Here is a 54,656-nt window from a genome sequence, read left to right as displayed (position 1 = left end):
TGACCTGATCGGAGAGGGCCGCCGCCTTTTCCGGCACGCCGAGGAAATCACCGACTGTGCGGATCTTCTCAAGAATGCCGTCGCGGTCGAACTTCTCCGAAACCGTCTGGAACGGGATTTTTGCGTCCTTGAGAACGTTGAGCGTCTCCGGCGGACCGCTGCCTTCGACGGCGATGATGGCGCTGGGGTTGATGGCGATCACGCCCTCCGGCGACAATTGCCGCATATAGCCGACATCAGGAAGCTTGTTGGCTGCCTCCGGATAGACGCTGGTCGAGTCGCGGCCGACCAGCTTGCCTTCTTCGCCGAGCGCGTAAACGATCTCGGTAATGGCGCCGCCGACGGAGACCAGCCGGGAGGTGTCCGCCTTCTGCATTTCCTGGGCGACGGCCGCACGCACGAAGGACGGACCGTCCGGAAGGGCAACCGGCAGGACGAAGGGGGTGGACACCGCGAAGATCGCCAGAGCCAGTTCCCAGGAACGCAGCCGGCGGAAATCATAGGAGGTCTTCATGATCGGCTCCTTCAGGCTGCTTCGGTGATCTCGAGCCGGGCGAGGTTTTCCATGATGGTGCGCCATTCCTCGCGTTCGGCGAAGCCTTCCTTGCGCTTGCCGAAGAACTGGATGACCATTTCGCCCTTGGCGTCGAGCGCTTCGAGCGACGTCACATGGCCATCGGCCGTCGGCTTGCGGACAGCCCAGATTTCCGCGAGGTGATCGGTGCGCAGGTGCAGGTGGAACGTCGGATCCATGATGTTGAGCCACGGACCCATTGTCTGGATGTTGGCGATGGCACCGGAATGAATCTGGATAATGCCGTGGTTGCCGACGAAGCACATGATCGGCAGCTCGACCTTCGCCGACTCACGCATCATCTCCTCGACGGCTTCAGGCTGCAGCTTCCAGGCAAAATCTTCACCAACCGACTGCAGTGCCTGGCGGCGGCCGAGTTTCAGCTTGCGCAGCAGGCCATGGAACTGATGTGTGTCGGTCATCCTGCCCCATTCGTCGCGCAGCATCGCAACATCGACGGAGGCGCTTTCACCTTCGGAAAGGCTTTCGACAGCGGCAACCGCAACGAATTCCTGTGACTGGTCGTCCAGCCTGAAGGCATCAACGATGCTCTGGTAGGCGTCGAGATTGGAAGCCGGACGCAGGTGCACCTTGTGAACGGCGGTTCCTTGGCTGTCGAAGAATTGCAGGCTGCGGCGCACGTCGTCGCCATCGGTTTTCGTCACGGCAAAGCCGTGCGCCCAGGCACCGGGGAAGATGCGCAGGTCGATGTTTTCACCGAGTACGATCGCGGCATGCTTGCCGGGGGTGATGTTCTCGAACACGCCGATCTTCTCGTGCACCGCGCTTTCGTTGCGGGTCAGCGCCATGACCTCGCCGAGTTCGGCCGCCCGCTCCAGGAAACGGTTGGCGTCGCCATCGATGCGAACGGCGGTCAGGCCACATTCGGCCGCAACGAGGGCGGCTTCCGAAATGCCCAGCTGAGCTGCGATATCGCGCTCACGCATTTTGGGGTTGGCTGCCCGGTAGGCGCGGATTTCGGACGGGGTCGGGCGGGGCGTTTGCGTCATATGTCTGGCCTATTTGTTCAGAATAAGTTTGCCCTGGCGGGTGATTTTCATGCGGTAGATGGCGCCGTCATGCGAGATCAGGATTTCGTTTTCGCCACGGAAGAGCTCGCGGCTTTCAACGATGCGCTGCGTCTGGCTTGCCGGCAAAACGACCGGCACGGCATCTGGTTCATTGGGTGTCACAGGCTTCAGGTCCTGATCATGGCGACCGAAAGCGGGGGATTGCTCCCCTTCTCAGGCCGGGTCATTGCGATTAGTATCTTGACTTCATTACTCATCTTTTATTATGGACGCAATACAGGATTTTCGCAGTCAAGTTTAATTGTGGCGATGAAATGCGTGGCTGCGGCTCAGCTTTCCAGGCGGCGGGTTTTTCGCAGTCGAGACACCAGTGTTTGAGAATGGATAGACCATGATGAAATTCGATCGATTGCTGCTCTTGGCCTTCCTGGCAGTCTTCCATGCGGGCGAGGGCGCGTTGGCGCAGGAGGCCGGAACGTCCGGCAATCTTTCGATCGAAATGAATGATCTGGCGCCGTCGGAAAAGGGTTGCAAGCTGACGTTCGTCGCGGGAAACGGGCTGACTCAATCACTCTCCAAGGTCTCTTTCGAATTCGTGCTTTTCGATGAGAAGGGTTTGGTCGAGCGGATGGCGGTTCTCGATTTTCGCGATCTGCCGGCCGGCAAGACCAAGGTACGTCAGTTCGATCTCGCTGGAACGAAATGCGAGGCTGTCAAGAGCCTGCTGATCAACGATGCGCCGGTCTGCACCGGCGAGGGTGTCGCCAAGGACGCCTGCATGAAGGCGCTGAAGACCGGATCGAAATCGTCTGTCGAATTGAAGGGCTGATGCGGATTTCGCATCAGTATCTGTGATGAACAAGACTATCAAATGGACCGGGGCGATCGTCCTTTCGCTGCTGGCGCATGCGGGGGCGGCAAAGCTGTTTGCGCCCGCCGACAAGCCGTCGGAGCAGGCGATGGTCGAAGGCGGCGAGGAGATGGAAGTCGCCGTGCTCGGCAATGCGTTTGAAGAAACGATCCTGGCCGGGGATCCGGACGAGGCGATCGTGCCGGAGGAAATCCAGCCGGAAGAGGTCGAGCCACAGCCTGTCGAGGTGGCGGAAGTACCGCCGGTGCAATCCGAAGTGACGGCCGAGACACCGACGGATATCCTGCCGACCGAGGCCGATGTCATTCTGCCGGCTGAGGAAATACCACCGGTCACGGCGGAACAACCTGAAATCACGGCGACCGTTGCGCCGGCGGAAACCGTCACTCCGGAGGAAAAGCCGGAGCCGGAGGAGATCAAGCCGGAGCCGAAGAAGAAGCCGGAGCCGCTGAAGAAGCCTGAAAAGGAAAAGCCACAGAAAAAGCCGGTCAAGAAGAGGGCGGGCGATGCGGGCAAACAGGTTGAATCCGCGAACAAAGGCCAGGCCGATGGGATGGAGAATGCCGTCAGCAATTCCAATTCCGGTAAAAAGGGCAAAGTGTCCGAGCAAGCGGGAAATGCGAGTCTTTCTAACTATGACGGTAAGATTCGAGCGAAGTTGAGCCGCGCGAAGCGTTATCCTTCGGCGGCACGACGGGAGAAGGCGGAAGGCACTGCGACTATCCGCTTCGTGGTGCAAAGCAATGGAAGCCTGGGTAGCGTATCACTTATTAGAAGTTCCGGTTTCCAGGCCTTGGATGATGCGGCTGTCCAAAGCGCTCAGCGTGCAGGGCCTTTTGCCGACACCCCGAACGGACAACCTAGAACGATTATAATTCCCATAGAATTTAGATTCCCAGGGCGCCGCTAAGTGCACGCCCTGCTGTCGGGCTCGGTTGGCAAGTCAGCACATAAAACATGATAAAAATATTCATCTTTATACTTTACTCTTTTTATCAAGTTAAATAGGGTTCCCGCACGATCAGCCGCACGGCCGATTCCGAAACAAAGCGGAGACTGACATGGGTGACAAACGGCATCAGCTCAAGGCGAAGCAGAAGCAGGGCCGGGAGACTGAAAGGCGCGTGGCTCCGGCTGCAGCCGAAGCTCAGGGTTCCCGCCTCGAAGGCCGCAGCTTCCTCTATGTCGGTGGTCGCGATTGCCAGGTGGCGCATCTGCGCCAGATCGCCAGTTCCCATGGCGCCGAGCTGATCCATCACGATGGCGGTTTGCGCGAGGCAGTGTCCCGCATCGACAACATTCTTCCCTCCGTCGACTGCGTCTTCTGCCCGATCGACTGTATCAGCCATGATGCGTGTTTGCGGGTAAAGACCGGCTGCAAGAAGTGGGGCAAGGCCTTCGTACCCTTGCGCAACGGCAGCAAGTCGAGCCTGGAGCGCGCGTTCCTCGATCTGAAGGCCAGCCGCGGCAACGCCGGCTGATCTGCTGTTTGGGACTATGTGCGAGTACATTTTTCGGCGCCCGCTTCCTGTGGAGATGACAAGAATGAACAATGAGCGTCCCGATCAATTCATGATGATCGGATTGCACAAGCTGGCCTCGCAATTCGGCGACGGGTTGGTGCCGGAACTTTATGAGCTTCTGTCGCGCCGCGCGCGCATGGTGGAAGACAATCCGAACGTGGCGGAATTTCCGGCCTGGCAGTCACGCCCGCCGGCTCGCGCGCCTTTAGGGCTTGCGCCTGAGCCGAGAGACAATATCCTGCCGTTCCCATCCGGCGGCGCGATTGCCGCGCCGGCCAAAGACCGGGCTTGAGGATATCCGCATGTATTTCGCCATGAACAGATTCAGGATCGCGATCGGCCACGAAACGGCTTTCGAAGATGTGTGGAAGAACCGTGACTCCAGCCTTTCTGAAGTTCCCGGGTTCAAGGAGTTCCGGTTGCTGCGCGGCGATACCGTTGCCGACGAGGGCTATACGCTGTTCGTTTCCAGCTCGATCTGGGAAAGCCACGATGCCTTTTCGGCCTGGACGAAATCCGAGAATTTCCGCGCGGCGCACAAGAGCGCGGCGGATAACCGGGCGATGTATCTCGGTCCGCCGAAATTCGAGGGATTCTCCGTCGTCGAGGGGGCGTGATGGCCGATCTGTCTGGCGAAAATCGCATCGAGGTCCTGCCTGTCCTGCCGTCGCTGGATATCGGCGAGACCTTGGCGTTCTATCGCGACAAGCTGGGCTTCGACGTCACGATCTATCAGGAGCAAGACTATCTCATCCTGCGCCGCGAAGACATGGAACTGCATTTCTGGCTGACCGATGATCGCAGCCTTTGCGAGAAGACGTCCGTCTATCTGCGCGGCGGCGGCATCGGCGATCTCTACCACGAGTTCGCTGAGAAAAACGTCGAGCGACTGAGCGAAATGTCCGTGAGGCCCTGGAACATGGAAGAGTTTTACATCCACGATCCGCACGGAAACCTGCTGCGCTTCGGCCGCATTCCGCGCGGTTGAGCGGCCGGCTAGACTTCTCTTCGAATGAAGAATGCACCGGCGGCAACCGTGACCCAACCGGCCATCATGATGACGCCACCCGTTGGCGCCGACATCGGAAAGAGCCCATGGCCAAGGAAATGCCGTGCGGTCAGGTCGGCGGCAAACAGGGCCGTGCCCGCTGACAGCAGAAGTGCGGCAATCCCAGCTGTCCGCATCATCGGCCAGGCCGCGTAAAGTGCGATGAGGGCAGGGGCGTGTGCCAGGCACATGGCCGACGCGCCGCCGAGCAGACGCGGGTCGGCTCCATGCGAGGCGGCAGCGGCGCTGATGACGCCAAACAATCCCATCAGCCCGGCAATGAAAAGGATAACCGGTCGCAACTGGCCATTCTGCATGGTCTATTCGTCCCTGTTCTGCATGTGATGGGCAAGCCGGGTGACCGGCTCCAGGATGACCGACCGCAATTGCGGATGCGAAACGGTTTCCTCCAGCGCCTGGGTGAAACACAGCAGCCACTCATCGCGCTCCTGCTGACCGATCGCTGCGCCAAAATGCCGGCTCCTGAGCCTCGGATGGCCGCGCTTGTCGGTGTAGAGCGGCGGGCCGCCGAGCCAGCCGGTCAGGTACTCATAGAATTTTTCCTCGCTGCCAGACAGATCTGCCGGGTGCACGGCGCGGCAGCGCGCGGCTTCCGGCAGCGTGTCCATGAGTTCGTAGAAACGGTGGGTCAGCGCCCGCACGGTGCCGTCGCCGCCGATCGCGTTGTAAAGTGTTTCCGTCTGCCCGTCCGTCATCGTCGTTTCCCTGATTGCCGCTACTTCTAGCGTGCCGCGCTATCGTGTTCCATCGGTTTTCGCTGAACCACGCCTGTTGCGGCGATTGATCGCATTATCGCGGTCGCGACAGGAATTTTCTTGACAAACCGTCTAGACGGTATCTTATGGCTGTATGTCCATCGCTCATCATCGCCGGAAACAGCCAGAACTCGTCCGCCAGCAATTGCTGGAGGTCGCCGCGCGCCTCTCGCTTGAACTCGGGGCGTCGGGGGTAACGCTGGATGCCGTGTCGCAGGCGGCTGGCGTCAGCAAGGGCGGGTTGCTGCATCATTTTCCCAACAAGATGGCGCTGCTGGATGGTCTGTTCGATGACCTGACCGGCAAGCTCGACCGGACGATCGCCGAGGAAATGCGCAACGATCCCGTCGCGCATGGGCGGTTCACCCGTGCCTATCTGGCTTGCGTCTTTGCCTTACAGGACGAAACCGACACACAAGGCTGGCAGGTGCTGACCATTGCACTGCTTTCTGAGCCGCAGTTGCGGGCGCGCTGGCGGTTATGGGTGGCCGATCACGCGGATGAATTCGTTGGCACCGATTCCTCGGTTGGCTGCCTGCTGGCGCGGTTTGCCGCCGACGGCCTGTGGCTTGCCGACATCCTCAAGAGCCATGATGTCGATCAGCAGACGCGACAGGCGATGCGCACTCAACTCGTCGCACTTTCCTTGCAGTAACCGGCCATTGGAGCTCCAGATGAACCCCGCAATGCTCTATGGCGTGCTCGTGATCGCGATTGTCTTCGAGGTGCTCGGCACCTCGGCGATGCAGGCCGCCCAGCATTTTACCAAGCTTGTGCCGACGGTGATCATGGTCGTCTGCTATGCAATCGCCTTCTACTTCCTGTCCTATACGCTGCGGGTCATTCCGGTGGGGATCGCCTATGCGGTCTGGAGTGGCCTCGGCATCGTCCTCATCTCGCTTGTCGGTTATTTCGGTTTCGGGCAGAAGCTTGATCTTGCTGCCGTTCTCGGGCTCGGCTTGATCATCGCCGGAGTTGTCGTGCTCAATTTCTTCTCCAAATCCAGCTTTCACTAATCTATTCGCGCTGCCGGATTTTCGCTTGCAAAAGCGTTGTCGGGATTCTATCGCTTCAAATTGAAAGCGGTTTCAAATTCATTGGCCATGGACCGATGAAGCGAAAAAAGGATTGATCATGACCATAAAGGCGGTTGTCTGGGGCGAGAACATTCACGAGCAGACCAATGAGGTTGTCAGAAGCATTTACCCGAACGGGATGCACAACACGATCGCAGCGGCGCTGAACACGGACCCGACGATTGAGGCGACAACGGCAACCTTGCAGGAGCCGGAGCATGGCTTGAGCGTCGAACGCCTTGCCGCGACCGATGTTCTGCTCTGGTGGGGCCACAAGGATCATGGCGCGGTGTCGGACGAGATCGTCGAGCGCGTCGCCAAGCGTGTCTGGGAAGGCATGGGCCTGATCGTTCTGCATTCCGGCCATTTCTCCAAGCCGTTCAAGCGGCTGATGGGCACGCCCTGTGCGCTGAAATGGCGCGAGGCGGGTGAGCGGGAAAGGCTGTGGGTGATCAATCCGCGTCATCCGATCGCCGCAGGTCTCGATGAGAACTTCGTGCTGGAAAATGAAGAGATGTACGGCGAGCAGTTTTCCGTGCCGGAGCCGCTGGAAACCGTCTTCATCTCCTGGTTTGCCGGTGGCGAAGTGTTCCGTTCGGGCCTGACCTGGCGCCGCGGTGCCGGCAATATCTTCTATTTCCGCCCCGGCCACGAGACCTATCCGACCTATCACGACGCCAACGTGCACACGGTTCTGCGCAACTCGGTCAAGTGGGCCTACAATCCGCAGGGCACCTACACCGCAATTCACGACGCGCCGAATGTACCGGTGGAAAAGGCTCTGGAGCCGATCGTCGAGCGCGGCCCACGGCTGCATCAGGCTGGCGAGGAAGGATACAAGTGATGAAAACCATTCGTCTCCTCATTCTCGGCACCGGCGGCATGGCCAATACCCATGCGATGAATTTTGCGACGATTTCGGGCGTCGAGCTTGTTGCAGCTGTCGATGTCGATCTGGTCCGGGTGCAGGCCTTCGCGTTGCGCCATGAGATCGCCAAGACGTTCACGTCACTCGACGAGGCGATTGCCTGGGGCGAGTTCGATGCCGTTACGAATGTGACGCCGGACAAGATCCACTATCCGACGACCCTGAAGCTTCTGGCGGCCGGTAAACATGTGCTCTGCGAAAAGCCGCTGGCCGAAGACTATGCAAAGGCCGACGAGATGGCGACGGCGGCGGAAAAATCTGGCCTGGTGACCATGGTCAACCTGACCTACCGCAATGTCGCCGAAGTCCAGAAAGCCCGCCAGATGGTTCTCGCCGGCGAGATCGGCAAGGTCCGGCATATCGAGGCATCCTATCTGCAGAGCTGGCTGGTTTCCAAGGCGTGGGGCGATTGGTCGACGGAATCGCAATGGCTGTGGCGGCTGTCGACCAAGCATGGCTCGAACGGTGTACTCGGCGATGTCGGCATTCATATTCTTGATTTTGCCGGCTACGGCGCGGCCACGGATGTCGATCATATCTTCGCCCGACTCAAAACCTTCGACAAGGCACCCGGCAACAAGATCGGCGAATACGATCTCGATGCCAATGACAGCTTCACCATGACCGCCGAATTTGCCAATGGCGCCATGGGCGTGGTCCATGCCAGCCGTTGGGCAACGGGGCATCTCAATGAGCTGCGTCTGCGCATGCATGGCAACAAGGGCGCGATCGAAGTCATCCACACGCCGGACGGATCGACACTGCGCGCTTGCCTCGGCAAGGACATCGAAAAAGGCATCTGGAAGGACATCGACGCCGGAACGGTTTTGACGAACTATCAGCGCTTCATCGATGCGATCAGGGCCGGTAGGACGGCGGAGCCTGGCTTCCGCCATGCGGCGGATTTGCAGAAGGTTCTCGATCTGGCGATGGTCACCGAGAAGGAACGCCGCGAGCTCGCGGTTTAAATCCGCTTAACCGCCGCCGTCGAGTTGCGGATGACCAGTTCAACCGGCCAGACCTCGCGCAGGGTCTCGGCCGGTGTTCCCTGTAGCATTTCCAGCACCATTTCCCCGATCCGTGCGCCTGCCGCGCGGATCGATGACCGCGTGGTCGACAGTGTCGGCACCAGATGGTCGGGGCTGATATAGGGAAAGACGTCGTCATGGGCGATCAGCGAGATATCCTCGCCGACCTTCAAACCTGCGATCCTGATCGCCCGCATGGCACCCAGCGCCGACATCATCGAGCCGGCGACGACAGCCGTTGGCCGGTCGTCCAGTTTCAGGAAACCTTGCATCAGCCGGAAGCCCATCTCGTCGGTGAATTCGCCATGTCCGCAGAGCGCCGGATCGATCGTAACGCCGCGTTCGTCCAGCGCCGTCTGGTAGCCCTCTTGCCGGTGTTCCGCGAAAATCCGGCCGCGATAGCCGTTGAGAAGCGCGATGCGGCGATGGCCGAGATCAAGCAGATGGCTGGCCGCCTGGCGCACCGCGCCGAAATTGTCGATGTCCAGCCAGCCGAAATTGCCGTCTGAATTGGTGCGTCCATGGACGATGAAGGGCAGGCGCAGCGAATTGAGGAGCGCAATACGCGGATCGTCGATAAAAGGCGAATGCAGGATGACGGCATCGACGCGCTTGCTGGCTGCCAGCCGCCGATAGGTGGTCAACTCCGCTTCCTGCGAATCCACAGTGGATACGAGAATATCGACTTCTTCCTGCTGCAACCGCCCGCCGAGTCCACCCATGAATTCGCTGGTATGCGGACCGAATTCGCCACCGCCCTTCAGCACAATGCCGATCGCGCCAACCCGGCCTGTGGCAAGACCAAGTGCGCTGGTGTTCGGCCGGTAGCCATATTCGAGCGCCGCCTTCAGCACGCGTTCGCGGGTTGCCTGCTTCACCTCGGGATAACCGCTCAAGGCGCGGCTCACCGTCGTCTGCGACAGTTCGAGCCGGTTTGCGAACTCCTTGAGGTTCATGCGGTATTTCCTGTTGTCTGCCGTCCCAATGTAAGCCGCTTTACGGCTGCGTCAAAGGGGCAATACCCGGCACGCCGTCGCGAATGCGCCTGGAGAAATCAGGGGCTGCGTCCGCTGCCCGCGCTCGGTTGCTGATCGCGCCGCCTTCGCGCAATTGTTCGAGCGTGTAGCCCGGCATGAAGCCGTTCACCTCGGCGATATAGGCCGGCAGGTAGCCGGAAAACAGCAGGCGATAATCCAGCGGCAGGCCCGGAACGATGCGGCTGACCATCTCGTAGACGATCGTCGTGCAATTGGCAGTCACTGTGTTGTAGAATTGCGGCGTCTCGGTCAGGCTGTTGGCCTGATCGACATAGGCCATGAACAGCGAGCGCATCGCCGATTTTGGCATGTTGATGCGGTAGATATAGACGTCTTCCTTACGGATATTGGTGCGCACCCGCACGATGTCGCGCTCGTCGGCGGCAATCACGCTGGTCTCGAACTCTTTGAAGAAGCCGCCGATTTCGGAAAAGCTCTCATGCCGTTCCTTGCGGATTTCCACCGAGAAGGTGACGAACGTGCCGTCCTCGAAACCAAACGAGATCAGTGTGTGGGCGACTGCCGGGCCTGACCAGTAGGACAGCAGCAGATCGACGGAGGCGAGCTTGTCGAGATCGTAAGTCCGCGTTTCCCAGCGGACGGTATAGTCTGTCGGCGCCCGCCAGTCGAAATTGCGCACATTGGCAAGCGTCACCTCGTGGCCGTTGACGACGCCGGCAGTCATCTGCCCGACCTCGTCGGCCCAGTCGCGGCTGTTGCTGGCCGGAATGGAGCCCCACCAGAAGAGCAGCAGGGCGATCATGACCGGATAGATCAGGGCTGCAAGCCGGGACCGCCAGCGCAGATAGGCGAACAGCGCTGCAAGCGAAAGAACGGCCCATGTCGCCGCCGCCGCACCCCGTATCCAGACGTTGCCAGGTATCTGATAGAACAGGGCAATCGCACCCCAGATGGCAAAGCCGAGAATGGCCAGCGCGGAAAATATGCGCAGCATCGTCCCGAGCAGATGCAAACGTGCCCGCCTTGGTTGATCCGTCATGTTCTACGCCTCTCCAGGACCGCCGCCCTGCCGCTAAGTCGATGGGATTTCGGCAGGCGGCTCTATGTGTCGATGGGCGCCGCCGCTGCCGCTTGTGCCCGGATGGTCAGTCATTGGCAGATTTCCAGCCGGGACAACACCCATTTTTCGGGCGGACACCGTTCTTTCCCTCCAGAATATTGCCGGATTCTCGTATCCGTCCGCATGTCGGTGCCGCATTGTCTCAATCGACAAGCCTTTGTTCTCGCCCCGCTTTTTCAGTGTGGAATTTCATAAGGACTGCATTGTTATTCGCCATGCGATTCACTAGCATCGCATTCTTGACCAATCGGACAAAAATGGGCTTCTCCCATTTGCACACCAGGCAGGACAGGGATTTTCTGAATGCAGGCGGTTTTCGACGGCCACAACGATGTGCTGCTGAGACTATGGAGCAATGCCAAGAACGGGGCCGATCCGGTCCGGGAATTTGCCGAGGGAACGACGGAAGGCCATATCGACGGCCCGCGCGCCAGGCGGGGCGGGCTCGCCGGCGGACTGTCGGCGATCTATATTCCGTCCGAACATCTCGTTTTGAAAACGCCTGACGAGAACGGCCATTATGCGACGCCGTTGTCGGAGCCGCTGGAGCGGCAGCCTTCTCTCGATATCGCGCTCGAGTTCGCGGCCATCGCCCTTCGGCTGGATCGCGCCGGTGCCTGGAAGCTCTGTCGCTCGACCGCTGACATCCGTGCCGCAATGGAAAAGGGCATTTTTGCCGCGGTTTTGCATATGGAAGGCTGCGAGGCGATCGGTGAGGATCTCGCCGCGCTCGAAACATTCTATGCCGCCGGTTTGCGCTCGCTCGGCCCGGTCTGGAGCCGCAACAACATCTTCGGCCATGGTGTGCCCTTTGCCTTTCCGATGGGGCCGGACACCGGACCCGGCCTGACCGATGCCGGCTTCGCTTTGGTTCGCGAATGCAATCGGCTCGGCATTCTCATCGATCTCGCCCACATCACTGAAAAGGGTTTCTGGGATGTGGCGAAAACCACCGACCAACCGCTGATCGCCAGCCACTCCAATGCGCATTCATTGACCACAGTCGCCCGCAACCTGACGGATCGCCAGATGGATGCGATCCGCGACAGCAATGGTCTGGCGGGACTCAACTATGCGACGACCATGCTGCGGCCCGATGGGCTGGAAAATGCGAAGACGCCGCTCTCCGACATGGTGCGTCACATCGACTACATGGTCGGGCGCATGGGCATCGATTGCGTGGCGCTCGGATCGGACTTCGACGGGGCAACCATTCCGGAAGAAATAACCGACGCGGCGGGCAACCAGAACCTGATTGCCGCCCTGCGGGACGCCGGATATGGTGACGCGGAACTGACAAAAATATGCCGGGAAAATTGGCTGAGGGTTTTGGCTCAAGCCTGGCACGAAGCCGTTTGAGCTGGAAGAAAAAGGCCCATAACGGGCTCAAAAAAGGGAACAGAGAGATGATGCATTCACTAAACAGGCATGTCCGAATGTTGACGGCAGGCGCCGCCATGTCGCTGATCTTGATGGCAGGTGCGCCCGCATTCGCCGAAACGCCGGCCGATACCCTGGTCGAGGGCTGGGCGATCGACGACATCATCACCATGGATCCGGGCGAAGCCTTCGAACTGTCGACCGCCGAAGTCACCGCCAACACCTATAGCTATCTTGTCCGCCTCGATCTCAACGACACGTCCAAGATCGTCGGCGACCTCGCCGAAAGCTGGACGGTCTCGGATGATGGCCTGACCTACACGTTCAAGCTGAAGCCGGACCTCAAGTTTGCTTCCGGCAACCCCGTGACGGCGGAAGACGTCGCCTATTCCTTCGAGCGCGTCGTCAAGCTCGACAAGAGCCCCGCCTTCATCCTCACCCAGTTTGGCCTGACGGGCGACAACGTGACGGAAAAAGCCAAGGCGACCGATGCCGGCACCTTCACCTTCACCGTCGACAAGGCCTATGCGCCGAGCTTCGTCTTGAACTGCCTGACCGCAACCGTCGGTGCTGTCGTCGACAAAAAGCTCGTGCTGGAGCATGTGGCCGCTGTTACGCCGTCCGACGAGTACAAGTATGACAACGACTTCGGCAATGAATGGCTGAAGACCGGCTATGCCGGCTCTGGCGCCTTCAAGATGCGCGAATGGCGCGCCAATGAAGTCGTCGTCATGGAACGCAACGACAACTATTATGGCGAAAAGGCGCCGCTTGCCCGTGTCATCTACCGTCATATGAAGGAAAGCTCCGGCCAACGCCTCGCACTCGAAGCCGGTGACATCGACGTTGCGCGCAATCTGGAGCCGGGCGATCTCGATGCGGTTACCAAAAACACGGACCTTGCCACCACAAGCGCACCGAAGGGCACGGTCTATTACATCAGCCTGAACCAGAAGAATGCCAATCTGGCCAAGCCGGAAGTGGCCGAAGCTTTCAAGTATCTGATCGACTACGACGCGATCGGCTCGACCCTGATCAAGGGCATCGGTGAAATCCACCAGACTTTCCTGCCGAAGGGCGTTCTCGGCGAACTCGATGAGAACCCGTACAAGTTCGACGTCGCCAAGGCCAAGGAGCTGCTGGGCAAGGCCGGTCTTGCCGATGGCTTCGCCGTGACCATGGATGTGCGCAACAACCAGCCGGTGACCGGCATCGCTGAATCCATTCAGCAGACGCTGGGCCAGGCCGGCATCAAGATGGAAATCATCCCCGGCGACGGCAAACAGACCCTGACCAAGTACCGTGCCCGCACGCACGACATCTATATCGGCCAGTGGGGCCAGGATTATTTCGATCCGAACTCCAATGCAGAGACCTTCACCGTCAATCCGGACAATTCCGACGAAGGCAAGACCAAGACGCTCGCCTGGCGTAATACCTGGGACGTGCCGAAGGAATGGACCGAGGAGAGCAAGGCTGCCCTGCTTGAAAGGGATGCGACCAAGCGTGCTGACATGTACAAGGACCTGCAGAAGAAGGTTCTGGAAAAGAGCCCGTTCGTGGTGATCTTCCAGCAGACGGAAGTCGCCGGCTATCGCGGTAATCTCAAGGGCTTCAAGCTCGGTCCGAGCTTTGATACCAACTACGTCTTCAACGTTTCCAAGGAATAGGCCGGAGACGACCGGTGACCATTCCCGAAACAACGCAACTGGCCGGGCGCAAACGCGCCCGCGCCAACGGTTTGGCCAAGAGCGTTCTGCGCTTCCTGGTCATCATCGTCACGACCTATCTCGGCTTGCTGGCGGTGACCTTCTTCATCGGCCGCGTCATCCCGATCGATCCTGTTCTGGCCGTTCTTGGCGACCGGGCGCCGGCGCATGTGGTCGAGCGGACCCGTGAACTGATGGGCTTCAACAAGCCGCTTTACGTGCAGTTCTATCTCTATGTCCGGGATGCTCTGACCGGCAATTTCGGCACCTCCGTTCTGACCACCAATCCGGTGATGGCCGACATCCGCCGTGTCTTTCCGGCGACGCTGGAACTGGCGACGTTCGGAACGATCATCGGCAGCCTCTTCGGCGTGCCGCTGGGCGTGCTTGCAGCCGTCAAGCGCGGTTCGATCGCCGACCAGATCGTCCGCGTCGTCGGCCTTGTCGGTTATTCCGTGCCGATCTTCTGGCTGGCGCTGTTGTCGCTGTTGTTGTTCTACGCCAAGCTGCGATGGGTGGCCTTCCCGGGCCGCATCGACATCGTCTACGAATATAGCTTTACGCCGGTGACGGGCCTCTATCTGATTGACTCTTTCTGGCAGGGGCAGTGGGACGTGTTCCGCGACGTCTTCCGCCACATCATCCTGCCGGCCAGCCTGCTCGGCTATTTCTCGCTTGCCTATATCAGCCGTATGACCCGCAGCTTCATGCTCAACGAACTCAGCCAGGAATATATCGTCGCCGCACGCGCCAAGGGATTGTCGGAAACGCGGATCATCTGGGGGCACGCGCTGCGCAATGCCGCGGTGCCGCTGGTCACCGTGATTGCGCTGTCCTATGCCGGCCTTCTGGAAGGCTCGGTGCTGACGGAGACGGTCTTTGCCTGGCCGGGGCTCGGCCTCTATATCACCAATTCGCTGCAGAATGCCGACATGAACGCGGTGCTGGGCGGCACCATCGTCATCGGTTCCGTCTTCATCGCCATCAACATCCTGTCCGATCTTCTTTACCGGACGCTTGACCCGAGGACGCGCGCGCGATGAGCCAGTCCAGCCTTCAAACCATCCCCGTGACCCGCCGCCAGTGGCTGATGTCCGACAGGCCGCAATCGCGCCTGCAGGCCCGGCTCGGCCGCGCCTATATGACCTGGCAGCGGTTTTCGGCCAACAAGCTTGCCGTTGCCGGCCTCTGCATCATCCTTCTGCTCATTCTCATCGCGATCTTTGCCGATGTGCTGGCGCCGCATTCGCCTGTCATCGGCAATCTCGGCGGTGCGCGGCTACTACCGCCGGGCAGCGAAGGTTATCTGCTTGGCACTGACGACCAGGGCAGGGACATTCTCTCGCGCCTCCTGCACGGATCGCGGCTGACACTGCTGGTCATCGTTCTCGTGGCGATCATCGCCGCCCCCATCGGCCTTCTGGTCGGCGCGGTCTCCGGTTATGCCGGTGGCTGGGTGGATGCGGTGTTGATGCGGATCACCGACATCTTCCTTGCCTTCCCCAAGCTCGTGCTGGCGCTCGCCTTCGTTGCCGCCATGGGTCCGGGCATCGAAAACGCCATTCTTGCCATCGCCATCACCTCCTGGCCGCCCTATGCCCGCATCGCCCGCGCCGAGACGCTGACGGTGCGCAATTCGGATTACATCGCCGCCGTGCGACTGATGGGGGCTTCGCCGTTCCGCATCGTGCTGCGGCATGTCATGCCGATGTGCGTATCCTCGCTGATCGTCCGCGTCACGCTCGACATGGCCGGTATCATCCTGACGGCGGCGGGCCTCGGCTTTCTCGGGCTTGGCGCGCAGCCGCCGCTGCCGGAATGGGGCGCGATGATCGCGTCGGGCCGCCGCTTCATTCTCGACCAGTGGTGGGTCGCCACCATGCCCGGCATTGCCATCCTCATCGTCAGTCTCGGCTTCAACCTTTTGGGTGACGGCCTGCGCGATGCGCTCGATCCACGGGAGAGCGGCCAATGAGCACAATGCTGACGGTCGACGATCTCCGGGTGTCATTTCCCACCCGTACCGGCCTGATCGAGGCGGTACGAGGCGTCTCCTTCACACTCGGGCGCGAGCGGCTGGGGATTGTCGGCGAAAGCGGCTCGGGAAAATCGCAGACGGGCAGGGCGATCATGGGGCTGACGCCGGCGCATGCGAAGGTATCGGCCAGCAAGCTGAACTTCGCCGGTATCGACCTTCTGACCGCCCCCGCCAAGGTCAGACGATCGTTGCGTGGCAGCCGCATTGCGATGATCCTGCAGGATCCGAAATATTCGCTCAACCCCGTCATGAGCATCGGCCGGCAGATCGTCGAGACGCTGCGCACGCATGAGAATGTCGGCAAGCGTGAGGCGCGTGATCGCGCCATCGCCATGCTGGAGGCGGTCCAGATCCGCGATGCCGGCCGTGTCTTCGATCTGCATCCGCACGAGGTTTCCGGCGGCATGGGCCAGCGCGCCATGATCGCCATGATGCTGATCGCCGGGCCGGAACTGCTGGTTGCCGACGAGCCGACATCGGCGCTCGATGTGACCGTGCAGCTCGAGGTACTCGGCATCCTCGACAAGCTGGTTTCCGAGCGCGGCATGGGCCTGATCTTCATCTCCCATGATCTCCGGCTCGTGTCGTCCTTCTGCGATCGGGTCATCGTCATGTATGCCGGCAAGATCGTCGAGGAACTGGTAGCGTCCGACCTTGGCAATGCGAAACATCCCTATACGCAAGGGCTGCTCAACTGCATGCCGACGCTCGGCACGGACCGACACCCACTGCCGGTACTCGATCGCCAGCCGGAGTGGGCGCTATGACGGCAATTGTATCGGCTGAAAACCTGACGGTCACCTATGACGATTTCCTGGCGCTCGACACTGTCAGCATCGACGTGGCGCCAGGTGAATCCTTCGGTCTCGTCGGCGAATCCGGATCGGGCAAATCGACGCTGCTGCGCGCCATCGCCGGCCTGTCGCCGGTAACGTCAGGCAGGATCGTACTCGACGGCAAGCCTCTCGATGCCAAATACCGCGACAAGGCGTTCTATCGCCAGGTGCAGATGGTGTTCCAGGATCCCTACGGCTCGCTGCACCCCCGCCAGACGGTCGACCGGCTGCTGCAGGAGCCGCTGGCCATCCACGGCGTCGCCGATGCCGAGCGCCGCATCCTGCGCGCGCTCGATGAGGTTGGCCTCGGCTCATCCTTCCGCTTCCGCTATTCGCATCAGCTTTCGGGCGGCCAGCGCCAGCGCATCGCCATTGCAAGGGCGCTGATCATCGAACCGCAGATCATGCTGCTCGACGAGCCGACCTCGGCGCTCGATGCCTCGGTGCAGGCCGAAGTTCTCAACCTGCTCGAACAGGTCCGCCGCGACCGCAAGCTCACCTATATCATGGTCAGCCACGACCTCGGTGTCGTCACCCATATGTGCGAGCGGCTGGCGGTGATGAAGAACGGCAAGGTGGTCGAACGGTTGTCATCGGCCGATCTCGTTGCGGGACGGCTGAGCGAGGATTATACGAAGAATTTGATGGTTGCGAGCAAGGGGTTTGTGCGGAACGCCGTGGCGTAAAGCTGAAGGGCTGGCCGCTGGGAGCCTGAACAAATCATACGGCTGCGGCACCTCCCTTGAGGTCCGACAATCAGCGCCTTGCACTGTACATTAGAAAGGCGCAATATTTCTCCTGCTGGGGCATGGTTCACCTTGGGAGGAGCAGACCATGAACGACATGAGCCTCATGAACCTGCAAGCAGGAAAGACGAAGATTGGTGTTGCGGCCATCGAGGCGTTTGCCGGGTGTCTGCGTGGCAAGGTGCTGGACGCAAGTGATGCGTCCTATGACGAGGTGCGGACGATCTGGAACGCCATGATCGACCGCCGGCCGGCCCTGATCGCGCAATGCGCTGGGGCAGCCGACGTGGTTAATGCGGTACGATTTGCAGCCAAAAACAAGCTGCTCGTATCGGTGCGCGGCGGTGGGCACAATATTGCCGGCAACGCGGTCTGCGACGGCGGCATGATGATCGACCTGTCGCCGATGAAGTCGGTGCGTGTCGATGTTGCGGCAAAACGGGCGTGGGTCGAGCCGGGGGCGACCTTGGCCGATGTCGACAAGGAAACCCAGGCTTTCGGCCTGATTGTACCGACCGGCATCAATTCGACGACCGGCATTGCCGGGCTGACGCTTGGTGGCGGCTTCGGCTGGATCACGCGCAAATTCGGGCTGACGATTGACAATCTCCTTTCCGCCGATGTGGTGATGGCGAATGGTGAGTTGGTTCGGGCAAGTGCCAAGGACCATCCCGACCTGTTCTGGGCGCTGAGGGGCGGCGGCGGAAATTTCGGCATTGTCACTGCGTTTGAATTTCAGCTGCATGACCTCGGTCCACAGGTGCTTTCGGGGCTGGTCGTGCATCCGTTCTCCGATGCGAAAACGGTTCTTCAGCAATATCGACAAGCGCTGGAAAAAGCGCCGGACGAGTTGACCTGCTGGGTCGTCATGCGGCAGGCGCCGCCACTGCCATTCCTTCCGCAGGAGTGGCATGGCAAGGAGGTCGTGGTTCTCGCCATGTGCTATTGTGGCGATCTTGCCGCGGGCGAGAAGGCGACGAAACAGTTGCGTTCGATCGGCAAGCCGATTGCCGATGTTGTCGGCCCCAATCCGTTTGCCGGCTGGCAACAGGCATTCGATCCCCTGCTGACGCCCGGTGCCCGCAACTACTGGAAGAGTCATGATTTCATAGAGCTTTCCGACGCGACGATCGGTATACTGCTCGATGCCGTCGGCAAGCTGCCCGGACCGGAATGCGAGATCTTCATCGGTCACGTCGGAGGCACCGCCGGACGTGTCGCTGCTGATGCGACGGCTTTCCCACAACGAAATTCACATTTTGTCATGAACGTTCACGCGCGCTGGCGCGAAGCGGCCATGGACAAGGCCTGCATCGGCTGGGCACGCCAACTCTTCGAGGCGGCAAAACCCCATGCCGCTGGAACGGCCTACATCAACTTCATGCCCGAAGACGAGGGGGACCGCGTCGAGGCCGCCTATGGCGATAACTACAAGCGACTCGCCGAAATCAAGCGGCAGTATGATCCGCAAAACCTGTTCCGTATGAACCAGAACGTGCGGCCTGTCGGGGAGAGACGGATGATGTGAGCCAGCTAATCGGCTTCCGCGCAAATTTTGGTGCACCCGACTGGATTCGAACCAGTGACCCCTGCCTTCGGAGGGCAGTACTCTATCCAGCTGAGCTACGGGTGCATCCGCGACGGCAAGGCGTCGAAGCAGGCTGTGACCGGTTCATAGACTAGGATGCGCGGCGCTTCAATGGTCAATGCGCATCCCGTGAAAGGAAATTCCGGAGTTTTCGCTTTGGCTTGGCTGAGGGGGCCGTTCGTTCGGTTGGCGTTGCAGGTAGCCTGATGCGCGCAGGCGATCAGGGAGGGGACGATTTCTGCCGCGCGAAATCGCCGGCCGTTTGCCGCCAACGAAAAATGCCGCGCTTTTGCTGCGCGGCATCGAATTTTCGAGGATCGGACAGTTCAAGCCGATTGCATGGCGCCCGGTCCGGCGATCGCCTTCGGCGGGACCTTGCCGAGGATGATCATGCCGAGAACTTCGTCCTTGGTCACGTCTTCGGTGCGGGCGTGGCCGACAACCTGGCCGTTCTTCATCACCGACACGCGGTCGGCAAGGTCGAAGACGTCGTGGATGTCGTGGCTAATCAGGAAGATGCCTATGCCTTCGCGCTTCAGCTGCTTGATCAGTTCGCCGACCTGTGCCGTTTCCTGGGGGCCGAGCGCTGCCGTCGGCTCGTCCATGATCAGGATACGGGCGTCGAACAGGATGGCGCGGGCGATTGCGACGGACTGGCGCTGACCGCCAGACAGTGCTTTCACGGGTTCCTTGAAGCGGCGGAAGTTGGGGTTGAGCCGCCCCATGACCTCGCGGGCCTTGGCTTCCATCGCCACGTCGTCGAGCGTGCCCCAGGGGGTGCGCAGTTCGCGGCCGAGATAGAGGTTGGCGGCGGCGTCGACATTGTCGGCGACGGCCAGCGTCTGGTAGATCGTCTCGATGCCGTAGCCCTTGGCATCGCGCGGGTTGCTGATATGGACCGGCTCGCCATTGATCAGGATTTCGCCGGCATCGCGCTTGTAGGCGCCCGATAGGATCTTGATCAGGGTCGACTTGCCGGCGCCGTTGTGGCCCAGCAGGGCCACGACTTCTCCCGGGTAGAGATCGATCGAGGCGTTGTCGACGGCGTGGATACCGCCGAAGGAGATGGAAATGTTCTTCATTTCCACCAGTGGAGTGCGTTGTTCCGTCATTGTTCGTACTCCTCTACTTGGCTCGGCCGCGGTACACGGTATCCAGCCAGACGGCCATGACCAGCACGATGCCGATGACGATGCTTTGCAGCGGCGTATCGATGCGCAACAGCACCATGCCGGATTGCAACGACTGCATGACGATCGCGCCGAGAACGGCACCGGAGATCGTGCCCATGCCACCGGCGAGCGACGTGCCGCCAATGACTGCTGCTGCGATCGTGTACAACTCGTCGAGCGTGCCCTGTGCATTGGTGGCTGCATTGAGGCGGGCGGTTGAGATTGCCGCGGCGATGGCGCAGAGCGCGCCCATCAGCGCGAAGATGCGCACCGTCACCCAGCGGGTCTTGATGCCGGCAAGCTCGGCTGCTTCGGGATTGCCGCCGATGGCAAAGACATAGCGGCCGAAACGGGTGCGGGTAGTGAGGAAACTCATCGCTATGGCGATGCCGACGGCCATCAGGACCGGGATGGCGATGCCAAGCGGGATCTGCAGTCCGCCTTCAGGCCAGGGGATATTGTTGGCCTCGGCATATTTCTTGGCGAGGTTGACCGGCATGTAGTAGCTGTTGAGTACCCAGACGGCGATCATGACCGTGACGCAGCCGACGGTAGAGAGGAAATACTCCGCCCACATCGGACGCAGCGGAAAGCCGAAGCGCTTGCGCTGTTTGCGGGAGTTGATGATCGACGCGACAATGACGAGGCAGGCGAGCACGCCGACGATCCAGCTCGCGGTGGCACCGATCGATCCCTCCGCGCCGCCGCCCATCAGCCGGAATTTCGTATCCATCGGCGCGACCGTTGCGCCGCTGATGACCAGGAAGGCGCCGGCACGCCAGACGAGCAGCCCGCCCAGCGTGACGATGAATGCGGGGACATTGAGAAACGCGATGATCATGCCTTGGAACGCGCCGATGGCCGTGCCGAGCGCAATACCCACGGCAAGCGCGATGATCCATGTGGCCGGATTGTCGAAGCCGATGAGCGGCGGCAGGATCTTGGCCTGAGTGATCGCCATGATCATGCCGACGAAACCGAGGATCGAACCGACCGACAGGTCAATGTTGCGGGTGACGATGACCAGCACCATGCCGGTTGCCATGACGGAAACCGAGGCAGCCTGAACCGTCAGGTTCCAAAGGTTGCGCGGTGTCAGGAAAAGGCCGCCGAAAAGGCCGCCGGTGGTAAGCTGAAAGCCGAGCCAGATGATCAACAGCGCGCCGATCATCCCGAGAAGACGGGTGTCGATCTCGGTCGCCTGCAGGAAACGCTGCAAGGCGGTTCCCTGTGTCTGGCGCACGCTGCTGGAAGGTGCGGCAATGGTGGTTTTTGCCATTTCCTGAGTACTCCCCCTTTATTTTTGTCCTTAAGGACCGCACATCGGAGAAGCGCCGCAACGGTGATCGCTGCGGCGCTCGTGACGGGACCTTATGTGCCCATGGTCAGGATCGGATCAGTTGCAGACAGCAACGGTTCCGGCCTTGACGCCCTGGCAGGTTTCTTCCTTGGAAATCCAGCCGGCGTCGATGACGACGTTCAGATTGTCCTTGGTGATCGGCTGCGGTGCGATGAAGAACGAGTTCATTTCAACGCCCTTCGGGCCGCCGGAGAACTTCACGTTGCCTTCGATGGCGTCCATGGCGGTGCCGCCGGCAAGCGCTACGGCGATTTCGCCGGCCTTCTTGCCGAGTTCGCGGCTATCCTTCCAGACCGATACTGTCTGCGTGCCGAGGGCGACGCGGTTCAGAGCGGCCTTGTCGCCGTCCTGGCCAGAAACCGGGACCGAGCCTGCCAGACCCTGGGCTTCGAGAGCCGCTACAACGCCGCCGGCCATGCCGTCGTTCGAGGACACGACGCCGTCGACCTTGTTGTCGTTGGCGGTCAGGAACTGCTCCATGTTCTTCTGGGCAGCTTCAGGCTTCCAGCCGTCGGTGTAGGCTTCGCCGACATTCTTGATCTTGCCGGCGTCCATGGCGGCCTTCAGCACTTCCATCTGTCCGGAAAACAGGAAGTCTGCGTTCGGATCGGTCGATGCGCCCTTGATGAAGACGTAGTTGCCTTCCGGCTTGACCTTGAACACTTCGGCAGCCTGCATGCGGCCGACTTCCTTGTTGTCGAAGGTGATGTAGTAGGCAGCCGGATTTTCGATCAGGCGGTCGTAACCGACGACCGGGATGCCTTCGGCAGCAGCCTTTTCAATGGCCGGACCGATTGCTTCCGAGTCCTGGGCCAGAACGATGATGGCGTTGGCGCCCTGTGCGATCAGCGATTCGATGTCGGTCAGCTGCTTTGCGGCGGAAGCCTGTGCGTCAGCGGAGATGTACTTGTCGCCGGATGCTTCCAGAGCTGCCTTGATGGCGGCTTCGTCGGTCTTCCAACGCTCTTCCTGGAAGTTCGACCAGGAAACACCGACGACCAGATCCTTGGCCATGGCTGCGGTGTGCAGGGATACGATGATGGCAGCGCCTGCCATCAGTGTCAAAACTGATTTCATGAAGTCCTCCCAAGTGACCGCTGGCCGTCCGTGCGAACCTCCCGCACGGCCCCCGGCCAGCAAATATGCCTGTCGCAAACCCGAAAGAGTTTTTTCTCGACAGTCGAGAAAATAGATGTCAGAGTTTTGGAGGGCTGTCAACAACGCTTTGACAACAGCATGTTGCACCGGACAGATGCTTTGGGAGGGGCATGTGTTTGTGAGAATCACAGTGAGTTATGGGAATGCGCAATGCTGACCAAATCCAGCACTGAACTGGTGCGTCAGCAGAACAGCGCGCTGGTGCTTGCGACGCTCAGGCGCCTGGGTCCGCTGTCGCATACGGATATTTCCGCGCATACCGGTTTGGCGTCGGCGACCGTTTCGGCGATCACCGCCGAACTGGAGCGGGTCGAGGTGATCGAGAAGGCGGAGCAGCAGCCGCATTCCGGCCGCGGGCGGCCGCGCGTGCTGTTCGCGCAGCGCCGCGACAGCGGTTTTCTCATTGCCGTGCGGATATCCTCGGATGTCGTCCAATATTCCCTGGTGGACTATTCCGGACGCCTGATCGACCGGTTTGAAGAGCAGCGCAATCACAAGGTTGCGGGAACGAAGCATTTCGCCGAGGAGTTCCTCGACGCACTGGCCCGGCTCATTCACCGGTCCCGATTGGAAAAGACCCAGATTCTCGCGGTCTCGATCAGCAGCAAGGGCACCGTCGATGCCGATGGCAAACGGCTGTTGTGGTCGCCGGTCTTCGGTGGAGAACAGATCGATTTCGTCTCCCTGCTGCAGCCGGAATGGCGCGCCAAGGTGACGTTGAACAACGAGACCTTGCTGGTTGCCCAGGCCCTTGGGATGAAGGCGGATGCAAGCCAGGCCGGTTCGTTCCGTGCGCTTGCCGCCCTGTCGCTCGGCCATAGCATCGGGCTTGGCATTGCACGCAAGGACCGGTTCGGCGAACTCGAGGTGACGGCCCCCAATTTCGGGCACATGCTGCATGCCGCCAATGGCTGCCTGTGCCGTTGCGGGTCGTTTGGCTGCATCGAGGCGTCGGCGGGCTTCTACGGAATCCTGCGCACCGCCTTCGAAGTGCCGCCCGATACGATCCCGGCGAAATTCGTGCCGCTGGCCGAAATGGATAAGATCGCCGCGAGCGCGCGCCAGGGAAACCGGATGGCGGGTTATGCCTTCCGGCAGGCGGGCATCGCGCTCGGCAACGGCCTTTCCCGGCTGCTCAGCCTCTACGATCGAATGCCGATCTATATCACGGGGCCGGGAACCCGTTACTTCGATCTCCTGCAGCGCGGCGTTGATGAGGGGCTTGAGCAATCGCACGAAGTGCGGCTGCAGGGACGTCCGGAAATCTCCGTCATCTTCGACGAGCAGAGGCTGATCTTCGATGGACATCTGGATCGAGCGTTGACCGACATGGACCATGACATCGCAGCCTTCCGGCCGGTCCCTCCGGGCGCGGATCAGGTTTCATAGAAAAGGCCGGGCAAAACCCGGCCTTCATGATTACGTCTGCCGTCTTCATTCAAGCGTCGATGCGGATCTGACGCTTCTCCGTCACGGACTTCACGGCGGCATCGGCCAGCGCCAGAGCTGCGAGGCCATCGGCGCCGGAGGGCGTGATCTTGGTGCCCATTTCGATCGCGGAGATGAAGCCGGCGATTTCGTTGGCATAGGCCTCGGTGTAGCGCGTCATGAAGAAATCATGCAGCGGCGGGCGGGTGTAGCCGTCGCCGTTGGCGATTTCGATCGACACGGCACGCTGGTTTTCCGCCGAGACGACACCCTTCGAGCCATGCACTTCGATGCGCTGGTCGTAGCCATAGGTGGCGCGGCGGGAGTTCGAGATGATCGCCTGCTTGCCGGAGGCGGTTTCGAGGATCACCGAAACGCTGTCATAATCGCCGGCCTTGCCGATTTCCGGATCGACGAGAACCGCGGCATGCGCGGTGACGATGACGGGTTCTTCGCCGAGCAGGAAGCGGGCCATGTCGAAATCATGGATGGTCATGTCGCGGAAGATGCCACCGGAGCGCTTGATATAATCGACGGGCGGTGCGCCCGGATCGCGCGAGATGATCGTCACCATTTCGACGGTGCCGATCTTGCCGTCGTCGATCGCCTTGCGCACGGCCATGAAATGCGGGTCGAAGCGGCGGTTGAAGCCGACCATCAGCTTGCCCTTGGTCTCTTCGACCACCTTCATGCATTCGCGGACGCGGCCAACATCGAGGTCGATCGGCTTTTCGCAGAAGATCGCCTTGCCGGCGCGCGCAAAGCGCTCGATCAGGTCGGCATGGGTGTCGGTCGGGGTGCAGATGACGACGGCGTCGATGTCGGCGGCCTTTTCGATTTCCTCGATCGTGCGCACGGCGCAGCCATACTGCTTGGCAATCGCATCGGCTGCGGCAGGAAACGCGTCTGCCACGGCGACGAGTACCGCATCCGGATTGCCGCTGACGGCCTTGGCGTGAACCTTGCCGATACGGCCGGCGCCGAGAAGACCAAATCTGACAGTCATGTTACATCTCTTTTTGTCGAGCGGCGGTTGCCGCGAAGGGCGGAGTGATGACGCTCACTCCGGACAGGCGTTGTGGAATTGGGTGCGCGCTGATGCGTTGGATGTCATTTCGGGCGCCTGGCAGTCTGCTATGCCGCAGCCGGCGCAGTGGTCTCTCTCCCGGTCCGTCTCATTCGGCGCACGCCTGGATGGGAAATCTCCCGCGACACAGGCGCAAATCAGAATGAAAAAGAAATATTTGTTATTTTCGGAATATTTATTCCATTTAAAGCGCTGCCGTCAAGTTGTTAAACCCTCGCTGCCCTTGCGGTAAACATCTTTTTGGACATAAAGCTGTGGTCGCTGACGCCCGACCGTGACGGTCCGGCCTATCTTGAGGACGTTTCTGCATGATGAAGTTCATCGATCCGGACCACCCGTTCTATCGGCCGCTCTGGATTCGGCTTCTGATCGTCGCGGTCTGTGCGATTTGGACGGCGGTGGAGTTTTACGTCAACCTGGAGACGACGTGGGGCATGATCTTTCTCGCGGTTACCGCCTATACCGCCTGCGTCCTGATCATCTTCTTCAAGCCGAAGACAACAGTCGTGGAAGATGCAAAGCCCGACGATCCCGTCTGAACGGATCAGGCGACGCGCGCGATTCGCAATCGCCTTTGCCCTTCGTCGATCAGCATGTTGGCAATTTTCATGCGCGTGGTCGCATTCGAACGGAAATCCGGATGATGGCGGTCCGGATGGTTGCTTGAGGCGAAAATGCGGCGTTTGTCTGCCAGGGTCTGTAGCGTCTCGCTATCGGTCAGCGCCAGATCGGCGGCAATGTCTTCCGGGCGAATGCGAAACAGGTGATCCGGCATGATGGGGGCGGGCAGGGGCTTCGGCGGTGCCAGCATGTCGTCGCCCGCCATGTCGAAATAGGCGCGCTGCACGGCGCTGCTGTCCGTGGGATCAGCGGATGCAAGATTGCCGACGAAGCCGGCATTGAGGCCGCGTATGGTGGCGGAGACCGTCTGCTCGTCGCGGATGGCGTCCTCTTCGTCTTCTTCCGCTTTCAATCGCTCCAGTACCGACTCGAATACCGACATTCCGAACATCACGGCCTCCATTTTCGATTGAAGTCAGAGCATATCAAGGTTTTGCGGACCTGATCAGGCAGTGCTTTGCTTGAGGATCAGATCGTAGAGAAGCTTGGCACTCGGCGGCAGGGCGCGGCCGCGCGCGGTGATGAGGCTGTAGGGACGGATCTTGACGTTGAAATCGATGGGAAGGATCCGGATCTCACCCGCCTGGCTGCCGTTGCCGGCAATGAGGTTGGCAACGTCGCGGGCAACCGGCGCCACGGCGTTGGTGTTGCGGACGATCGAAATGGTGAGGATCGTCGACGACGTATTGATGATGGTCGCGGGCAGCGGGGTGTCCGCCGACAGGAAGCTGTCTTCGACGGCACGGCGCAGCAGAGTTCCGGATGGCTGGAAAACCCAGTCGTAGCCTGGAAGATCGGTGGAACTGACGACACCCTTGTCGAGCAGAGGATGTCCCTCCCGCACGATCAGGCAGACGTCTTCCTCGCCGATCTCGATCAGGTTGAACTGCCGCGGATCCGTGTCATCGGGAATTCTGCCGATGACGAAGTCATGCCGGGCCGCGAGAAGTTCGCGCACCAGCACATTGCTGTTTTCGATCTGGATGCTGATCTCGATGCCGGGGTACGCAGTCGAAACCTGGCGTATGGCGGGGACGGCGAGATTGAGAGCCGGTCCTGTGACGGACCCCAAGGATACGGAGCCGCCGCTGCCGGTCTTCAGCTCATTGATTTCGCGTGTCGTTTCCCGCAGTTCCAGGAACACTGTCCGGGCCCGCCTTGCAAGCGCCCTGCCATATTGCGTCAATTCGACACCGCGCGCGACGCGCGCGCAAAGCGGCGCCTTCAGGATGGCCTCCACCTCGCCCAGCATGCGCGAGGCTGCAGGCTGCGATATGCTCAGCGCGTCGGCCGCCGCGCTGATCTGGCCATGGTCCTCGATAGCGAGAATCAGTTGCAGATGGCTCATTTTAAGACCGGATCGAAAAATACCCCGCTCGGAATAATCCACGGGCACGGATGAGAGTTGCACGGAATCGTCCATATTTTACCCACCTTCCGAGAAAAATGCGTTCGCATCTGCGAAAAATCACACTGTTGAGTGATACTATACCGTAAATGATATGAGGATACACCTATATTGTATTTGACAGTTATGATGTTTGATTCCAGTTTGCGGCCATGTGCGCCAGCGTGCTCGGGAGCGTGTAAGGCCTGGGAGGGCTTTCTTTCACCCCTTAAACCTCCGCCAAGAGATTTTATGATCTCTCGGCTACGCGAAGCGCTGCACATATCGAGGCCGGCCGATCGCCTGTCTGGATCAACACTCAGGGAGAGATACATGAGATTAGTTACTTCGCTTCTCGCCGCCGCAGCGCTCAGCGTGGCGTCGTTCGTCGTTCCGGCGATCGCCCAGGACAAGGGCACCGTTGGCATCTCGATGCCGACCAAGACCTCGACCCGCTGGATTTCCGACGGCGAGAGCATGGAAAAGCTGTTCAAGGAAGCCGGTTATACCCCGGACCTGCAGTTTGCTGACGATGACATTCCGAACCAGCTCGCCCAGATCGAAAACATGGTCACCAAGGGTGCCAAGGTTCTCGTCATCGGCGCTATCGACGGCACAACGCTGTCCGACATTCTTGCCAAGGCTCACGAAGCCGGCGTCAAGGTCATCGCCTACGACCGCCTGATCCGCGATTCGGGCAATGTCGACTACTACGCAACGTTCGATAACTTCCAGGTCGGTGTTCTGCAGGCAACCAGCCTCGTGGACGGCCTGAAGGCGAAGTTCGCAGGTGTAAAGCCCTGGAACGTGGAACTCTTCGGCGGTTCGCCGGACGACAACAACGCCTTCTTCTTCTATGACGGCGCAATGTCGGTTCTTCAGCCGCTCATCGACAGCGGTGATATCGTCGTCAAGTCCGGCCAGCAGGGCATGGAACAGGTCGGTACGCTGCGTTGGGACGGTGCCGTTGCACAGGCCCGCATGGAGAACCTGCTCTCGTCGACCTACACCGATGCGCAGGTCAATGGTGTTCTGTCCCCCTATGACGGTCTGTCCATCGGTATCCTGTCGGCTCTCAAGGGTGTCGGTTATGGCTCGGGCGACCTGAAGATCCCGGTTGTCACCGGTCAGGACGCAGAACTGCCGTCGGTCAAGTCGATCCTGGCTGACGAACAGTATTCGACAATCTTCAAGGATACCCGCGAACTGGCCAAGGTTGCCGTCAAGATGACGGACTCCATCCTCAGCGGCAAAGAGCCGGAAGTGAACGACACGAAGACCTACGACAACGGCGTCAAGGTCGTTCCGTCGTTTCTGCTGAAGCCGCTTGCCGTCGACAAGGCCAACGCCAAGGAAATCCTCGTGGGCGCCGGCTACTACACGGAAGACCAGATCAACAATTGATCTTGTCCCTTCCATCTCGGGTCCGCGATTCGTCGCGGACCTTTTTATCTTGATGAGGGCATTGTATAGACGGTTCGTCTTTGCCTCATCATCCCCGGACTGCCGCAGGAATACCCGACCATGGACAATATCATTCTCGAAATGCGGGGCATCACCAAGACGTTCCCGGGCGTAAAGGCTCTGGACAACGTCAATCTGAAGGTCCGCGAAGGTGAAATTCACGCTCTTGTCGGCGAAAACGGTGCGGGCAAGTCAACGTTGATGAAGGTTTTGAGCGGCGTTTATCCCGCCGGAAGCTATGACGGCGAAATTCACTACGACAACCAAGTTCGCAATTTTTCGACCATTTCCGACAGCGAGCATCTGGGCATCATCATCATTCACCAGGAGCTGGCGCTTGTGCCGCTTCTGTCGATCGCCGAAAACATCTTTCTGGGCAACGAACTCGCCACCAATGGCGTCATCGACTGGAAGCAGACTTTCGCGCGGACGAAGGAACTGCTGGACAAGGTGGGGCTTAACGAACCGCCGACCGCCCGCATCACTGATATCGGCATCGGCAAGCAGCAGCTGGTGGAAATCGCCAAGGCGCTGTCGAAGAAGGTCCGGCTGCTGATCCTCGACGAGCCGACCGCCTCGCTCAACGAAACGGATTCCGACGCGCTCTTGAAGCTGCTCATGGAATTCCGCAAGCAGGGCATGACCTCGATCATCATTTCGCACAAGTTGAACGAGATCAAGAAAGTCGCGGACAAGATCACCATCATCCGCGATGGCGGCACCGTGGAAACGCTCGACTGTCACAATGAGGACATCAGCGAAGACCGTATCATCAAGGGCATGGTCGGCCGCGACATGGAAGATCGCTATCCGCCGCGTGAACCAAAGATCGGCGGCATGCTGCTCGAGGTGAAGAACTGGAATGTCTTCCATCAGCATCACCGCGACCGGCAGTTTCTGCACGATATCAATTTCAACGTTCGGGCCGGCGAAGTCGTCGGCATTGCAGGCTTGATGGGCGCCGGGCGCACCGAAACAGCCATGAGCATCTTCGGCAAATCCTGGGGTCACAAGATTACCGGCGAGGTCTCTATGCACGGCAAGCCGGTCGATGTCAGCACCATTCCACGGGCTATCGATGCCGGTCTTGCCTATGTCACGGAAGACCGCAAGCATCTCGGCCTCGTGCTGAACAACAACATCATGCACAACACCACCTTGTCGAATCTTGAAGCCGTTTCCTCGGCGGGTGTCATAGACAACCACAAGGAAAGGACCGTGGCGACCGATTACCGTTCGAAGCTGCGCATCCGTTCCCATTCGATCTACCAGGAAGCGGTCAACCTGTCGGGCGGCAACCAGCAGAAGGTCGTGCTGTCCAAGTGGCTGTTCACCAATCCCGAGGTCCTGATCCTCGATGAGCCGACGCGCGGCATCGATGTCGGCGCGAAATACGAAATCTATTCCATCATCAACCAGCTTGCCGCCGAAGGTAAGGGCATCCTGATGATTTCATCGGAAATGCCCGAACTGCTCGGAACCTGCGACCGCATCTACGTCATGAACGAAGGACGCATCGTCGCCGAGCTTTCGAAAGCGGAAGCGAGCCAGGAATCCATCATGCGGGCTATCATGCGCTCGGGGGAGAAACATTAATGGTCACCGAAACCAGCACCCAGAAAACTACACCGTCCATCGGGGACTATCTCAGGAACAACATCCGCGAATACGGCCTTCTCGTTGCCCTCGTCGTTATCATGCTGTTTTTCCAGGTCGTGACCGGCGGCGTTCTGTTCAAGCCCGTCAACATCACCAACCTGATCCTGCAGAACTCGTTCATCGTCATCATGGCGCTGGGCATGCTGCTGATCATCGTTGCCGGCCATATCGATCTGTCCGTCGGTTCGATCGTCGCCCTTACGGGCGGCCTCTCGGCCATCATGCTCGTCAAGATGGGCATTCATTATTCGCTGGTCGTTCCCTTGTGTCTCATCCTTGGCGGCGTGATCGGCGCGGCACAGGGCTATTGGATCGCCTATCAGAAGATCCCGGCCTTCATCGTCACGCTCGCCGGCATGCTTGTTTTCCGCGGCGTCACCTACGTCGTCCTGCAGAACCGCCCGATCGGCCCGTTCCCGAAGGAATTTCAGGTTCTCTCGACAGGGTTCGTGCCTGATATCCTCTGGTTCGCAAACCCTCTCCCGGGCACTATCACCAACCTGTTCGCGTTGGTCGCCGTTCTGGTCCTGGTCGGGCTTGCGATCTATGCCGGCCTGAAGGATCGTGCCAGCAACGAGAAGCACGGCACGGAAAACGAACCTTTCGCCTTCTTCGCGCTCCAGATGGGCATCATCGCCGTCGTCGCCATCTTCCTCGGCTTCCAGCTTTCGACCTATCGCGGACTGCCCAACGTCCTGGTCGTGATGGCCGTGCTGATCGCGCTGTACACGTTCATCACCACGCGCTCGACCATCGGTCGCCGCGTCTATGCCATGGGCGGCAACGAGAAGGCTGCCAAGCTGTCCGGCATCAACACCGAACGCCTGACATTCTACACGTTCGTCAACATGGGCGTTCTCGCGGCGCTCGCCGGCATGATCATCGCGGCGCGCCTCAACTCGGCAACGCCAAAGGCCGGCGTCGGTTTCGAGCTTGACGTCATCGCGGCCTGCTTCATCGGTGGCGCTTCTGCATCCGGCGGCGTCGGCAAGATCACGGGCGCCGTCATCGGCGCCTTCATCATGGGCGTCATGAACAACGGCATGTCGATCATGGGCCTCGGCATCGATTACCAGCAACTGGTGAAAGGCCTCGTGCTTCTCGCTGCCGTGTTCTTCGATGTCTACAACAAGAACAAGGGCTGACCGGTTCCGGTCCATCCCGCGCCGCCGGCATTTGCCGGTCGGCGTAAATCCGGTGCCGGAGCGCGTCTCGCGCTCGAACGCAAGCGATGACGCTCCGGCCCCGCGCATCATGACGAGAACGGCGGCTTTGCCGCCATGAACGGGAGCGTGTGCCATGTCTCCCAACGGGTTGTTGTTGCCGAAAGCCAGCCGCTTGACGCCGAGAAGACAGCCCGGATTTAGAAAAGGACAAAGCTGTGCTGATTTCCCAGGTGAAGAACAATGACGGCTCGATCACAGTCGCCGTTCGCGAATTGGGGCAAACCGCCCGCGCGGTAAAGAATGCTGCAAGCGTCTACGCATTGGCGATGGAAGCTGCCAACTCGGGCAAGTCCCTGAAGGCTGTCGTCGAGGCGCACGGCCTTGGCGATGAAATCGATCTTCAGGACGTTCACGCCAAAGGCAACTTCCTGCCGCCGATCACACATCCGGACGATGCTCATCTGCACCTGACCGGTACGGGGCTGACGCATCTCGGTTCCGCCTCGACGCGTGACGCCATGCACGCCGCCGTCTCCAAGGTGGAGGAGGGCGCTACCGACACGATGAAGATGTTCAAGATGGGCCTGGAAGGCGGCAAGCCGAAGCCGGGCGAAAAAGGCGTACAGCCGGAATGGTTCTACAAGGGCAACGGTTCGCAGACGGTGGCGCCCGGCGGCGAACTCGTCTCTCCGTCGTTCGCGCAGGACGGCGGCGAAGAGCCGGAAATGGCTGGCATCTACGTGATCTCCGACAAGGGCGCGGCTTTCCGCATCGGCTTTGCCGTCGCCAACGAATTCTCCGATCATGTGACCGAGCGCGTCAACTATCTCTACCTCGCCCATTCGAAGTTGCGGCCTGCAAGCTTCGGCCCGGAAATCCGGATTGGTGAAGCCCCGAGCGACATTCGCGGCACCTCGCGGATTATCCGCGACGGCGCCGTTTTCTGGGAAAAGCCGTTCCTGTCGGGCGAAACCAATATGTCCCATACTTTCGCCAATCTGGAATATCACCACTTTAAATACGGAATTTTCCGGGCGCCGGGCGATGTGCATGTCCATATGTTTGGAACGGCGACGCTGTCGTTCGGCGATGGCATCAAGACGGAGGCCGGCGACATCTTCGAAATCGAGGCACCCGAATTCGGCCTGCCGCTGCGCAATACGCTGGCGATTGCCGGCGAAGACGACATCGTGATCGGCCAGCTCTGATCCGCTCAAGCATTTGATTGCGGGTGCCGATCCCACGGCGCCCGCGCAAACCAAGGAGGCTTTTAGCCCATGACACTCCATCACAACCTGATTGCCGGCGAATGGGTCGGCAGCAACGGCGTTGAAAACATCAATCCCTCGAACACCAATGAAATTGTCGGCCTCTACGCCACCGCCAGCGCCGATGATGCCAAGACCGCGATTGCCGCCGCTAAGGCTGCGTTTCCGGCATGGTCGCGCTCGGGCATTCTTGAGCGTCATGCGATCCTGAAAAAGACCGCCGACGAGATTCTGGCCCGCAAGGATGAGCTTGGAAAACTGCTCGCCCGCGAAGAGGGCAAGACGCTGCCGGAAGCGATCGGCGAAACCATCCGCGCCGCGCAGATATTCGATTTCTTCGCAGGCGAAGCGCTGCGGCTGGCCGGCGAAGTCCTGCCGTCCGTTCGTCCGAACATCGGCGTCGAGATTACCCGCGAGCCGATCGGCGTCATCGGCATCATCACGCCGTGGAACTTCCCGATCGCCATTCCTGCCTGGAAGATCGCCCCGGCGCTCTGCTACGGCAACACCGTTGTTTTCAAGCCGGCCGAACTTGTTCCGGGCTGCTCCTGGGCGATTGTGGATATTCTCCACCGCGCCGGTCTGCCGAAGGGCGTGCTCAACCTCGTCATGGGCAAGGGCTCGGTCGTCGGCCAGGCCATGCTCGACAGCCCGGATCTGGCCGGCATCACCTTCACCGGCTCGACCGGTACCGGCAAGCGGGTCGCGAGCGCTTCCATCGAGCATAACCGCAAGTTCCAGCTGGAAATGGGCGGCAAGAACCCGATGGTCGTGCTTGACGATGCCGATCTCACCGTTGCCGTCGAATCGGCTGCAAACTCCGGCTTTTTCTCGACCGGCCAGCGTTGCACGGCGTCGTCCCGCCTGATCGTCACCGAAGGCATCCATGACAAGTTCGTCGCCGCGCTGACCGAAAAGCTGAAGACGCTTGTGGTCGACGACGCGCTGAAGGCCGGCACCCATATCGGCCCGGTGGTCGATGAACGCCAGCTCGCCACCGACACCGACTACATCGCCATCGGCAAACAGGAGGGCGCCAAGCTCGCCTTCGGCGGCGAGACGATCCAGCGCGACAATCCGGGCTTCTACCTTCAGCCGACGCTGTTTACCGAAGCCACCAACCAGATGCGCATCAGCCGCGAGGAAATCTTCGGCCCGGTCGCATCCGTCATTCGGGTCAAGGATTATGAGGAAGCACTTGCAACCGCCAACGACACGCCGTTTGGCCTGTCGGCCGGTATCGCAACGACGAGCCTCAAGCATGCGACCCACTTCAAGCGCAATTCGGAAGCCGGCATGGTGATGGTCAACCTGCCGACCGCCGGTGTCGATTTCCACGTTCCGTTCGGTGGCCGCAAGGCCTCCTCGTTCGGTTCGCGCGAGCAGGGCAAGTATGCGGCCGAATTCTTCACCGTGGTGAAGACGGCCTACACGCTGGCATAAGGACTTTTCCGGCGGATCGGCCAAAAGGTCGGTCCGGTCTCCGGGGCTTCAAAGGACGATAACGATGTTTAAGAAAGCGGAATGGCCGCGTAGGCTGAGGTCGCAGGAATGGTACGGCGGCACGAGCCGTGACGTCATCTATCACCGCGGCTGGATGAAGAACCAGGGGTATCCGCACGATCTGTTCGACGGGCGTCCGGTGATCGGGATACTCAACACCTGGTCGGATATGACACCGTGCAACGGTCATCTGCGCGAACTCGCCGAGAAGGTGAAGGCGGGCATATGGGAAGCCGGCGGCTTCCCGATGGAGGTGCCGGTGTTCTCGGCGTCCGAAAACACCTTCCGTCCGACGGCGATGATGTACCGCAACCTTGCCGCACTCGCGGTCGAGGAAGCGATCCGTGGCCAACCGATGGACGGCTGTGTGCTTCTGGTCGGCTGCGACAAGACCACGCCGTCGCTGATCATGGGCGCCGCCTCTGTCGATCTGCCCTCGATCGTCGTGACCGGCGGCCCGATGCTGAACGGCTATTTCCGCGGTGAACGTGTTGGCTCGGGCACGCATCTGTGGAAGTTTTCCGAGATGGTGAAGGCCGGCGAGATGACGCAGGACGAATTCCTTGAGGCGGAAGCCTCGATGAGCCGTTCGTCGGGCACCTGCAACACCATGGGTACCGCCTCCACCATGGCTTCCATGGCCGAGGCGCTCGGCATGGCTCTGTCAGGCAATGCTGCGATCCCGGGGGTCGATTCCCGCCGCAAGGTCATGGCGCAGCTCACTGGCCGGCGCATCGTTCAGATGGTCAAGGACGATCTGAAGCCTTCCGACATCATGACGAAGCAGGCCTTCGAAAACGCCATCCGCACCAATGCCGCTATCGGCGGATCGACCAATGCCGTCATCCATCTGCTCGCCATGGCCGGTCGCGTCGGCATCGATCTGACGCTGGACGACTGGGATCGCTGCGGCCGCGACGTGCCTACCATCGTCAACCTGATGCCGTCGGGCAAATACCTGATGGAAGAGTTCTTCTATGCCGGCGGCCTGCCGGTGGTGCTGAAGCGCCTCGGCGAGGCTGGCCTCCTGCACAGGGATGCACTCACCGTATCCGGCGAAACCATGTGGGACGAGGTCAAGGACGTCGTCAACTGGAACGAGGACGTCATCCTGCCTGCCGAGAAGGCTTTGACGCAGTCTGGCGGCATCGTCGTGCTGCGCGGCAATCTCGCGCCGAAGGGCGCGGTGCTGAAGCCGTCCGCCGCTTCGCCGCATCTGTTGACGCACCGGGGCCGGGCGGTCGTGTTCGAGGACATCGACGACTACAAGGCGAAGATCAACGACGACAATCTCGACATCGACGAGACCTGCATCATGGTCATGAAGAACTGTGGGCCGAAGGGCTATCCGGGTATGGCCGAGGTCGGCAACATGGGCCTGCCGCCCAAGGTACTCAAGAAGGGCATCACCGATATGGTGCGCATCTCCGATGCCCGCATGTCCGGCACGGCCTACGGTACCGTCGTGCTGCATACGTCACCGGAAGCCGCCGTCGGCGGCCCGCTCGCCGTGGTCAAGAATGGTGACTTTATCGAGCTCGACGTGCCGAACCGCCGTCTGCACCTCGATATTTCCGACGAAGAGCTGGCGCAGCGTCTCGCTGCATGGCAGCCGCACCACGATCTGCCGACCTCCGGCTATGCCTGGCTGCATCAGCAGCATGTCCAGGGAGCCGATACCGGCGCCGACCTCGACTTCCTCAAGGGATGTCGCGGTAGCGCGGTTGGTAAAGACAGTCACTGATCTGTTCAGTTTGCTCAGAAAATGGCCGGTTCTCCGGCCATTTTTTCTATCGCTGCATCGTCAGGGTTACTCCCAACTGTTTAGCGGCTGCCGCCAGGGCTTTATCCTTTGTCGCCAATGCTGCGCCCCTGCGTGCTGCAAGTTCCAGATAAGCCGCATCATAGCTCGTCAATTTATGCGCTCTCGCAAGAGATAACGTTTCGCTCCAGGCTCTACCTGCAGTTTGCGGGTCGGTCTCGATTGGCATCTGGGTAATCAGGTCGAGCCTTTGTGCAATTTCGGAGGCCGAGATGCGTCCGCGCCGTTCGGCATGGAGCAATACGTTTGCAAGTTCCAGATGGAACAGCGACGGAACCAGGCCGCCGCTTGCGATCACGTCCTGTGCAACGGCATCGGTTTGATCGGAAGCCTCATCTTCGAAGCACCATGCAAGCGCAATCGAAGCATCAATGACAATTGTCATTTCCGACCTTCATCGCGCAGTTCTTTCCATGAAATGCCGCCCAACGTATTGGTCCGGCGCAGTTCTTTCAACTTCTGGAAAGCACTTTCAGGCGCCGATGCTTCAATGGATTCTGCGCTTACGAGCCGAGCAATTGCTTTTCCATGTTTGGTGATCGTGATTTCTTCACCATTTGCAACGCGGTCCAACAAGGACGAAAAATGTGTTTTCGCTTCGAATGCACCGATTTTCGACATAGAGATAGCTCCAATTCTGGTTTAAACTTTAAACCAGAATTGGAGCTGAGTAAATATCAGTGTTGACGTGATTGAACGGCTACTGACTCTGCGTCTGGCTCTGTCCCTGCTGCTCGACAGTCACCAAAACCTTAAGCGCTTCGCTCGACGATCCATGGATCAGGCCGGAAATCGGCGCTGCGTCGCGATAGTCGAGACCACAGGCGATGCGGACATAGCGCTCGTCCGGGCACATCTTGTTGGCGGCGTCGAAGCCGACCCAGCCAAGGCCGTTGAGGTGCACTTCCGCCCAGGCATGGCTGGCGGTCTGCTCCGGCTGGTCTTCCATCATCAGGTAGCCGGAGATATAGCGGGCCGGCAGGCCAAGCGTGCGCGCGGCGGCGATCATGATATGTGCATGATCCTGGCAGACGCCGCTCTTTTGCAGCAGGGCCTGCTCGGCCGTCGTTTCCGTTCCGGTCTCGCCCTGCCTGTATTCGACCGTCTCCGCGATCGTGCCCATCAGGGCATGCATCCTGGCAAGGTCGGTATCGCCGGCCATCGCCTTGGCGAGATTGCGGATCGGCTTGGCCATCTTCGTCAGCGGCGTTTCGCGCAGGTAGAGCCAGAGCGGCGCATAGGCCTGGTGAACGCCATAGACGCCCGCCTTGTCTTCGGTTTCCACCTCGCCCGATGCAACGATGCGGATGGAGGTCTGGTCGCCGTTGACGCTGACGAGATTGACGCGGTTGCCGAAATGGTCGTCATAGCCGACCTCCATCTTGGCGCCCTCGACGGAGGTTTCCCAGCTGATGACGGTCTGGCCGGTCTGCGTCAGCGGTGTCAGCCGCAGGCGCTGCAGTGAATATTGCACCGGTTCGGCATAGGTGTATTCGGTGGTGTGGCTGATCTTCAGACGCATGTACTCGCTCCCATCCGAATCTCAGTTGAACCGGTAACCGTCGGAGATTTCCTGTCCCAGACGGTTATTGTGGCTGATGAAGTTCTCGATGTATTCGTGCAGGCCCTGGTCCATGACATCCTTGATCGAGTGGCTGCGCAGCGACGACAGCGTCTCTTCCGCCGTTGCGTGCGCCGCGTGGGTCTCGCCGTATTCCCGCGCGAGATAGCCGAGATTGCTGACGATCTTTTCGTAGCAATAGGCAAGCGAGCGCGGCATGCGGCCGTTGAGGATCAGGAAGTCGGCGATGTTGGACGGCTTGTATTCCGCCTCGTAGACCCAGCCATAGGAGCGGTGCGCCGAGACCGAGCGCAGGATCGATTCCCACTGGACGTTGTCGATCGAGGAGCCGACCTGGCTGACTGCCGGCAGCAGAACGTAGTATTTCACGTCGAGAATACGCGCGGTATTGTCCGCCCGCTCGATAAACGTGCCGATGCGCGAGAAGTTGAAAATCTCGTTGCGCAGCATGGTGCCATGAAAGGCACCGCGGATCAGGGCAGTCTTGCGCTTGATCGCGTCGATCGCTTCCGGCAGGTCCGCCGGCTTGACACGCCGTGCCAGCATGGTCTTGAGATCCAGCCAGCATTCGTTGGTGGCTTCCCAGGTTTCCCTAGTCAGCGCGGTGCGCACCATGCGGGCATTGTTGCGGCCCGAATCGATGCACGACATGACGCTGGAGGGATTGGACTTGTCTCGCAGCAGAAAGTCGATCGCGTCGGCGGTCGTCAGGTTTTCATAGAGATCGTCGTAGATGTCGCGGACGCCGGAGCTTTGCAGCACTCCATCCCAATCGTCTTCTGTTGCTTCCGAGCGTGTCAGCGACATGCGCAGGCCGGCGTCGATCAGCCGGGCGCTGTTTTCGGCGCGCTCGATATAGCGGAACATCCAGTTCAGGCCGTTTGCGGTTCTTCCAAGCATTTCGTATCAGTCCTCCAGAACCCAGGTATCCTTGGTGCCGCCGCCCTGGCTGGAATTGACCACCAGCGAGCCGGCCTTCAGAGCCACACGGGTCAATCCACCCGGAATGATCTGCACCTTGTCGGAGACGAGGACATAAGGGCGAAGGTCCACATGGCGTGGCGCGATGCCCTTGTTGACGAGGATAGGCACTGTCGAAAGGGAAAGTGTCGGCTGCGCAATATAATTCGACGGCCGGGCCTTGAGTTTCTCGGCAAACATGACCCGTTCCTTTTTGGAGGCGGTCGGGCCGACCAGCATGCCGTAGCCGCCGGATCCATGCACTTCCTTGACGACGAGATCGGCGAGGTTTTCAAGCACGTATTTCAGGCTGTCGGCCTCCGAACAGCGCCAGGTCGGCACGTTCTCGAGCAATGCCTTGCGGCCGGTATAGAACTCGACGATCTCGGGCATGTAGGAATAGATCGCCTTGTCGTCGCATATGCCGGTGCCGGGCGCGTTGGCGATGGTGATGTTGCCGGCGCGGTAGACGTCCATGATGCCGGGAATGCCGAGTGCCGATTCGGGCTTGAAGGTGAGGGGGTCGAGATAGTCGTCGTCAACGCGGCGGTAGAGGACGTCGATCGCCTCGTAGCCGCGGGTGGTGCGCATCTTCACCTTGCCGTCGATGACGCGCAGGTCCGACCCTTCGACAAGCTCGACGCCCATCATGTCGGCGAGGAACGCGTGTTCGTAATAGGCGGAATTGTAGATGCCCGGGGTGAGTACCGCGACGCGCGGCTTGCCCTCGCAGCCGGGAGGGGCGAGCGACGCCAGGCTGTGGCGCAGCAGGTACGGATAGTTCTCGACCGGGCGCACGCGGTTCTGATGGAAGAGTTCCGGGAACATCTGCATCATCGTTTCCCGGTTTTCCAGCATGTAGCTGACACCGGACGGCGTGCGGGCATTGTCTTCCAGCACGTAGAACTGGTCTTCGCCGGTGCGAACGATATCGGTGCCGACGATGTGGGTATAGACGCCGCCCGGTGGGCGGAAGCCGATCATCTGCGGCAGGAAGGCGACATTGCGTTCGATCAGCTCGCGGGGAACACGGCCAGCCTTGATAATTTCCTGCTTGTGATAGATGTCGTCGAGAAAGGCGTTGAGGGCGATGACCCGCTGCTCGATGCCCTGTGCCAGCTTGCGCCACTCACGGCCGGAGATGATGCGCGGGATCAGGTCGAAGGGGATGAGCTTTTCGGCGCTGTCCGCGTGCCCGTAGACCGCAAAGGTGATGCCCGTCTTGCGGAAGATGTTCTCGGCCTCTTTCGATTTTGCAATCAGGCGGGCCTTGTCCTGGGATGCGTACCAATCATTGTAAGTCGTATACGGCTGGCGCGGGCTATTGTCCGCATTCATCATTTCGTCAAATGCCAACGGTGTGATCCCCTTTTTTTGCCATTTGAGTACAACAGCAAGGGCAATGCAAGAAGCATGCTCGTTTGGGGGCAAAAGAAATTTCCGCACAATATCGCTGCTTTTTTAGGCCAAGCCCCCCTTTTGGTCCGCCATTTGATGCATGTTTCACCAGATCGCCTTCCGAAGCGCGAAGAGCGGTTGGAACGATGGGATATGTCGCGGATCCCGCATCGTGCGATTGCCTGATTTTTAAGCTGACGAAATGCGGCGTGGTTGTCGATCCCTGAACATAAACATCAGGAATTTTGCTTTGACCATCAGCATGGGGAGCTCTATCGCAATCGGCGACCGTGACATCGCATCAGGAAGCCCGCATGACCCTCGACCGCCTGGCTCCGGCCATTTTCGTTCTGCTCTGGTCGACGGGATGGGTGATGGCGAAATATGCCGACATCTATGCCGATCCGCTGACATTCCTGGTGATGCGCTATCTTCTCGCGACGTTGCTGTTCATCGGCTTCTGTCTTGCGACCCGGGCTACCTGGCCGAAAACCTGGAGGTCTGCCGGGCATGCGGTGTTTTCCGGGATGTTCCTGCACGGGCTTTATCTTGGTGCCGTCTGGTGGGCGATCGGACAGGGCGTCCCGGCGGCGATCTCCGGCATTATCGCCGGGCTGCAGCCGCTGATGACGGCGGCGGTGGCGCCCGCCCTGATCGGCGAAAACCTTTCGGGCCAGCAGAAGCTCGGGCTTTTGCTCGGCTTCCTCGGCATCGCGCTTGCGGTCGTGCCGAAAGTGCTGACGATCGATACCGGCGCAACGCCGATCCATATCTTCCCGGTCGTCATCAATGTGCTGGGCATGGCGGCCGTTACCTACGGCACGATCCATCAGAAGCGGTATCTGCAGGACGGCGACATCCGCTCGATCGCGACGCTGCAATATGTCGGCGCGCTGATCGTCACTTTGCCGCTGGCATTTTTCCTGGAGGAGATGCGGGTGGTCTGGAGCGTACAGCTGTTCGCAGCCCTCGCCTGGGCGGTGCTTGGCCTGTCGATGGGAGCGATCGCCTTATTGCTCTACTTGATCCGCCGTGGGCAGGTCTCCAAGGCAGCATCGCTGATCTATCTGGTCCCACCATTGGCGGCGCTGCAGGCCTGGCTGTTCTTCGATGAGGCACTGACATTGCCGATGATCGTCGGAACGGTGATTGCTGTTGCCGGCGTCTATCTGACGAACCGTAAGGCAACACCGATCCCAGCGTAAATGGGGCTAGGTTTCCCACGTACCCGGGGGAAGTCACAACAAAATGTCTGTCCGACTAGGCGCCCGTGCCCCGGGCTTTGTGCGGCACGCCGTGTGCAGGCCCTTCCTCTTTGACTTCGCGCGGTGTCGGTGCGGTGATGGCACCATGGTTCGGGTCTCTCACATCCTGCCCTTTCGAACCGTCTGCAGCCGGGGAGAGTTCACGATCGCGGCTGCTGCGCCGTGTCTGCCGCAGGCGCGTCGCTTCATCGATCAGGGCGGTCAGTTCATCTTCGGAAAAGTCGGATAGGTCGAAAGTCTTGGCCACAATGGTCTCCTTGGCTTGCTCGTATCCATGATAAACGCGCAACTTCGGAAATCGGCCAATCCCCCAGGCAGATTTTATCGGGGCTGGCGAGGAAATGGCGCCCATGCAGCTTGCCGGGCGTTGATCCTCGAATCAAAACGGCGGGGTTTTGCCCCGCCGTTTTCAATCTTCAAAAGTGCCGAATGCGAAAGGCTTATGCCTCGTCGCGGCGGGGCGCGGTGTTGGCCCGCTTGCGCTGGCCCTGTGCGCCGGCACCGGCAGCTGCATCGCGGTTCTGGCCGCCGTTGCCAGCACCATGGTTGCGGTTGCGCCATTCGCCCTGCTTCTGGCCGGGACGTCCGTTGCGGTTGCCGCCGGGGCGCTTGGCAAGTGCCTGCTCGTGGGCTGCCTGCGCTGCCGGGCCCTGGCCCTTGCGGTGCTGCTTCCTCGGTTCGCCGGCCGCCAGCAGATCGTCACCGGCAAACGGGCTCGGTGCTGCGCGCTCTGCGCGGTGGACGTTGTCGCTGCCGCCCTGCGGACGCGGACGACGCTCGGCGTGACCATTGCCGGCTGGGCGTGCTGCATTGCGGGCGCCATTGCCGCCACGGCCACCCTTCGGGCGGGCACGGTCGGCCGGGACTTCGCCGCTGGCAACGGTGATGTCGATGTGCATCAGGCGTTCGATGTCGCGCAGCAGACGGATTTCATCCGGAGCGCAGAAGGCAATCGCGATACCGTCGCGGCCGGCACGTGCCGTGCGGCCGATGCGGTGGACATAGGCGTCCGCGACTTCCGGCAGGTCGTAGTTGTAGACGTGGGTGACGCCGGGAACGTCGATGCCGCGGGCGGCAACGTCGGTGGCGACGAGAATACGGGTCTGGCCGTCACGGAAGTTCTTCAAGGCGCGCTCGCGCTGGCCCTGGCTCTTGTTGCCGTGGATCGAGGCGACGGAGAAGCCGACATGCTCGAGATGCTTCATCAGCTTTTCGGCGCCATGCTTGGTGCGCGAGAAGACAAGGGCGAGGCCCTGCGGGTTCTCGGTGAGCGACTTCTTCAGCAGTTCGGTCTTCTGGCTGGCACCCTGGACGAAGTGCACATACTGCTCGACCTTGTCGGCAGCCTTGCCCGGAGGTGTGACTTCGACGCGCTTCGGGTTGCTCAGATATTCAGCGGACAGATCGGCGATCGCCTTCGGCATGGTGGCCGAAAACAGCAGCGTCTGGCGGTTCTTCGGAACCAGCTTGGAGATTTTGCGCAGGTCGTGGATGAAGCCGAGGTCGAGCATCTGGTCGGCTTCGTCAAGCACGAGATAGCGGGCCTGGGTCAGCGTCACGGCGCGGCGGGCAACAAGATCGAGAAGACGGCCGGGGGTGGCGACAAGGATATCGACGCCGCGGGCAAGCTGCTCGGACTGCTTGTTGATCGATGCGCCGCCGACGACGAGGCCGATCTTCAAGGGGGTCTTCTTGACGAAGTCCTTCAGGTTGGCGGCAATCTGGTTCACCAGTTCGCGGGTCGGCGCCAGAACGAGGGCGCGGATGTTACGCGGATCGGGACGCTTGTCGTCCTTCAGCATCTTTTCGATCATCGGCAGGCCGAAAGCGGCCGTCTTGCCGGTGCCGGTCTGGGCGAGACCAATGAGGTCATGGCCTTCCATCACGAGCGGAATGGCTTCGGCCTGGATCGGCGTCGGCGTATCGAACCCAAGGGAGGTCAGGGTCGAAAGCACGTGCTCGGAGAGGCCAAGGTCTTTGAAAGTGGTCAATGTAGTACCTTTTCGGGGGCGCAAAACGAGATTTGCCGGAACTGCACCATGCGGTTCCGGTTTCGCTTCGCGTCAAGAACCCCGCGTGATTTGGGAACTTGTGGGTTGATTAAGCTGTCTGCGCTGCATCCTGCCACGGTTGGCAAGACATTCTGTGTTGCGCTTATCCTTCGTTACGGATCGGTTAGATCCCGCAGGGCTCGCTCACGCGGCGGCCGGAAGGTGACGCTGGGCCTCATGTCGTTGTTTTGCCGTCAAAAGTCAAGTGATAGTTTTTTGCACATGCGAAGAGAACGGGTGTCAGGGCATGACAAGCTGGAAATCCGCGCCTGCCAGTACCTCGCCGTTCACGAGAACCTCAAGACGATGGCTTCCGGGATAATATTGCCTCGTGGTGATCGCCCGCATCGCATGCCGTCGTGCCATCTCGACGGTCTCACCGGGTTTGAGCATGAGGCTCTTCCACTTGAAGACCTTCGGCGCAAGACTGCCATTGGCTTTGCGATGATGGATCGCATAGTCGACCATCACCTGCTGCGGTGCAATGCCGTCATTGACGATGGCGAGCGTGAAGGCGAGCGAATCGCCGAAATCGACGCTTTCTGTCTGAATACTCAGTGCCGCGCCGATTCCCGAAAGCGGCGCGAAGCCGAAATTGGCGAGCGCTGCCGCATGCCCTTTCTTCAGGAGCGTGCGTGAGGCGTGTCGCAGCAATTGCCTGCGCTCGGGCGATGCTTCACCGATGTGCCTGCCGACGAATTCGGCGACGAGGTCGGGATGATCCTTGGCGATATCGTTCAGGCTGTTGGCAACGGACCGGCGCACATAGTCCTCCGGATCGTCCAACAGGGTCGTGAGGATCGGCAGGATCGGCTGCGGGTCGCGCATCAGCGCCGGCAGCCGCATGGCCCAGGGCAGGCGTGGCCGGGTTCCCTCGCTTGCCAGCCGGCGGACATGGTGGTTCGCGTCAGCCGTCCATCGGCCGATCGTTGCCAGCGCCCGGTCCTGATCGGCGTGAATGAAGGGCCGGATACCGAATTCGGCGGTGAAATGCGGCGTCAGTTGCTTCAGCAACTCAAGCGATAGATCGAAGTGGCCCAGACCTTTTTGTGCGACGAACTGGCTGACCGGCAGAAGGGCCCAGCCGGTCATTCCGGCACGCCCGTTCTTCGGTAAAATTGCCGAGAGAATGGCCGCGGCCTTGCTGAAATCACCCGGCAAGGTCTCGCCAAGGGCGTCGCGGATCTGCAGCGAGCGCTGCATCAATTCCAGTTGCTGCATGTCGCGCGTGGCAACCTCGACAAAACGCGCCGTGTCGAACGTATCGTCGCTTGCCGCAATCTGGCTTGCCATCGTTTTTACGAGTGCAGGATGCAGGAGGTTCTTCAGCGGTTCAGCCATGTGGTGGTCCGATATGTGATTCCGGCAGACCATAGCCGCTGTCTTGCCGGGAATGTAGGGGATGGTTTGCCGAAGCGGGATTTCGCCGGGCAGATTTTGCGAACCGGCATTTTTCAAGGAACCATCTTCTTTCCCGCCACGTTGATTCCTTCGCGTGTCCCGTTTTCGGGCGAGGCGCGGCCAGCGTTCGGTCCTGGTGCCGCCGGTATCGCGACTTATGGATTTTGGGGCACTGCTTGAGGAGTAAACAATGACAACCACATGGATTCTTGCCGCCGACGGAAATCAGGCGCGTCTTTTGAAGGGCGTGAATTTTCTCAAAGATGGACCCCAAAGCCCTGAGCAGGAGATTTTTCAACTGGATACCAAGCGCGTCCAGGACATCATGACCGACAAGCCGGGCCGCAGCCATTCCTCGGCAGGACACGGCCGTTCGGCGATGGAATATTCAAGCGATCCGGTCCGCGAGGAGCAGCAGAAGTTCACGGCGGACGTTGCCGGCAAAATAGATAGGTATGAACAGGAGGGCGCGTTCGATCGATTGGTCGTTTGCGCAGCGCCACAGACGCTCGGAGATCTGCGCTCCATGCTTTCGACCGCGACGCGGGCGAAAACCACCACGGAGATCAGCAAGGACTATAGCAATCTTCCGACCGACAAGCTGATTTCGTCGGTCCGTGCCGCAATGTCGAACTGATCAGGGACGTCAAGGGCAGGCACCATTGCCTGCCCTTGCAATTTAATCCCACGGCGAGAGACTCACGAGCAGACGCGGGCCCTGTACTGGTCGCCCCAGGCGTTTTGACGCCAGACAGTGTGGCAACGGGGATATTCGTTGACGACGACATACGGGCGATAGGCCGGCCGGTAATAGGCCGGAGGCGCATAGTAGCGTGGTTGGCTCAACGCTCCGCCGACGATCGCTCCGCCGACAAGGCCGGTGGCCAAGCCAGGCCAGAAGCGATCGTGGGCATTGGCTTCGGAGGTGGTGGCAAGCGTGGTGCCCGCAAGTGTCAGGGCGACCAGGCCGGTGGTAATTGCTGTTCTCAACGAAAACATGGTCCTGTTCCTTGTGTTCGAGCGATGGCCGCCTGCCGGTCATGTCTTGCTCGAACAAGGATATAAATGCGCTGAATTGTGGCTTTGTTGCCTTAGAGTTTCATTAAATTTCCGTTAGAAATCAGTGGGAACGCCGCCTTCAGCCTTCCGGCGGGCGACGAAGGCATCGAGTTCCTCCTCAATGGCCGGATCGAGCGGCGGCTTCTCGTATTCGTTCAGCTTTTCCTTGAAGACGCGGTTGGCGTGATCATAGGTCGTCGGCCGCCCGGCCTCCGTCCATGTTTCGAAATTGCGCCAGTCCGAAAGGATCGGCGAATAGAAGGCTGTCTCGTAGCGAGCCAGGGTATGGGCCGTGCCGAAATAGTGTCCACCGGGGCCGACGTCGCGAACGGCATCGAGACCGAGCGCATCCTCGCTGACGTCCAAAGGAGTAAGAAACTCGGCCACCATCTGCAGCATGTCGACGTCGAGGATGAATTTTTCGAAGGATGCGGTCAGCCCCCCCTCGCTCCAGCCAGCCGAATGCATGATGAAGTTGCCGCCCCCTTGCGTCAGCGCCCAGAGCGACAGCGCCGATTCGTAGGCTGCCTGCGCATCGAGCGTGTTGGAGGCGTTGGTGTTGGAGGTGCGGTAGGGGATCTTGTACCTGCGTGCGAGCTGTCCGCCGGCGATCACGGCCTTCATGTATTCCGGCGTGCCGAAAGCGGGTGCGCCGGTCTTCATGTCGACGTTCGAAGTGAAGCCGCCATACATGACCGGCGAACCGCGCCGCACCATCTGGGTAAAGGCGATGCCGGCCAGCGCCTCGGCGTTCTGCTGCACCACAGCCCCCGCGATCGTCACCGGCGCCATTGCGCCCGCTAGCGTGAACGGCGTGACGACGACGACCTGGTTGCGTGACGACATTTCGATGATGCCCTGCAGCATCGGGCCGTCGAGGCGTAGCGGCGAGGAGGTATTGATGATGGTGAACAGCGAGGGTTCGCGCTCCATCTGTTCGGCCGAAATGCCGCGGCCGATGCGGGCAATTTCCAGCGCGTCGATGTTGCGCTGCTGGCCGAGCGAATAGCAGTGGAACACCTTGTCGGTGAGCTTCACCATGTCCGACAAGCAATCGAGATGGCGCACCGAGGCGTGGATGTCGATCGGCTCGACCGGATAGCCGCCGGTCGTGTGGATGATGTCGTAGGATTGGGCGAGCTTCACCAGCTTGCGGAAATCCTCCTGGTTGCCGGCGCGGCGACCGCCCTCGCGGTCGGCCACAAAGGGTGCCGAGGCGATCTGCGCGAAAACCAGATTGTTGCCGCCGATCTCAACATTACGAACCGGGTTGCGGGCATGCATGGTGAAACCGGACGGCACGGAAGCGATCATGTCCATGATCAGGCCGCGATCGAGGCGGACACGGTCTGTGCCGGGCGTCACGTCGGCGCCTGCTGCCTTCATCCGGTTGCGCGCTTCCGGCAGGATGACATCCATGCCGATCTCTTCGAGGATGGTCAGAGAGGCATCGTGAATAGCCTCCAGCGCGTCTTCAGACAGCACGCTGGATTTCGTCATCGTGTTGACGAGGTTGAGATATTTCGATGTTCCTCCACCCTTGCGGGAGCGATCCGCGCCGCGTCCACCGGTTCGACGGCGGCGTTCCACCGGGGCGTCAGCGTCGCTCAGGGACGATTGCGGAAATTCGTTCTCGCTCATGACTTTTCCATCGGTTTGGACAGAATGTCATGTTGCAGATTCGAGGCTCTATATGCGCCACCATTTGCGACAGCAAAATTCCTTGAGAGAGAAGGGTAGTTTGCGGGCTGGTTTTTAAACGACGCCGAATGTCGATTTCACGCCGCGCAGCATTTCCCGTTTATTGCCGAATCCGGGCCTGCGTTCGACCGAAAAGCCTGCTGCCTGGAGATTGCGCCGCACGAAACCGGCGGCGGCGTAGGTGGCGAATGTACCGGTCTCGACTGTCTTGTCGCATACAAGCCGCATGATTTCTTCCGACCACATATCCGGATTGCGCTTGGGCGCAAAGCCGTCGAGATACCAGGCGTCGAACGGGCCATCGGATCGGGCGACTTCCTCGAAGGCGGTGCCGCAGATGACGGTAAGGCGCATGCCGCCGGCGAAATCGAGATCTATGCAACCGCTTGGCTGCTTTGGCCAATCTGCGCAGAGGCCCAGCCGTTCGGCCTCGATCTCCGGCCAGCGCGACAGCGCCCGGTCGATATCGCCGGCGTTCATTGGAAAACGCTCGAACGAGATGAAATGGAGGCTTGCGTCCTCGACGCGCGTCTCCTTCCATTGCCGCCATGTTTCGCAGAAATTCAGACCCGTGCCGAAACCGAGTTCGCCGATCCTGAAGGTGCCAGGCCTGCGCCAGCGTTCCGGCAAGCTGTTGCCCTCAAGAAAGACGTGGCCGCATTCGAGCCGTCCGTCCTCGCGGCAATAAAAATGGTCGCCAAATTCCTGCGAATAAGGCATATCGCCCTCGTGCCATTCGAGGGTTTGCCGGTCTGGCGCGGGAGCGCTTTCGGAGTTTTCGGTGGACATGCCGAACCGATAATCTCCGTACATGAGAAGGTCAATCGATGGCGGATCTGTTGATCGTTGGCGGCGGTATCATGGGGCTCTGGGCTGCCGTCATGGCCGAGCGGGCTGGGCTGGAAACGATTCTCGTCGAACGCGACAGGATCGGTGCCGGTGCCAGCGGCGGCGTGCTAGGCGCCCTGATGCCGTATATGCCGGATCGCTGGGACATCAAGAAGCAGTTTCAGTTCGACGCATTGGTCTCGCTGGAGGCGGAAATCGCCGGCCTCGAGGCGCAGGCAGGGATGTCCGCCGGCTATCGCCGCTCCGGACGGCTGATGCCGTTGCCCAGGCCGCATTTGCGGACCATCGCGCTTCGTCATGAGAAGGATGCATTGACCAACTGGCGTCGGGACGACAAACGGTTTTTCTGGCATGTTCAGGATAGCCCAGCGGCAGCCGGCTGGCCGGAGAGCGAGGCCATGGCGAGCGGCGTGGTGTTCGATACGCTCGCTGCACGGGTCGATCCGCGCCTGCTGCTAGCGTTGCTGACCAGATGTCTGCGGCAATCCCGTCATGTGCGGATCGAAGAGGGACGGGAACTTGTCGGTCTCGATCCGGTCGCCGGAAAGGCGACGTTTGCCGGCGGGCATTCGCTTTCTTTCGGACACTGCATTCTTGCTGCCGGCGTGCAGTCCTTCCCGCATCTGGACGCGCTTGAACGTTTGCCGGTCCCGGTCTCCAGCGGTGCCGCTGTCAAGGGGCAGGCGGCCGTGCTGAAAGCGGATATCGATTCTGCCCTGCCGGTGATTTTCATGGATGGGCTCTATGTGGTGCCGCACGACAACGGGCTTGTCGCGGTCGGAAGCACCAGCGAAAACAGTTTCGCTGAACCATTGTCGAACGACGACTTGCTGGAAGACTTGTTGCTGCGGGCAAGGGCTGTGGTTCCGTTGTTGCGTGATGCGCCGGTTGTCGAACGCTGGGCAGGGTTGCGGCCAAAGGCGATCGGTCGCGACCCGATGGTCGGGCGCCATCCCGATCATGAGCGGCTCTATGCCCTGACCGGGGGGTTCAAGATCAGTTTCGGCCTGGCGCATCGCCTCGCGGCAAGCGTGATCGGTGAAATGGCGGGGCAGGTGGACGAAACGCTGCCCGACAGCTTCCGCTGCCGGACGCATTTTTCGCTGCTGGGCGCTTGCTGAACCTTCCTGAAACGCGAAAGAGCCCCGCGCGGACGCAGGGCTCTTTCCAACGTTGATGAGGACGGGTTACATCCAATAGGGCGGGACGCCGTAATAGTCATAGACGCGGCGGCCGTTTTCCTTGTTCCAGTCGTACTCGTCTTCGCCTTCATATTTTGGCGCATTTTCCACCTGCTCACGTGTCAGGTCGGTGCGATAGCCGCCAAGGTTTTCGTCATAACTCAGCTTGGCCCATGGGAGCGGGTAGTGATCTTCGCCGATGCCGAGGAACCCGCCGAAGCCGAGAACGGCATAGGAGACGCGGCCGCTACGTTTTTCCAGGATCACGCGCTCGATCGAGCCGATATGTTTGCCGTCCTGGCCGTAAACGCGGGTACCCTCGACCTTGTCGCTGGCGATCAGGTCATGGGTTTCCTTGATGTCGGCGTCTTGGCGATTGGTGTCCTGGTAAGTCATGATTCTTCTCCGTTTTTGGTGTTGCCGCGGAGAAAACGAAACAAAAGCCGGTTGGTTCCGGCTGATTTTCCGTGTTTTCGGCCAGATTGCCGCTTTTCCCGAGTGAGCTGGCAGCTAGCCACCGGTTGAAAACGGCGATTCTTCGTCATTCTGTCACGCAAATCGCTTAACCCCGGTCGCAGAACGAGATGCAACGGAGCGGAGCCCATGCGTTACGCCATCTATTTTACGCCGTCGATATACGACCCCTTGTCGGTCGCCGCGGCCAGCTGGCTTGGCCGCAACGTCTATTCCGGCGAGGCGCCGGAGGCACCGTCGATTGCCGGGTTCAGCCGGCAGGAATTGGCTTTTCACACGGCCGTGCCGCGCCGGTATGGATTTCACGGCACCATCAAGGCGCCGTTCTGGCTTAGTCCGGAAACCAGCGAATCGGCGCTGCTGAAATCGCTGATGCATTTCGCCAGCACGATGACGCCGTTCGAAATTCCCCGCATGGAAATATCGAGACTGGGCGAATTCTTCGGCCTTGCCCCTTCGGTTCCCAGCGAACAGATGAACCATCTGGCGGCCTCCGTCGTCCAGGCTTTCGACGCTTTCCGTGCGCCGCTGAGCGATGCCGAGATCGAGCGCCGCGATCCAGACCGCTTGACGGCGCCGCAGTTTTCCAATCTGCACCGCTGGGGTTACCCTTACGTGATGGACGAGTTCCGTTTTCACATGATGCTGACGGGGCCGGTGAATTCCAATCTCAATGCCCGGTTCGAGACGGCGTTGCGTGAATTTTTCGGGCCTTTGCTGAACGAGCCGCTGAAGATTTCAAGCCTTGCGCTCTTCATCGAGCCGGAACCGGGCGCGCCGCTGCGCGTCCATTCGCAGCATCCACTTGGCAAGCTGTCGGCGCACCGCCCCGTCGCCGCCGGTGTCACGACGCGTGCGACGGCAATCTCGGACGTGTCGCCACGCATTTCGGAGACAAAGGCGGCTCTTGTCGCTCGGCGTCTCCAGGCGAACTGCTAAGGAGGTCGGGGTTGTTGCGGTCCACGCAACAGCCTTTCCCAGTCTTGGATAGACTGCGCATTTCACCATTTTGACTTCGACTTTCCGGTCTCGGATGCTACCGTTCCGGCACATTCGAAGGGTGATTTGATGGCAGAACAATCCTATCCGCGCGATCTCATCGGCTATGGCCGCGATCTTCCGCAGGTCCGCTGGCCGGGCGATGCGCATATCGCCGTGCAATTCGTGGTCAATTACGAGGAAGGCGGCGAAAGTTCTATCCTCGATGGCGACAAGTCCTCCGAATCGCTGCTGTCGGAGATCGTCGGCGCCCAGCCTTGGCCCGGGCAGCGCAATCTCAACATGGAATCGATCTACGAATATGGGGCGCGCGCCGGTTTCTGGCGGCTTTGGCGGATGTTCACCAGCCGCAATGTCGATGTCACGGTCTATGGCGTGACGCTTGCTATGGCACGCAATCCGGAAGCGGTCGCCGCCATGAAGGAAGCCGGCTGGGAAATCGCCAGCCACGGTTATCGCTGGCTGGAATACAAGGATTTTTCCGAAGAAGAAGAACGCAAGCATATCTTCGAGGCCGTGCGCCTGCACAAGGAACTGACCGGCTCGCACCCGCTCGGCATGTATCAGGGCAAACCGTCTGCCAACACGTTGAAACTGGTGCTGGAGGAGGGCGGTTTCGTCTATTCCTCCGACAGTTATGCCGATGAACTGCCCTATTGGGTTCCGGGCCTGACCACGGACAAGCCGCATCTGATCATTCCCTATACGCTCGATGCCAACGACATGCGGTTTGCAACGCCGCAGGGCTTCAATTCCGGCGACCAGTTCTTCACCTATCTGAAAGACACGTTCGACGTGCTCTACGCGGAGGGCAAGGACGGCAGTCCGAAGATGATGAATGTCGGCCTGCATTGCCGCCTCGTCGGCCGTCCCGGCCGGGCCGCGGCCCTGGCGCGTTTCGTCGACTATGTACTCAGCCACGAGAAGGTCTGGATTCCCCGGCGCATCGATATCGCCCGGCACTGGCATGAACATCACAAGCCGGAGGGTGGATTGTGATCGGCACGAGGGAAAGCTTCGTCGAGCGGTTCGGCGGCGTCTTCGAGCATTCGCCCTGGGTGGCCGAGAGAGCCTTCGACCGGAATGCCGACATCGTGCTGACGGCGAACGCCGTGCATTCGGCGCTGGTTGCCGCGTTTCGCCCTGCCTCGCATGCCGAGCGCCTTGCGGTTTTGAGAGCCCATCCCGATCTTGCGGGAAAACTGGCGATCGCTGGAGGTCTGACGGAGGATTCCAAGGCCGAGCAGGCATCCGCCGGCCTCGACCGGCTCACGGCCAGCGAACACGCACGCTTCTCCGGCCTGAACACGGCCTACACGGAAAAATTCGGCTTTCCCTTCATCATCGCGGTGAAAGGCCTGACGAAAGACGATATTCTCGCCGCTTTCGAAAGGCGGATTGACAACAGCCCGGAAGAGGAATTTGAGACAGCGTCAGCGCAGGTCGAAAAGATCGCGCTGTTGCGTTTGCGTTCGATGCTTCCGGGAGAAGACAATGCCTAAGACGATGCCGCCAGGCTTTCCTGTGGCGGGACTGCGAAACTGATGCCGAAGCTTTTGACGATCGAGCCGCTGACGCAGACGGCTTTTGCGCCGTTTGGTACGGTTATTGAACCTGATCCGGCTTCGATGCGGCTGATCAATGGCGGTTCGACCGAGCGGTTTCATGCGCTGGGGCTGGCCGATGTGACGGGCGACGGCGCCCGTGTGATCATCAATATCTTTCGCGGCCAGCCTCGGAGCTTCCCCTATGGTCTGACAATGATGGAGCGCCATCCGCTGGGCTCGCAGAGTTTCTCGCCGATCGGCGGCGGTCCATGGCTGGCAATCGTCGCGCCGGATGAGGGCGGAAAACCGGGTTTTCCGCGTGTTTTTCTCGCAACAGGCAGCCAGGGTGTCAATTATGGCCGTAATATCTGGCACCATCCGCTGATGGCTGTCGGCGCGGTCAGCGATTTTGTGGTTGTCGATCGCGACGGGCCGGGCAACAATCTGGAAGAGGTCTCCTACGACGAGCCCTTCGTCATTCCGAACCCAGTTTGAATACGAGGTTTCCATGAGCACGTCCGGCCGCCTGACAACCCATGTCCTCGATACCGCTCTCGGCAAGCCCGCCAGGGGTTTGAAGATCGATTTGTTCCTTATCGAGGGCGAGGGGCGGCGGCTGCTGCGTTCGGTCGAAACCAACAGCGACGGCCGGGTTGATGGGCCGATGCTGGAGGGTGAAGCATTCGCTGTCGGGACTTACGAGTTGCTGTTTCACGCGGGAGACTATCTGCGCGCAACCGGCGGCGCCTTGCCGGAGCCGACTTTTCTCGATCTCATCCCGCTGCGCTTCGGGATTGCCGATGAGACCAGCCATTATCACGTGCCGCTGCTGCTTTCGCCGTTCAGCTACTCGACCTATCGGGGCAGTTGAGCGCCCTTAAAATGACAATCTGAAATCGTCGCTCGACCCTGCCATATTGGAATTGTGAATTGTAGTTCACGGTTTTTTTCTGTAATCTAGGACTTGAGAATGGAAGTTCGCCAAACTGTCCTTTTCCGGGATTGGCTTGAAAACCTGAAAGACGGGCGAGCCAGAACGCGCATTGCCCAGCGTGTCGTGCGTCTTCAGGCTGGCCTTTTCGGAGATGCAAAGTTTTTCGATGGTATTGGCGAACTTCGTGTCGATCAGGGACCAGGTTACCGCGTTTATTTCGTTCAGCGCGGAAATGTTCTTGTTATCCTTCTCTGCGGTGGAGATAAAAGCACACAAAGCAAGGACATCAGGAGAGCCAAGGCAATGGCGGGCGATTTGGACATAGATCATGGCAATTGAAACACTGCCGTTTGATGCGGCACAATATGTCGATACAGCTGAATCACAGGCCGAGCTTCTCGGTGATGCCTTTGAAACCGGCGACGCGACCTATATCACGGCTGCTCTTGGTGTTGTTGCCCGGGCAAGGGGCATGACGCAAGTTGCCAAGGATGCTGGAGTAACGCGAGAGGCTCTTTACAAGGCTTTGAGCGCGGAAGGCGACCCCAAGCTTTCAACGCTTCTCGGTGTGGTCAAGGCGCTTGGCGTCAATCTGACTGTTACGCCTGCATAAGCGCCGATCATTCCGCAATCACATCCCGGTTGATATCGCGGATATCCCGTTTGCCGCAGAGCGCCATGGTGATGTCGAGTTCCTTGCGGATGATGTCCAGCGCAGTGGTGACGCCAGCCTTGCCGCCGGCGCCGAGGCCGTAGAGGAAGGGGCGGCCGATATAGGTGCCCTTGGCGCCGAGCGCGACCGCCTTCAACACATCCTGACCGGAGCGGATGCCGCCGTCGACATGGACTTCGATCTGGTCGCCGACCGCATCGACGATCCTTGGCAGCAT

The 54,656-nt window shown here is 60.2% G+C and carries 61 protein-coding genes and 1 tRNA gene (2 of these 62 running past the window's edge); 35 read left to right on the top strand and 27 right to left on the bottom strand.

The window, feature by feature from the left end:
• The 3 genes in view from J2Z75_RS23545 to hemP are tightly spaced (at most 11 nt apart) and all read right to left on the bottom strand, a layout consistent with a single transcriptional unit that may run on beyond the window.
• Positions 1-514, bottom strand: the 5' portion of a protein-coding gene (locus J2Z75_RS23545; RefSeq protein ID WP_209855296.1) for a heme/hemin ABC transporter substrate-binding protein. Its footprint begins 437 nt before the window's first position; only the first 514 of its 951 coding nucleotides appear in the window; its start codon is at positions 512-514; its stop codon lies off the left edge, out of view.
• Between the two features lie 11 nt (positions 515-525).
• Positions 526-1,584 carry a hemin-degrading factor gene (locus J2Z75_RS23540; protein ID WP_209855295.1) on the bottom strand — a complete coding sequence of 353 codons (1,059 nt, stop codon included), beginning with the start codon at positions 1,582-1,584 and terminating at the stop codon, positions 526-528.
• Between the two features lie 9 nt (positions 1,585-1,593).
• Positions 1,594-1,767 carry a hemin uptake protein HemP gene (hemP, locus tag J2Z75_RS23535; RefSeq protein ID WP_209855294.1) on the bottom strand — a complete coding sequence of 58 codons (174 nt, stop codon included), beginning with the start codon at positions 1,765-1,767 and terminating at the stop codon, positions 1,594-1,596.
• 232 nt (positions 1,768-1,999) lie between these two features.
• On the opposite strand from hemP, the gene J2Z75_RS23530 reads away from it, so the two are divergent.
• From J2Z75_RS23530 to J2Z75_RS23505, 6 genes are all read left to right on the top strand, one after another.
• Entirely contained in the window at positions 2,000-2,434 is a 435-nt protein-coding gene (locus J2Z75_RS23530) for a hypothetical protein (protein WP_234937526.1), read from the top strand.
• Between the two features lie 130 nt (positions 2,435-2,564).
• A complete protein-coding gene (locus J2Z75_RS23525) occupies positions 2,565-3,386 on the top strand; it encodes an energy transducer TonB (protein ID WP_234937519.1) in 822 nt (273 codons plus the stop codon).
• A 151-nt stretch (positions 3,387-3,537) separates the two neighbouring features.
• Positions 3,538-3,957, top strand: a complete 420-nt coding sequence (locus J2Z75_RS23520) for a DUF2325 domain-containing protein (protein WP_209855291.1) — start codon at positions 3,538-3,540, stop codon at positions 3,955-3,957.
• Positions 3,958-4,021: 64 nt separating this feature from the next.
• Positions 4,022-4,291, top strand: coding sequence for a hypothetical protein (locus tag J2Z75_RS23515; protein ID WP_209855290.1), 270 nt, complete (start codon positions 4,022-4,024; stop codon positions 4,289-4,291).
• A 10-nt stretch (positions 4,292-4,301) separates the two neighbouring features.
• Entirely contained in the window at positions 4,302-4,616 is a 315-nt protein-coding gene (locus tag J2Z75_RS23510; protein ID WP_209855289.1) for an antibiotic biosynthesis monooxygenase family protein, read from the top strand.
• The gene (locus J2Z75_RS23505; RefSeq protein WP_209855288.1) at positions 4,616-4,987 is read left to right on the top strand and encodes a bleomycin resistance protein; all 372 of its coding nucleotides are present in this window, start codon (positions 4,616-4,618) and stop codon (positions 4,985-4,987) included. The genes J2Z75_RS23510 and J2Z75_RS23505 overlap by 1 nt, the downstream gene beginning before the upstream one ends.
• An 8-nt stretch (positions 4,988-4,995) precedes the next feature.
• Here the strand turns inward: J2Z75_RS23505 and J2Z75_RS23500 are convergent, their stop codons facing one another.
• Both J2Z75_RS23500 and J2Z75_RS23495 read right to left on the bottom strand, forming a co-directional pair.
• Complete coding sequence (locus J2Z75_RS23500; protein ID WP_209855287.1) at positions 4,996-5,364, bottom strand: DUF423 domain-containing protein; 369 nt, start codon at positions 5,362-5,364, stop codon at positions 4,996-4,998.
• A 3-nt stretch (positions 5,365-5,367) separates the two neighbouring features.
• Positions 5,368-5,763 (bottom strand): group II truncated hemoglobin, encoded by a 396-nt coding sequence (locus tag J2Z75_RS23495; RefSeq protein ID WP_209855286.1) that lies wholly within the window; start codon positions 5,761-5,763, stop codon positions 5,368-5,370.
• Between the two features lie 154 nt (positions 5,764-5,917).
• On the opposite strand from J2Z75_RS23495, the gene J2Z75_RS23490 reads away from it, so the two are divergent.
• From J2Z75_RS23490 to J2Z75_RS23475, 4 genes are all read left to right on the top strand, one after another.
• Complete coding sequence (locus tag J2Z75_RS23490) at positions 5,918-6,478, top strand: TetR/AcrR family transcriptional regulator (protein ID WP_209855285.1); 561 nt, start codon at positions 5,918-5,920, stop codon at positions 6,476-6,478.
• 19 nt (positions 6,479-6,497) lie between these two features.
• Positions 6,498-6,839, top strand: coding sequence for a DMT family transporter (locus tag J2Z75_RS23485; RefSeq protein ID WP_209855284.1), 342 nt, complete (start codon positions 6,498-6,500; stop codon positions 6,837-6,839).
• A 118-nt stretch (positions 6,840-6,957) separates the two neighbouring features.
• Positions 6,958-7,743: a ThuA domain-containing protein gene (locus tag J2Z75_RS23480; RefSeq protein ID WP_209855282.1), complete on the top strand. Its 786-nt coding sequence runs from the start codon at positions 6,958-6,960 to the stop codon at positions 7,741-7,743.
• A gap of 8 nt (positions 7,744-7,751) precedes the next feature.
• Positions 7,752-8,795 carry a Gfo/Idh/MocA family protein gene (locus tag J2Z75_RS23475; protein ID WP_407692810.1) on the top strand — a complete coding sequence of 348 codons (1,044 nt, stop codon included), beginning with the start codon at positions 7,752-7,754 and terminating at the stop codon, positions 8,793-8,795.
• On the opposite strand, the gene J2Z75_RS23470 is transcribed toward J2Z75_RS23475, so the two are convergent.
• Both J2Z75_RS23470 and J2Z75_RS23465 read right to left on the bottom strand, forming a co-directional pair.
• A complete protein-coding gene (locus tag J2Z75_RS23470) occupies positions 8,792-9,811 on the bottom strand; it encodes a substrate-binding domain-containing protein (RefSeq protein WP_209855278.1) in 1,020 nt (339 codons plus the stop codon). The genes J2Z75_RS23475 and J2Z75_RS23470 overlap by 4 nt on opposite strands.
• A gap of 40 nt (positions 9,812-9,851) precedes the next feature.
• Positions 9,852-10,892 (bottom strand): Lnb N-terminal periplasmic domain-containing protein, encoded by a 1,041-nt coding sequence (locus J2Z75_RS23465; RefSeq protein WP_209855276.1) that lies wholly within the window; start codon positions 10,890-10,892, stop codon positions 9,852-9,854.
• A 384-nt stretch (positions 10,893-11,276) separates the two neighbouring features.
• Here J2Z75_RS23465 and J2Z75_RS23460 point away from each other — a divergent pair, with 384 nt between their 5' ends.
• The 7 genes from J2Z75_RS23460 to J2Z75_RS23430 all read left to right on the top strand — a co-directional run bounded on the left by J2Z75_RS23460 (position 11,277) and on the right by J2Z75_RS23430 (position 19,210).
• On the top strand, positions 11,277-12,332 hold the full coding sequence (locus tag J2Z75_RS23460; protein ID WP_209855274.1) for a dipeptidase: 1,056 nt from the start codon (positions 11,277-11,279) through the stop codon (positions 12,330-12,332).
• Between the two features lie 47 nt (positions 12,333-12,379).
• Complete coding sequence (locus J2Z75_RS23455; protein ID WP_209855273.1) at positions 12,380-14,023, top strand: ABC transporter substrate-binding protein; 1,644 nt, start codon at positions 12,380-12,382, stop codon at positions 14,021-14,023.
• 14 nt (positions 14,024-14,037) lie between these two features.
• Positions 14,038-15,105: an ABC transporter permease gene (locus J2Z75_RS23450; RefSeq protein ID WP_209855272.1), complete on the top strand. Its 1,068-nt coding sequence runs from the start codon at positions 14,038-14,040 to the stop codon at positions 15,103-15,105.
• Positions 15,102-16,037, top strand: a complete 936-nt coding sequence (locus J2Z75_RS23445) for an ABC transporter permease (RefSeq protein WP_209855271.1) — start codon at positions 15,102-15,104, stop codon at positions 16,035-16,037. Before J2Z75_RS23450 ends, J2Z75_RS23445 begins: the two co-directional genes overlap by 4 nt.
• Positions 16,034-16,867, top strand: a complete 834-nt coding sequence (locus tag J2Z75_RS23440) for an ABC transporter ATP-binding protein (protein WP_209855270.1) — start codon at positions 16,034-16,036, stop codon at positions 16,865-16,867. The genes J2Z75_RS23445 and J2Z75_RS23440 overlap by 4 nt, the downstream gene beginning before the upstream one ends.
• Positions 16,864-17,622 (top strand): ABC transporter ATP-binding protein, encoded by a 759-nt coding sequence (locus J2Z75_RS23435; protein ID WP_209855269.1) that lies wholly within the window; start codon positions 16,864-16,866, stop codon positions 17,620-17,622. The genes J2Z75_RS23440 and J2Z75_RS23435 overlap by 4 nt, the downstream gene beginning before the upstream one ends.
• Positions 17,623-17,770: 148 nt before the next feature.
• Positions 17,771-19,210 carry an FAD-binding oxidoreductase gene (locus J2Z75_RS23430; RefSeq protein WP_209855268.1) on the top strand — a complete coding sequence of 480 codons (1,440 nt, stop codon included), beginning with the start codon at positions 17,771-17,773 and terminating at the stop codon, positions 19,208-19,210.
• A 28-nt stretch (positions 19,211-19,238) separates the two neighbouring features.
• On the opposite strand, the gene J2Z75_RS23425 is transcribed toward J2Z75_RS23430, so the two are convergent.
• The 4 genes from J2Z75_RS23425 to xylF form a co-directional block, all read right to left on the bottom strand.
• Positions 19,239-19,315 (bottom strand) — tRNA-Arg (locus J2Z75_RS23425).
• A gap of 281 nt (positions 19,316-19,596) precedes the next feature.
• On the bottom strand, positions 19,597-20,382 hold the full coding sequence (locus J2Z75_RS23420) for an ATP-binding cassette domain-containing protein (protein WP_209855262.1): 786 nt from the start codon (positions 20,380-20,382) through the stop codon (positions 19,597-19,599).
• 13 nt (positions 20,383-20,395) lie between these two features.
• Positions 20,396-21,721 carry a sugar ABC transporter permease gene (locus J2Z75_RS23415; RefSeq protein WP_209855260.1) on the bottom strand — a complete coding sequence of 442 codons (1,326 nt, stop codon included), beginning with the start codon at positions 21,719-21,721 and terminating at the stop codon, positions 20,396-20,398.
• Positions 21,722-21,838: 117 nt separating this feature from the next.
• Positions 21,839-22,879, bottom strand: a complete 1,041-nt coding sequence (gene xylF / locus J2Z75_RS23410) for a D-xylose ABC transporter substrate-binding protein (protein WP_209855259.1) — start codon at positions 22,877-22,879, stop codon at positions 21,839-21,841.
• Between the two features lie 231 nt (positions 22,880-23,110).
• Between xylF and J2Z75_RS23405 the strand changes: the two genes are divergently transcribed.
• Complete coding sequence (locus tag J2Z75_RS23405) at positions 23,111-24,349, top strand: ROK family protein (protein WP_209855258.1); 1,239 nt, start codon at positions 23,111-23,113, stop codon at positions 24,347-24,349.
• 49 nt (positions 24,350-24,398) lie between these two features.
• On the opposite strand, the gene iolG is transcribed toward J2Z75_RS23405, so the two are convergent.
• Entirely contained in the window at positions 24,399-25,394 is a 996-nt protein-coding gene (gene iolG / locus J2Z75_RS23400; RefSeq protein ID WP_209855257.1) for an inositol 2-dehydrogenase, read from the bottom strand.
• A gap of 389 nt (positions 25,395-25,783) precedes the next feature.
• Between iolG and J2Z75_RS23395 the strand changes: the two genes are divergently transcribed.
• Positions 25,784-26,014, top strand: coding sequence for a hypothetical protein (locus tag J2Z75_RS23395; RefSeq protein ID WP_209855256.1), 231 nt, complete (start codon positions 25,784-25,786; stop codon positions 26,012-26,014).
• A gap of 5 nt (positions 26,015-26,019) precedes the next feature.
• Here J2Z75_RS23395 and J2Z75_RS23390 read toward each other — a convergent pair whose 3' ends face one another.
• Both J2Z75_RS23390 and J2Z75_RS23385 read right to left on the bottom strand, forming a co-directional pair.
• Complete coding sequence (locus J2Z75_RS23390) at positions 26,020-26,478, bottom strand: hypothetical protein (RefSeq protein WP_234937518.1); 459 nt, start codon at positions 26,476-26,478, stop codon at positions 26,020-26,022.
• A gap of 63 nt (positions 26,479-26,541) precedes the next feature.
• A complete protein-coding gene (locus tag J2Z75_RS23385; RefSeq protein WP_209855254.1) occupies positions 26,542-27,519 on the bottom strand; it encodes a LysR family transcriptional regulator in 978 nt (325 codons plus the stop codon).
• A 297-nt stretch (positions 27,520-27,816) separates the two neighbouring features.
• Here J2Z75_RS23385 and chvE point away from each other — a divergent pair, with 297 nt between their 5' ends.
• The 6 genes from chvE (at position 27,817) to araD (ending at position 36,287) form a co-directional block, all read left to right on the top strand.
• A complete protein-coding gene (gene chvE / locus J2Z75_RS23380) occupies positions 27,817-28,887 on the top strand; it encodes a multiple monosaccharide ABC transporter substrate-binding protein (protein ID WP_209855253.1) in 1,071 nt (356 codons plus the stop codon).
• A gap of 120 nt (positions 28,888-29,007) precedes the next feature.
• Positions 29,008-30,543 (top strand): multiple monosaccharide ABC transporter ATP-binding protein, encoded by a 1,536-nt coding sequence (mmsA, locus tag J2Z75_RS23375; RefSeq protein ID WP_209855251.1) that lies wholly within the window; start codon positions 29,008-29,010, stop codon positions 30,541-30,543.
• The gene (gene mmsB, locus J2Z75_RS23370) at positions 30,543-31,751 is read left to right on the top strand and encodes a multiple monosaccharide ABC transporter permease (RefSeq protein WP_209855249.1); all 1,209 of its coding nucleotides are present in this window, start codon (positions 30,543-30,545) and stop codon (positions 31,749-31,751) included. Before mmsA ends, mmsB begins: the two co-directional genes overlap by 1 nt.
• A gap of 236 nt (positions 31,752-31,987) precedes the next feature.
• Complete coding sequence (gene araD1, locus J2Z75_RS23365) at positions 31,988-32,980, top strand: AraD1 family protein (protein WP_209855247.1); 993 nt, start codon at positions 31,988-31,990, stop codon at positions 32,978-32,980.
• A gap of 69 nt (positions 32,981-33,049) precedes the next feature.
• Positions 33,050-34,483: an aldehyde dehydrogenase family protein gene (locus J2Z75_RS23360; protein WP_209855245.1), complete on the top strand. Its 1,434-nt coding sequence runs from the start codon at positions 33,050-33,052 to the stop codon at positions 34,481-34,483.
• Positions 34,484-34,547: 64 nt separating this feature from the next.
• Entirely contained in the window at positions 34,548-36,287 is a 1,740-nt protein-coding gene (araD, locus tag J2Z75_RS23355) for an L-arabinonate dehydratase (protein WP_209855243.1), read from the top strand.
• Positions 36,288-36,333: 46 nt separating this feature from the next.
• On the opposite strand, the gene J2Z75_RS23350 is transcribed toward araD, so the two are convergent.
• From J2Z75_RS23350 to J2Z75_RS23330, 5 genes are all read right to left on the bottom strand, one after another.
• Complete coding sequence (locus J2Z75_RS23350; RefSeq protein ID WP_209855241.1) at positions 36,334-36,750, bottom strand: type II toxin-antitoxin system VapC family toxin; 417 nt, start codon at positions 36,748-36,750, stop codon at positions 36,334-36,336.
• On the bottom strand, positions 36,747-36,986 hold the full coding sequence (locus J2Z75_RS23345) for a type II toxin-antitoxin system Phd/YefM family antitoxin (RefSeq protein WP_209855239.1): 240 nt from the start codon (positions 36,984-36,986) through the stop codon (positions 36,747-36,749). The genes J2Z75_RS23350 and J2Z75_RS23345 overlap by 4 nt, the downstream gene beginning before the upstream one ends.
• Before the next feature lie 79 nt (positions 36,987-37,065).
• On the bottom strand, positions 37,066-37,887 hold the full coding sequence (locus tag J2Z75_RS23340) for a transglutaminase family protein (RefSeq protein ID WP_209855237.1): 822 nt from the start codon (positions 37,885-37,887) through the stop codon (positions 37,066-37,068).
• Positions 37,888-37,908: 21 nt separating this feature from the next.
• Entirely contained in the window at positions 37,909-38,847 is a 939-nt protein-coding gene (locus J2Z75_RS23335) for an alpha-E domain-containing protein (protein ID WP_209855235.1), read from the bottom strand.
• Positions 38,848-38,853: 6 nt separating this feature from the next.
• Positions 38,854-40,248, bottom strand: a complete 1,395-nt coding sequence (locus tag J2Z75_RS23330) for a circularly permuted type 2 ATP-grasp protein (protein ID WP_209855340.1) — start codon at positions 40,246-40,248, stop codon at positions 38,854-38,856.
• 371 nt (positions 40,249-40,619) lie between these two features.
• On the opposite strand from J2Z75_RS23330, the gene J2Z75_RS23325 reads away from it, so the two are divergent.
• Positions 40,620-41,510, top strand: a complete 891-nt coding sequence (locus J2Z75_RS23325) for a DMT family transporter (protein ID WP_209855233.1) — start codon at positions 40,620-40,622, stop codon at positions 41,508-41,510.
• Positions 41,511-41,565: 55 nt separating this feature from the next.
• Here J2Z75_RS23325 and J2Z75_RS23320 read toward each other — a convergent pair whose 3' ends face one another.
• From J2Z75_RS23320 to J2Z75_RS23310, 3 genes are all read right to left on the bottom strand, one after another.
• A complete protein-coding gene (locus tag J2Z75_RS23320; RefSeq protein WP_234937517.1) occupies positions 41,566-41,922 on the bottom strand; it encodes a hypothetical protein in 357 nt (118 codons plus the stop codon).
• Positions 41,923-42,010: 88 nt separating this feature from the next.
• Positions 42,011-43,561, bottom strand: a complete 1,551-nt coding sequence (locus J2Z75_RS23315; RefSeq protein WP_209855231.1) for a DEAD/DEAH box helicase — start codon at positions 43,559-43,561, stop codon at positions 42,011-42,013.
• A 300-nt stretch (positions 43,562-43,861) separates the two neighbouring features.
• Complete coding sequence (locus tag J2Z75_RS23310; RefSeq protein WP_209855229.1) at positions 43,862-44,962, bottom strand: DNA alkylation repair protein; 1,101 nt, start codon at positions 44,960-44,962, stop codon at positions 43,862-43,864.
• Between the two features lie 250 nt (positions 44,963-45,212).
• On the opposite strand from J2Z75_RS23310, the gene J2Z75_RS23305 reads away from it, so the two are divergent.
• The gene (locus J2Z75_RS23305; protein WP_209855227.1) at positions 45,213-45,659 is read left to right on the top strand and encodes a host attachment protein; all 447 of its coding nucleotides are present in this window, start codon (positions 45,213-45,215) and stop codon (positions 45,657-45,659) included.
• A 62-nt stretch (positions 45,660-45,721) separates the two neighbouring features.
• On the opposite strand, the gene J2Z75_RS23300 is transcribed toward J2Z75_RS23305, so the two are convergent.
• The 3 genes from J2Z75_RS23300 to mnmD form a co-directional block, all read right to left on the bottom strand.
• Positions 45,722-46,021, bottom strand: a complete 300-nt coding sequence (locus tag J2Z75_RS23300; RefSeq protein WP_209855225.1) for a hypothetical protein — start codon at positions 46,019-46,021, stop codon at positions 45,722-45,724.
• Positions 46,022-46,135: 114 nt separating this feature from the next.
• On the bottom strand, positions 46,136-47,722 hold the full coding sequence (locus J2Z75_RS23295) for a trimethylamine methyltransferase family protein (RefSeq protein ID WP_209855223.1): 1,587 nt from the start codon (positions 47,720-47,722) through the stop codon (positions 46,136-46,138).
• Positions 47,723-47,836: 114 nt separating this feature from the next.
• A complete protein-coding gene (mnmD, locus tag J2Z75_RS23290; protein ID WP_209855221.1) occupies positions 47,837-48,571 on the bottom strand; it encodes a tRNA (5-methylaminomethyl-2-thiouridine)(34)-methyltransferase MnmD in 735 nt (244 codons plus the stop codon).
• Positions 48,572-48,609: 38 nt separating this feature from the next.
• Between mnmD and J2Z75_RS23285 the strand changes: the two genes are divergently transcribed.
• Entirely contained in the window at positions 48,610-49,752 is a 1,143-nt protein-coding gene (locus tag J2Z75_RS23285) for an NAD(P)/FAD-dependent oxidoreductase (protein ID WP_209855220.1), read from the top strand.
• 66 nt (positions 49,753-49,818) lie between these two features.
• On the opposite strand, the gene J2Z75_RS23280 is transcribed toward J2Z75_RS23285, so the two are convergent.
• Positions 49,819-50,208 carry a PRC-barrel domain-containing protein gene (locus J2Z75_RS23280; RefSeq protein ID WP_209855218.1) on the bottom strand — a complete coding sequence of 130 codons (390 nt, stop codon included), beginning with the start codon at positions 50,206-50,208 and terminating at the stop codon, positions 49,819-49,821.
• Positions 50,209-50,415: 207 nt separating this feature from the next.
• Between J2Z75_RS23280 and J2Z75_RS23275 the strand changes: the two genes are divergently transcribed.
• From J2Z75_RS23275 to J2Z75_RS23245, 7 genes are all read left to right on the top strand, one after another.
• Positions 50,416-51,225: a DUF1045 domain-containing protein gene (locus J2Z75_RS23275; RefSeq protein WP_209855217.1), complete on the top strand. Its 810-nt coding sequence runs from the start codon at positions 50,416-50,418 to the stop codon at positions 51,223-51,225.
• A gap of 129 nt (positions 51,226-51,354) precedes the next feature.
• Positions 51,355-52,284, top strand: coding sequence for an allantoinase PuuE (gene puuE / locus J2Z75_RS23270; protein ID WP_209855216.1), 930 nt, complete (start codon positions 51,355-51,357; stop codon positions 52,282-52,284).
• Entirely contained in the window at positions 52,284-52,787 is a 504-nt protein-coding gene (gene uraD, locus J2Z75_RS23265) for a 2-oxo-4-hydroxy-4-carboxy-5-ureidoimidazoline decarboxylase (protein WP_209855336.1), read from the top strand. The genes puuE and uraD overlap by 1 nt, the downstream gene beginning before the upstream one ends.
• A 42-nt stretch (positions 52,788-52,829) precedes the next feature.
• Entirely contained in the window at positions 52,830-53,327 is a 498-nt protein-coding gene (locus J2Z75_RS23260; RefSeq protein ID WP_209855215.1) for an ureidoglycolate lyase, read from the top strand.
• Between the two features lie 13 nt (positions 53,328-53,340).
• Positions 53,341-53,703 carry a hydroxyisourate hydrolase gene (gene uraH / locus J2Z75_RS23255; RefSeq protein ID WP_209855214.1) on the top strand — a complete coding sequence of 121 codons (363 nt, stop codon included), beginning with the start codon at positions 53,341-53,343 and terminating at the stop codon, positions 53,701-53,703.
• A gap of 99 nt (positions 53,704-53,802) precedes the next feature.
• The gene (locus J2Z75_RS23250; protein ID WP_209855213.1) at positions 53,803-54,105 is read left to right on the top strand and encodes a type II toxin-antitoxin system RelE/ParE family toxin; all 303 of its coding nucleotides are present in this window, start codon (positions 53,803-53,805) and stop codon (positions 54,103-54,105) included.
• Entirely contained in the window at positions 54,095-54,379 is a 285-nt protein-coding gene (locus tag J2Z75_RS23245) for an addiction module antidote protein (RefSeq protein ID WP_209855211.1), read from the top strand. The genes J2Z75_RS23250 and J2Z75_RS23245 overlap by 11 nt, the downstream gene beginning before the upstream one ends.
• 7 nt (positions 54,380-54,386) lie before the next feature.
• Here the strand turns inward: J2Z75_RS23245 and J2Z75_RS23240 are convergent, their stop codons facing one another.
• Positions 54,387-54,656, bottom strand: the 3' portion of a protein-coding gene (locus tag J2Z75_RS23240; RefSeq protein WP_209855209.1) for an alpha-hydroxy acid oxidase. Its footprint extends 867 nt past the window's final position; 270 of the gene's 1,137 nt are visible here — the last part of the coding sequence; the start codon falls outside the window, past its right edge; its stop codon occupies positions 54,387-54,389.

Origin of the sequence: Rhizobium herbae, from assembly GCF_017873135.1 — a bacterium.
GTDB lineage: Bacteria > Pseudomonadota > Alphaproteobacteria > Rhizobiales > Rhizobiaceae > Pararhizobium > Pararhizobium herbae.
The sequence above is the reverse complement of the archived record's forward strand: the minus strand, read 5'-3'. Positions and strand labels throughout refer to the sequence as shown.

Bases quoted from the DNA above. Each gene is read 5' to 3' on its own strand.
- J2Z75_RS23540 (WP_209855295.1), bottom strand. From the start codon at position 1,584: ATGACGCAAACGCCCCGCCCGACCCCGTCCGAAATCCGCGCCTACCGG.
- J2Z75_RS23530 (WP_234937526.1), top strand. From the start codon at position 2,000: ATGAAATTCGATCGATTGCTGCTCTTGGCCTTCCTGGCAGTCTTCCAT.
- J2Z75_RS23525 (WP_234937519.1), top strand. From the start codon at position 2,565: ATGGTCGAAGGCGGCGAGGAGATGGAAGTCGCCGTGCTCGGCAATGCG.
- J2Z75_RS23520 (WP_209855291.1), top strand. From the start codon at position 3,538: ATGGGTGACAAACGGCATCAGCTCAAGGCGAAGCAGAAGCAGGGCCGG.
- J2Z75_RS23515 (WP_209855290.1), top strand. From the start codon at position 4,022: ATGAACAATGAGCGTCCCGATCAATTCATGATGATCGGATTGCACAAG.
- J2Z75_RS23510 (WP_209855289.1), top strand. From the start codon at position 4,302: ATGTATTTCGCCATGAACAGATTCAGGATCGCGATCGGCCACGAAACG.
- J2Z75_RS23505 (WP_209855288.1), top strand. From the start codon at position 4,616: ATGGCCGATCTGTCTGGCGAAAATCGCATCGAGGTCCTGCCTGTCCTG.
- J2Z75_RS23500 (WP_209855287.1), bottom strand. From the start codon at position 5,364: ATGCAGAATGGCCAGTTGCGACCGGTTATCCTTTTCATTGCCGGGCTG.
- J2Z75_RS23495 (WP_209855286.1), bottom strand. From the start codon at position 5,763: ATGACGGACGGGCAGACGGAAACACTTTACAACGCGATCGGCGGCGAC.
- J2Z75_RS23490 (WP_209855285.1), top strand. From the start codon at position 5,918: ATGTCCATCGCTCATCATCGCCGGAAACAGCCAGAACTCGTCCGCCAG.
- J2Z75_RS23485 (WP_209855284.1), top strand. From the start codon at position 6,498: ATGAACCCCGCAATGCTCTATGGCGTGCTCGTGATCGCGATTGTCTTC.
- J2Z75_RS23480 (WP_209855282.1), top strand. From the start codon at position 6,958: ATGACCATAAAGGCGGTTGTCTGGGGCGAGAACATTCACGAGCAGACC.
- J2Z75_RS23470 (WP_209855278.1), bottom strand. From the start codon at position 9,811: ATGAACCTCAAGGAGTTCGCAAACCGGCTCGAACTGTCGCAGACGACG.
- J2Z75_RS23465 (WP_209855276.1), bottom strand. From the start codon at position 10,892: ATGACGGATCAACCAAGGCGGGCACGTTTGCATCTGCTCGGGACGATG.
- J2Z75_RS23460 (WP_209855274.1), top strand. From the start codon at position 11,277: ATGCAGGCGGTTTTCGACGGCCACAACGATGTGCTGCTGAGACTATGG.
- J2Z75_RS23455 (WP_209855273.1), top strand. From the start codon at position 12,380: ATGATGCATTCACTAAACAGGCATGTCCGAATGTTGACGGCAGGCGCC.
- J2Z75_RS23445 (WP_209855271.1), top strand. From the start codon at position 15,102: ATGAGCCAGTCCAGCCTTCAAACCATCCCCGTGACCCGCCGCCAGTGG.
- J2Z75_RS23440 (WP_209855270.1), top strand. From the start codon at position 16,034: ATGAGCACAATGCTGACGGTCGACGATCTCCGGGTGTCATTTCCCACC.
- J2Z75_RS23435 (WP_209855269.1), top strand. From the start codon at position 16,864: ATGACGGCAATTGTATCGGCTGAAAACCTGACGGTCACCTATGACGAT.
- J2Z75_RS23430 (WP_209855268.1), top strand. From the start codon at position 17,771: ATGAACGACATGAGCCTCATGAACCTGCAAGCAGGAAAGACGAAGATT.
- J2Z75_RS23420 (WP_209855262.1), bottom strand. From the start codon at position 20,382: ATGACGGAACAACGCACTCCACTGGTGGAAATGAAGAACATTTCCATC.
- J2Z75_RS23415 (WP_209855260.1), bottom strand. From the start codon at position 21,721: ATGGCAAAAACCACCATTGCCGCACCTTCCAGCAGCGTGCGCCAGACA.
- xylF (WP_209855259.1), bottom strand. From the start codon at position 22,879: ATGAAATCAGTTTTGACACTGATGGCAGGCGCTGCCATCATCGTATCC.
- J2Z75_RS23405 (WP_209855258.1), top strand. From the start codon at position 23,111: ATGCTGACCAAATCCAGCACTGAACTGGTGCGTCAGCAGAACAGCGCG.
- iolG (WP_209855257.1), bottom strand. From the start codon at position 25,394: ATGACTGTCAGATTTGGTCTTCTCGGCGCCGGCCGTATCGGCAAGGTT.
- J2Z75_RS23395 (WP_209855256.1), top strand. From the start codon at position 25,784: ATGATGAAGTTCATCGATCCGGACCACCCGTTCTATCGGCCGCTCTGG.
- J2Z75_RS23390 (WP_234937518.1), bottom strand. From the start codon at position 26,478: ATGTCGGTATTCGAGTCGGTACTGGAGCGATTGAAAGCGGAAGAAGAC.
- J2Z75_RS23385 (WP_209855254.1), bottom strand. From the start codon at position 27,519: ATGGACGATTCCGTGCAACTCTCATCCGTGCCCGTGGATTATTCCGAG.
- chvE (WP_209855253.1), top strand. From the start codon at position 27,817: ATGAGATTAGTTACTTCGCTTCTCGCCGCCGCAGCGCTCAGCGTGGCG.
- mmsA (WP_209855251.1), top strand. From the start codon at position 29,008: ATGGACAATATCATTCTCGAAATGCGGGGCATCACCAAGACGTTCCCG.
- mmsB (WP_209855249.1), top strand. From the start codon at position 30,543: ATGGTCACCGAAACCAGCACCCAGAAAACTACACCGTCCATCGGGGAC.
- J2Z75_RS23360 (WP_209855245.1), top strand. From the start codon at position 33,050: ATGACACTCCATCACAACCTGATTGCCGGCGAATGGGTCGGCAGCAAC.
- araD (WP_209855243.1), top strand. From the start codon at position 34,548: ATGTTTAAGAAAGCGGAATGGCCGCGTAGGCTGAGGTCGCAGGAATGG.
- J2Z75_RS23350 (WP_209855241.1), bottom strand. From the start codon at position 36,750: ATGACAATTGTCATTGATGCTTCGATTGCGCTTGCATGGTGCTTCGAA.
- J2Z75_RS23345 (WP_209855239.1), bottom strand. From the start codon at position 36,986: ATGTCGAAAATCGGTGCATTCGAAGCGAAAACACATTTTTCGTCCTTG.
- J2Z75_RS23340 (WP_209855237.1), bottom strand. From the start codon at position 37,887: ATGCGTCTGAAGATCAGCCACACCACCGAATACACCTATGCCGAACCG.
- J2Z75_RS23335 (WP_209855235.1), bottom strand. From the start codon at position 38,847: ATGCTTGGAAGAACCGCAAACGGCCTGAACTGGATGTTCCGCTATATC.
- J2Z75_RS23330 (WP_209855340.1), bottom strand. From the start codon at position 40,248: ATGATGAATGCGGACAATAGCCCGCGCCAGCCGTATACGACTTACAAT.
- J2Z75_RS23325 (WP_209855233.1), top strand. From the start codon at position 40,620: ATGACCCTCGACCGCCTGGCTCCGGCCATTTTCGTTCTGCTCTGGTCG.
- J2Z75_RS23320 (WP_234937517.1), bottom strand. From the start codon at position 41,922: ATGGGCGCCATTTCCTCGCCAGCCCCGATAAAATCTGCCTGGGGGATT.
- J2Z75_RS23310 (WP_209855229.1), bottom strand. From the start codon at position 44,962: ATGGCTGAACCGCTGAAGAACCTCCTGCATCCTGCACTCGTAAAAACG.
- J2Z75_RS23305 (WP_209855227.1), top strand. From the start codon at position 45,213: ATGACAACCACATGGATTCTTGCCGCCGACGGAAATCAGGCGCGTCTT.
- J2Z75_RS23300 (WP_209855225.1), bottom strand. From the start codon at position 46,021: ATGTTTTCGTTGAGAACAGCAATTACCACCGGCCTGGTCGCCCTGACA.
- J2Z75_RS23295 (WP_209855223.1), bottom strand. From the start codon at position 47,722: ATGAGCGAGAACGAATTTCCGCAATCGTCCCTGAGCGACGCTGACGCC.
- mnmD (WP_209855221.1), bottom strand. From the start codon at position 48,571: ATGTCCACCGAAAACTCCGAAAGCGCTCCCGCGCCAGACCGGCAAACC.
- J2Z75_RS23285 (WP_209855220.1), top strand. From the start codon at position 48,610: ATGGCGGATCTGTTGATCGTTGGCGGCGGTATCATGGGGCTCTGGGCT.
- J2Z75_RS23280 (WP_209855218.1), bottom strand. From the start codon at position 50,208: ATGACTTACCAGGACACCAATCGCCAAGACGCCGACATCAAGGAAACC.
- J2Z75_RS23275 (WP_209855217.1), top strand. From the start codon at position 50,416: ATGCGTTACGCCATCTATTTTACGCCGTCGATATACGACCCCTTGTCG.
- puuE (WP_209855216.1), top strand. From the start codon at position 51,355: ATGGCAGAACAATCCTATCCGCGCGATCTCATCGGCTATGGCCGCGAT.
- J2Z75_RS23260 (WP_209855215.1), top strand. From the start codon at position 52,830: ATGCCGAAGCTTTTGACGATCGAGCCGCTGACGCAGACGGCTTTTGCG.
- uraH (WP_209855214.1), top strand. From the start codon at position 53,341: ATGAGCACGTCCGGCCGCCTGACAACCCATGTCCTCGATACCGCTCTC.
- J2Z75_RS23250 (WP_209855213.1), top strand. From the start codon at position 53,803: ATGGAAGTTCGCCAAACTGTCCTTTTCCGGGATTGGCTTGAAAACCTG.
- J2Z75_RS23245 (WP_209855211.1), top strand. From the start codon at position 54,095: ATGGCAATTGAAACACTGCCGTTTGATGCGGCACAATATGTCGATACA.